46 protein-coding genes (2 of these 46 running past the window's edge) are annotated in these 57671 nt (G+C 43.1%); 31 read left to right on the plus strand and 15 right to left on the minus strand.

Annotated elements, in window-relative coordinates; genetic code table 11:
- From GTQ38_RS05675 to GTQ38_RS05695, 6 genes are all read left to right on the plus strand, one after another.
- Nucleotides 1-898: the 3' portion of a sensor histidine kinase gene (locus GTQ38_RS05675; RefSeq protein WP_161434504.1), read on the plus strand. 155 nt of this gene lie to the left of the window's left edge; the window shows 898 of its 1053 coding nt (coding positions 156-1053); its start codon lies beyond the left edge, outside the window; the stop codon is at nt 896-898.
- Nucleotides 879-1640, plus strand: coding sequence for a LytR/AlgR family response regulator transcription factor (locus GTQ38_RS05680; protein WP_161434505.1), 762 nt, complete (start codon nt 879-881; stop codon nt 1638-1640). Before GTQ38_RS05675 ends, GTQ38_RS05680 begins: the two co-directional genes overlap by 20 nt.
- Nucleotides 1641-1726: 86 nt before the next feature.
- The gene (locus GTQ38_RS05685) at nt 1727-2752 is read left to right on the plus strand and encodes a S1C family serine protease (protein WP_161434506.1); all 1026 of its coding nucleotides are present in this window, start codon (nt 1727-1729) and stop codon (nt 2750-2752) included.
- A gap of 158 nt (nt 2753-2910) precedes the next feature.
- Nucleotides 2911-3648, plus strand: a complete 738-nt coding sequence (locus GTQ38_RS05690; protein ID WP_161434507.1) for a hypothetical protein — start codon at nt 2911-2913, stop codon at nt 3646-3648.
- Between the two features lie 233 nt (nt 3649-3881).
- Nucleotides 3882-4016, plus strand: a complete 135-nt coding sequence (locus GTQ38_RS21100) for a hypothetical protein (protein ID WP_262886116.1) — start codon at nt 3882-3884, stop codon at nt 4014-4016.
- 21 nt (nt 4017-4037) lie between these two features.
- Nucleotides 4038-4697, plus strand: a complete 660-nt coding sequence (locus GTQ38_RS05695) for a hypothetical protein (protein ID WP_161434508.1) — start codon at nt 4038-4040, stop codon at nt 4695-4697.
- Nucleotides 4698-4815: 118 nt separating this feature from the next.
- Here the strand turns inward: GTQ38_RS05695 and GTQ38_RS05700 are convergent, their stop codons facing one another.
- Together GTQ38_RS05700 and GTQ38_RS05705 are read right to left on the minus strand one after the other, a co-directional pair.
- Entirely contained in the window at nt 4816-5460 is a 645-nt protein-coding gene (locus GTQ38_RS05700; RefSeq protein ID WP_161434509.1) for a hypothetical protein, read from the minus strand.
- An 85-nt stretch (nt 5461-5545) separates the two neighbouring features.
- Entirely contained in the window at nt 5546-7909 is a 2364-nt protein-coding gene (locus GTQ38_RS05705; protein WP_161434510.1) for a patatin-like phospholipase family protein, read from the minus strand.
- Nucleotides 7910-8256: 347 nt separating this feature from the next.
- On the opposite strand from GTQ38_RS05705, the gene GTQ38_RS05710 reads away from it, so the two are divergent.
- Nucleotides 8257-9957 (plus strand): GMC oxidoreductase, encoded by a 1701-nt coding sequence (locus tag GTQ38_RS05710; protein ID WP_161434511.1) that lies wholly within the window; start codon nt 8257-8259, stop codon nt 9955-9957.
- A 4-nt stretch (nt 9958-9961) separates the two neighbouring features.
- Entirely contained in the window at nt 9962-10555 is a 594-nt protein-coding gene (locus tag GTQ38_RS05715) for a gluconate 2-dehydrogenase subunit 3 family protein (protein WP_161434512.1), read from the plus strand.
- Between the two features lie 80 nt (nt 10556-10635).
- Here the strand turns inward: GTQ38_RS05715 and GTQ38_RS05720 are convergent, their stop codons facing one another.
- A complete protein-coding gene (locus GTQ38_RS05720; protein WP_161434513.1) occupies nt 10636-11052 on the minus strand; it encodes a hypothetical protein in 417 nt (138 codons plus the stop codon).
- A gap of 791 nt (nt 11053-11843) precedes the next feature.
- Here GTQ38_RS05720 and GTQ38_RS05725 point away from each other — a divergent pair.
- Nucleotides 11844-12071 (plus strand): hypothetical protein, encoded by a 228-nt coding sequence (locus tag GTQ38_RS05725; protein ID WP_161434514.1) that lies wholly within the window; start codon nt 11844-11846, stop codon nt 12069-12071.
- Nucleotides 12072-12117: 46 nt separating this feature from the next.
- Here GTQ38_RS05725 and GTQ38_RS05730 read toward each other — a convergent pair whose 3' ends face one another.
- Complete coding sequence (locus tag GTQ38_RS05730; protein ID WP_161434515.1) at nt 12118-14223, minus strand: sigma 54-interacting transcriptional regulator; 2106 nt, start codon at nt 14221-14223, stop codon at nt 12118-12120.
- Between the two features lie 182 nt (nt 14224-14405).
- Between GTQ38_RS05730 and GTQ38_RS05735 the strand changes: the two genes are divergently transcribed.
- The 8 genes from GTQ38_RS05735 (at nt 14406) to GTQ38_RS05770 (ending at nt 22467) form a co-directional block, all read left to right on the plus strand.
- A complete protein-coding gene (locus GTQ38_RS05735; protein ID WP_394350959.1) occupies nt 14406-15287 on the plus strand; it encodes a pirin family protein in 882 nt (293 codons plus the stop codon).
- A gap of 53 nt (nt 15288-15340) precedes the next feature.
- The gene (locus GTQ38_RS05740) at nt 15341-16111 is read left to right on the plus strand and encodes a hydrolase (protein WP_161434516.1); all 771 of its coding nucleotides are present in this window, start codon (nt 15341-15343) and stop codon (nt 16109-16111) included.
- 58 nt (nt 16112-16169) lie between these two features.
- On the plus strand, nt 16170-17969 hold the full coding sequence (locus GTQ38_RS05745; protein ID WP_161434517.1) for an amidohydrolase: 1800 nt from the start codon (nt 16170-16172) through the stop codon (nt 17967-17969).
- A 24-nt stretch (nt 17970-17993) separates the two neighbouring features.
- Nucleotides 17994-18518, plus strand: a complete 525-nt coding sequence (locus tag GTQ38_RS05750) for a YceI family protein (protein ID WP_161434518.1) — start codon at nt 17994-17996, stop codon at nt 18516-18518.
- Between the two features lie 52 nt (nt 18519-18570).
- Complete coding sequence (locus tag GTQ38_RS05755; RefSeq protein WP_161434519.1) at nt 18571-19968, plus strand: tyrosinase family protein; 1398 nt, start codon at nt 18571-18573, stop codon at nt 19966-19968.
- Nucleotides 19955-20584, plus strand: a complete 630-nt coding sequence (locus GTQ38_RS05760; RefSeq protein ID WP_161434520.1) for an SCO family protein — start codon at nt 19955-19957, stop codon at nt 20582-20584. The genes GTQ38_RS05755 and GTQ38_RS05760 overlap by 14 nt, the downstream gene beginning before the upstream one ends.
- A gap of 70 nt (nt 20585-20654) precedes the next feature.
- Nucleotides 20655-21104 carry a DMT family transporter gene (locus tag GTQ38_RS05765; RefSeq protein WP_161434521.1) on the plus strand — a complete coding sequence of 150 codons (450 nt, stop codon included), beginning with the start codon at nt 20655-20657 and terminating at the stop codon, nt 21102-21104.
- A 1-nt stretch (nt 21105) separates the two neighbouring features.
- Nucleotides 21106-22467: an alginate export family protein gene (locus GTQ38_RS05770; RefSeq protein WP_161434522.1), complete on the plus strand. Its 1362-nt coding sequence runs from the start codon at nt 21106-21108 to the stop codon at nt 22465-22467.
- Nucleotides 22468-22487: 20 nt separating this feature from the next.
- On the opposite strand, the gene GTQ38_RS05775 is transcribed toward GTQ38_RS05770, so the two are convergent.
- The 6 genes from GTQ38_RS05775 to GTQ38_RS05800 form a co-directional block, all read right to left on the minus strand.
- A complete protein-coding gene (locus GTQ38_RS05775; RefSeq protein ID WP_161434523.1) occupies nt 22488-23594 on the minus strand; it encodes an MBL fold metallo-hydrolase in 1107 nt (368 codons plus the stop codon).
- 36 nt (nt 23595-23630) lie between these two features.
- Nucleotides 23631-24284: an NAD(P)H-binding protein gene (locus tag GTQ38_RS05780; protein ID WP_161434524.1), complete on the minus strand. Its 654-nt coding sequence runs from the start codon at nt 24282-24284 to the stop codon at nt 23631-23633.
- A gap of 4 nt (nt 24285-24288) precedes the next feature.
- Nucleotides 24289-25197, minus strand: a complete 909-nt coding sequence (locus tag GTQ38_RS05785) for a helix-turn-helix domain-containing protein (protein WP_161434525.1) — start codon at nt 25195-25197, stop codon at nt 24289-24291.
- Between the two features lie 26 nt (nt 25198-25223).
- Entirely contained in the window at nt 25224-26006 is a 783-nt protein-coding gene (locus GTQ38_RS05790; RefSeq protein ID WP_161434526.1) for an SDR family NAD(P)-dependent oxidoreductase, read from the minus strand.
- Nucleotides 26007-26222: 216 nt separating this feature from the next.
- Entirely contained in the window at nt 26223-27077 is an 855-nt protein-coding gene (locus GTQ38_RS05795) for a ThuA domain-containing protein (protein ID WP_238857808.1), read from the minus strand.
- A gap of 51 nt (nt 27078-27128) precedes the next feature.
- Entirely contained in the window at nt 27129-30563 is a 3435-nt protein-coding gene (locus GTQ38_RS05800; RefSeq protein WP_161434527.1) for a ThuA domain-containing protein, read from the minus strand.
- 117 nt (nt 30564-30680) lie between these two features.
- Here GTQ38_RS05800 and GTQ38_RS05805 point away from each other — a divergent pair, with 117 nt between their 5' ends.
- Nucleotides 30681-31454 carry an NUDIX hydrolase gene (locus GTQ38_RS05805; protein WP_161434528.1) on the plus strand — a complete coding sequence of 258 codons (774 nt, stop codon included), beginning with the start codon at nt 30681-30683 and terminating at the stop codon, nt 31452-31454.
- A 48-nt stretch (nt 31455-31502) separates the two neighbouring features.
- Here GTQ38_RS05805 and GTQ38_RS05810 read toward each other — a convergent pair whose 3' ends face one another.
- The 3 genes from GTQ38_RS05810 to GTQ38_RS05820 form a co-directional block, all read right to left on the minus strand.
- Complete coding sequence (locus GTQ38_RS05810) at nt 31503-32873, minus strand: sugar transferase (protein ID WP_161434529.1); 1371 nt, start codon at nt 32871-32873, stop codon at nt 31503-31505.
- A 251-nt stretch (nt 32874-33124) separates the two neighbouring features.
- On the minus strand, nt 33125-35494 hold the full coding sequence (locus tag GTQ38_RS05815) for a GumC family protein (RefSeq protein ID WP_161434530.1): 2370 nt from the start codon (nt 35492-35494) through the stop codon (nt 33125-33127).
- Between the two features lie 131 nt (nt 35495-35625).
- Nucleotides 35626-37587 (minus strand): SDR family NAD(P)-dependent oxidoreductase, encoded by a 1962-nt coding sequence (locus GTQ38_RS05820; RefSeq protein ID WP_161434531.1) that lies wholly within the window; start codon nt 37585-37587, stop codon nt 35626-35628.
- A gap of 478 nt (nt 37588-38065) precedes the next feature.
- Between GTQ38_RS05820 and gmd the strand changes: the two genes are divergently transcribed.
- From gmd to asnB, 9 genes are all read left to right on the plus strand, one after another.
- Nucleotides 38066-39178, plus strand: a complete 1113-nt coding sequence (gene gmd / locus GTQ38_RS05825; RefSeq protein WP_161434532.1) for a GDP-mannose 4,6-dehydratase — start codon at nt 38066-38068, stop codon at nt 39176-39178.
- 1 nt (nt 39179) lies between these two features.
- A complete protein-coding gene (locus tag GTQ38_RS05830; protein ID WP_161434533.1) occupies nt 39180-40277 on the plus strand; it encodes a GDP-L-fucose synthase family protein in 1098 nt (365 codons plus the stop codon).
- Nucleotides 40278-40337: 60 nt separating this feature from the next.
- The gene (locus tag GTQ38_RS05835; protein WP_161434534.1) at nt 40338-41822 is read left to right on the plus strand and encodes an MATE family efflux transporter; all 1485 of its coding nucleotides are present in this window, start codon (nt 40338-40340) and stop codon (nt 41820-41822) included.
- A 6-nt stretch (nt 41823-41828) separates the two neighbouring features.
- Complete coding sequence (locus GTQ38_RS05840; protein WP_161434535.1) at nt 41829-42995, plus strand: glycosyltransferase family A protein; 1167 nt, start codon at nt 41829-41831, stop codon at nt 42993-42995.
- 192 nt (nt 42996-43187) lie between these two features.
- Nucleotides 43188-44348: a glycosyltransferase gene (locus GTQ38_RS05845; RefSeq protein WP_161434536.1), complete on the plus strand. Its 1161-nt coding sequence runs from the start codon at nt 43188-43190 to the stop codon at nt 44346-44348.
- Nucleotides 44345-45574: an O-antigen ligase family protein gene (locus GTQ38_RS05850; RefSeq protein ID WP_161434537.1), complete on the plus strand. Its 1230-nt coding sequence runs from the start codon at nt 44345-44347 to the stop codon at nt 45572-45574. The genes GTQ38_RS05845 and GTQ38_RS05850 overlap by 4 nt, the downstream gene beginning before the upstream one ends.
- 1 nt (nt 45575) lies before the next feature.
- Nucleotides 45576-46325, plus strand: coding sequence for a glycosyltransferase family 2 protein (locus GTQ38_RS05855; protein ID WP_161434538.1), 750 nt, complete (start codon nt 45576-45578; stop codon nt 46323-46325).
- 232 nt (nt 46326-46557) lie between these two features.
- Nucleotides 46558-48099 (plus strand): hypothetical protein, encoded by a 1542-nt coding sequence (locus GTQ38_RS05860; protein ID WP_161434539.1) that lies wholly within the window; start codon nt 46558-46560, stop codon nt 48097-48099.
- Nucleotides 48100-48653: 554 nt separating this feature from the next.
- The gene (gene asnB / locus GTQ38_RS05865; RefSeq protein ID WP_161434540.1) at nt 48654-50495 is read left to right on the plus strand and encodes an asparagine synthase (glutamine-hydrolyzing); all 1842 of its coding nucleotides are present in this window, start codon (nt 48654-48656) and stop codon (nt 50493-50495) included.
- Between the two features lie 46 nt (nt 50496-50541).
- Here the strand turns inward: asnB and GTQ38_RS05870 are convergent, their stop codons facing one another.
- On the minus strand, nt 50542-50691 hold the full coding sequence (locus GTQ38_RS05870) for a hypothetical protein (RefSeq protein ID WP_161434541.1): 150 nt from the start codon (nt 50689-50691) through the stop codon (nt 50542-50544).
- A gap of 182 nt (nt 50692-50873) precedes the next feature.
- On the opposite strand from GTQ38_RS05870, the gene GTQ38_RS05875 reads away from it, so the two are divergent.
- From GTQ38_RS05875 to GTQ38_RS05890, 4 genes are all read left to right on the plus strand, one after another.
- Complete coding sequence (locus GTQ38_RS05875; protein WP_161434542.1) at nt 50874-54125, plus strand: PKD domain-containing protein; 3252 nt, start codon at nt 50874-50876, stop codon at nt 54123-54125.
- Between the two features lie 488 nt (nt 54126-54613).
- Nucleotides 54614-55738 (plus strand): glycosyltransferase family 4 protein, encoded by a 1125-nt coding sequence (locus tag GTQ38_RS05880; RefSeq protein WP_161434543.1) that lies wholly within the window; start codon nt 54614-54616, stop codon nt 55736-55738.
- Entirely contained in the window at nt 55735-56367 is a 633-nt protein-coding gene (locus GTQ38_RS05885; RefSeq protein ID WP_161434544.1) for a CatB-related O-acetyltransferase, read from the plus strand. Before GTQ38_RS05880 ends, GTQ38_RS05885 begins: the two co-directional genes overlap by 4 nt.
- Before the next feature lie 101 nt (nt 56368-56468).
- On the plus strand, nt 56469-57380 hold the full coding sequence (locus GTQ38_RS05890; RefSeq protein WP_161434545.1) for a hypothetical protein: 912 nt from the start codon (nt 56469-56471) through the stop codon (nt 57378-57380).
- 61 nt (nt 57381-57441) lie between these two features.
- On the opposite strand, the gene GTQ38_RS05895 is transcribed toward GTQ38_RS05890, so the two are convergent.
- Nucleotides 57442-57671, minus strand: partial view of a class I SAM-dependent methyltransferase gene (locus GTQ38_RS05895; RefSeq protein ID WP_161434546.1) — the end only. The gene runs 622 nt beyond the window's last position; only the last 230 of its 852 coding nucleotides appear in the window; the start codon falls outside the window, past its right edge; its stop codon occupies nt 57442-57444.

Genomic DNA, 57671 nt, shown 5'->3' on the forward strand with positions numbered 1-57671 from the left:
TAGAATTATAGTCTTTTTCGCATTTTCCTGGTTGATCCTGGAACTAAATGTGAACGGGCAGCGGTTTTTCCCCCGCTTAGCTAGAATTTATAAAATCGCCGTCACTTATGTTTTGAATGTGGCTCTGATATTTGCCGCTTCCGCAGTTTTCAGATTTTTACATGCCGCCATCGTAGAAACGGATACCGGAGAAGTGGTGCCCAAATACATAGAGTTCGTCTTTTTCGCCCTTGCGGTAATACTCGTTTTTGTATCCAGCATTATCAGCCTGCAAAAGGCAAGGCACGACAAGATCCTGGAGAATGCCGAATTGAAGCAACAGAATCTGCAAAAGGAACTTTCTGCATTAAAAAACCAGGTAAACCCTCATTTTTTGTTCAACTCACTAAACTCCTTAAGTGCCCTGGTTAGGGAAAACAAGAAGGCATCTGTATTTGTCAAAAATCTTTCATTCCTGTACAGGTATATTCTTCAGAGCGGCGAACTTGATCTGGTAACAGTTGATGAAGAATTGCGATTTTTGAAGAGCTATATGGATTTGATAGAAGTTAGATACGGTAATAAGCTAAAATTTGCATTGAATATTGAATCCTCATTTGGCACAAAACAGATCCCTCCCTTAGCGCTGCAGTTATTAGTTGAAAATGCCGTGAAGCACAATGAAATATCGGAGAAGCATCCTTTGGAAATCAAATTGTATTCCACTAACAAGGCTCTGATCGTGGAAAACAAGATCAGATTGCGAAAATCTCTGAGTAGGAGCAGTGGTATTGGCCTTTCTAATCTGGACAAGCGATACAATTTACTGACTGGCAAAAACATTTCCATAAGACAAAAAGAGGGAAACTTTATTGTAGAACTACCCATAATTGAAGCAAATGAAAGTAGTAATAGTTGAAGACGAAGTCACGGCCAGTGAAAACCTGACCTATCTATTGAAGCAACTGGAGCCCAATGTGGAAGTGCTGAAGGTTCTGGATGCAGTGGATACTTCAGTAGCCTATTTTAAGTCTGGGACCGAAGCCGAATTGGTGTTTATGGATATTCATTTAGCCGACGGAATTTCCTTTGAGATCTTTGAACAGGTTTCTATTGAGGCTCCTATCATATTTACCACAGCTTATGATCAATACGCCCTCAAGGCTTTTAAAGTCAACAGCATTGATTATCTGTTAAAACCTGTAATTGAAGAAGAACTGGAAGCCGCATTGAACAAATTCAGGCAGACAGGAAAGAGTCCTGCCATAAATGATGGCCAGCTCAATGCCATATTAGGTTTGATGCAGAATCAAAATAACAATTATAAAACTACCTATTTGGTTCATCAAAAGGACGAAATGGTACCTGTAAAAACCAAGGATATCGCGTTTTTTTATATCGATACCGGACTCGTAAAAGCGGTTACTTATCAGAACAAACCTTATGTCATTGAGAAAAAACTGGAAGATATAGAAACAGAACTCGATCCGCAGTTTTTTAAAAGGGTCAATAGGCAGTATATCGTACAAAAAGATGCTATTGCGAATTTAAAATATTACTTCAACGGTAAACTTATACTCCAGACCAATCCACCTGCCAAAGAGCGTATTGTGATTAGTAAGGCCAAGGCCACGGAGTTCAAAGCCTGGGTAAACAGTTAATCCTCAATTTTTAGAACTAGTAATAATTATATAGCACATCCAATATATTCAAATCAATACCTAAAAATCTTTACTACTATCCTATCATGAAAAAATTCCTCGTTTTAGTTTTTGTCCTATCAGCCTTTCCGGCGTTTTCACAGAATTTGTCTCAACTTTATAAAAAAGTAAGTTCATCTGTGGTGGTTATCAACGTGGAAAGTGTTGCCCCGGATGGGGAAGGAGACTCTTTTCAATTGACCCTGGCGGCCACTCAGGGATCAGGAGTGCTGGTGAGCGAAACCGGATTAATTTGGACCGCCGCTCACGTCATCCAATCAGCTGAGAACATTTCGGTAGAGTTTCTGGACGGTGACAGCTATCCAGCCGAAGTGATTGCTTCCAGTCCGCTGGCCGATACTGCTATCATTCAAGTTTCCGGGGAGTTTTTACTCAAAGACAAAAAAGTTGCCACGCTCGGGGATTCCGATAAGGTTTCAATAGGGGAGGATGTATTTGTTATTGGCGCTCCACATGGCTTCAGACAGTCTTTAACCCGGGGCATTTTAAGCGGCAGACATGTACGCGACAAGCTTAGCAATGATTTTGAACAGATCGAGTTCCTGCAAACTGATGCAGCAATCAATCCAGGTAATTCAGGGGGTCCGATTTTTAATATGAAAGGAGAGGTGATCGGCATAGCCAGCAGCATATATACCTCCTCTGGCGGGTTTGACGGCATAGGCTTTATAGCCCCGGCCAATGCGCTTAAGAATCTCATGGGAAGTTCAGATAATCCCTGGACCGGTATGGAGACGCTTCTATTGAATCCCGAATTGAGCATGGTCCTCAATGTCCCGCAAAAATCTGGCCTGCTGGTCATATCTATATCTTCACGCAGTCCGGCTGCTCAGTTAGGACTTAGGGGTGGATATATACCTGCGAATATTAACGGAACAGATCTGTTGCTTGGCGGTGATATCATTTTGGAAGTTGCCGGGATTAAGTTTGAGGATAAAAATTCCAGATCCCTCATCAAATCAAAGATCTCAGAATACAGCAAAGGGGAATCAATTCCAATCGTAATTCTTAGGAACGGGCAGATCGGGCTTTCTCAGTTTCAAAAGCAATAAAAGTTCAGTAACGGTTTTAGACGTTTCACATTTTAAATGGGTCAATTCATATTAAAACCTCTAAAATACCCTTGGTTCCGGACTAAATTTGTGCCAGGAAATTCAATTTAGAATTCCATCAGTTAGAAAATAAAACACAAACTCTAATTTATTTAGCCATGAGACCCAAATACATTCTTTCAATCTTCGTACTTAGCCTCTGTTTTAACCTGCAGGGTCAGAATGTGAAAGAAGCCATTCAGAACAGTAAACAAATAGCAGAAGGGAAAAAAAACCTAGAACGTGATATAAAGGAATTAGAAGCTTTTAAGGCTAAACTCGCCGTCCTGGATACTGCTTTTGAGACAAGGAATTCGGAAAGATCCAATGAGGTAAAAGCCAATATTGTAAAGGATATGATCCGAGAAGTTGGGCAAAGTGGCGAAAAGGCAAAAAAGGCCAGAAAAGAGATCGCCCAAAGTTCGGCGGAAGTGCGTTCGGAACGCAGAGAGATCAGGGAGGACCGCGAAGATTCAGACCACGGCGGATATGACAGAAGGGATGACGAAAGGGATTTAGCCAGGGACAAAGCTAATGCAAGGGATGATCGCAGGGATAGGCGAGATGATATCCGCGATTTTCAAGGTCAGATAGATCGAGCCGAAAAACAAGCGTCCATACTGGAAAAACTCAAGGAGTATAGCTTTAGTTTTGAGGATGCTGATATGGAGAAGGCAGTTGCTCAAAAAGCACTACTCTTAGAATTTAAAACCAGCCTGGAGCAAGATGTCGAGGCTACCAAACGAGAGTTAAACGAAGACATCAGGGAGAGTCGTGAAGACCGTCGCGAACGAAGAGACGACCGAAACGAGCGCGATGAGTACGATACCAAAAGAAAACGCAAAAGACGCTGGTAAACATTTATCCGTTTTCGAGTGAAAGGCTTTGCATTTACGCAAAGCCTTTTTTATTACTTCAAGCCAGTAATTTGCTGTAAGCAATCCTCCGGTTCCCGTTACTCTTTTAAGGAATTCACTTCACTTTTAGATTCGGCTGTTTCATGTGCCATCTAGGCCGCTTCACCTAAAATCACCCCAATGTTGGCGGGACCTCTGAGTACTTTTGATCTAGAAATTAAAACCAATATAAGATGAGATCAATTAGAAAAGCAATAGTGATAAACAGGATTGGGAGAACAAATCAGATCACCGGAATTCAACCACATCAGCAGATACTAAACAGGCTGATGGCACACCTGGAAGAGGACACAATTTTATTTATTTAATAACTTCAAAAACAACAAACAATGAGAAATTTAAAAACAGTTTTAGGAACAGTATTACTAACAGTTACAGTATTTAGTTGTTCAACAGTAAAGGTATCCGACAGATGGCAGGAGCTGGATTCCACAGATATCAAAAGCAAAGATATCCTGGTGGTTAGTAAAACGGAAAATCCCACAGTGAGGGAGCGATTTGAAAAAGATATGGTGACGGAACTCAACGGTAAAGGCTTTAACGCTACGGAGAGTTATACCAAATTCCCGGATTTAAAGCCAGTTAAGAAAGGCAATACGGAGGAGTTAAAGCAATTGGGCAATTCGCTTTTAGATCAGGGTTATGAGGTAGTTGTACTTACCGTACTCAGGGACGTTGAGGAATACACCAAGACCGTAACTACTGGTAACTCCTATACGGTAAACACCTTTCCAGTGCATTACCATAGACGAGGCTATTACAGAAGCTTTTATAGAGGGTTTGGTACCATTTACGTGGATGGTGGTCCTACTGAAACTGTAACTTCTGAGAACAAGAGATACATATTAGAGACCCTGGTTTACGATTTGACCAAAGAGGAAGATCAGCAATTGCTGACGATAATTACCTCGGAGGTTGACAACCCTGAAACCCTGGGAACAACTTCAAATGATTTTTCAAAACAAATGGTGAAAGAACTGTCCAAATAGCGATAAATCAATGGTGAATTAATTTAGAGGGGAATGGCAAAACCATTCCCCTTTTTAGTTTTTGATTACACTATTGCTTTAGATCGGAACTATGCGCTACAAATTCTGAAGCTCGCCTTTACTTCGCAGAAACAATATTATCTGCGATTAGCTGGTTTACCAGTCGTTTGGTGAAACTTTTGGAAGCTGATTCCAGTGAGGACGGGTTCATCAGAGAGGACTGGCCTGTCCATACCATGGTCTCTTTTCCTTCGGAAAGTTCCCCTTTTACATCGTACAAAACCGCTTCTATCAGGTAGGTCTTTGTGGGCTGGTAATAACCAGGGGTGCTATAGACATTGTATCCCCTTGCTATATAACGGCCAACCCTGTAATACGACGGAACGTACACTGTTTCTCCGGGCTGATAGCGTTCGGACTCCTTGGAGTCTATCAAAGCCATGGTGATCACCCCATCCAACTCGTTCTCCTTGATAATTCTGATGTAGTCCTTCGCCTTTAAGTTCTTTCCGCTCCCGGGAGGGAACATGCTTATTCCTTCTACGGCATTGATACCGTTCTCTTTGAGCAGTGCAACCGCGCCCCCTTCAAACAGATTGCGGGATTCCAGGTCTTTACTCATCCCTACAACAGCTACTTTCCCATAAGCACGGTCCTTATACCCGTCCTTGGTCCAGGTGGAGCTCATTTTTGCAGGGCCGCAGCCCAGGAGAAAGAATACAGAAATTAGTGATAAAAACAGGTAGTGTTTAAGTGTATTCATGATGGTTGGAGTTTATAAGTGGTTTTAAACATTTAACATGCGATTCTGAAAGGAAATAGTGTTTGGTATTGATGGTGATCCTGCATTATTCTATGGATATTTTGGAATAGGTATCCTCAAAACTATCCTTCTTAATACAGTAGACCTCATCCCTGCTTTCAACAGGTACCACCAAGTAATCGTCCAGGTATAGCGATTGACTTAGTTCCCATTTGGGTTCAATGTAAACCGGGTTCATAGGACTGGAGATCAGGTTTTCCAGGGCTTTTAGATTGAACTTACGGATATTCTCCTCGGAGATCTGTAAGGCGTAAACTTGTGCATTCTCATTGGGTTGATAGCTGTTTTCCCCGGTTTTCACGTATTTTCTATTGAAATTTTCGGGTGTAACGATGTATTGTTCACGTCTTTTGGTACCGTTGGTAACGATGTATTCCCCGGGTTCCGCAATACTCCAGTCTTCTTTTAAAGTTCCCCGCTCTGCCGTCTCGATCGCTTCTTCTTTTTCATCAATGATCTCAACAAAGGAAACTACCCTTTCCCCACCCTTGGCAACAATGGCTTCGACAGCCGCTGTCTTCTGATACTTACCTCCATTTTCAATGACCTTGATGTAATTTTTTACCAATTCCTTTTGCTCCAGGGTCAGGGCTGAAAAGGTTCGCATCAGATAGGGTTCTATCTTGCCTGAGACCGAGCCGCTGATCTTCTTTTTGACAAAACGCGGAAACCATCGGACAAATCGTCCCAACCATTTATTCACCCCTTTCGCCATTTTCTTTATGTCCGGATAGCTTTGGGCTACCATCTGGTCTATCCTATCCTGAATATTGCGGGTTATCTCTGATAACTCCTGAGTGGTTAATCCATTGTATTTGGGCTCAGCGATCTCTGTTCGTACTTTTTGTAGTTCTGCAAGGTTTTCTTTATTAAGGTCTTTAAAATCGCTGGCCTTGGTCTTTTGAAGCATGATCATGTCCGGGATAAGGGGAATTTTAAAATGAGGATGGTAATCTTCCATACCCCTGTGGCTATAGTTTGCGTCATATCGCCATTGCGCTTCCTGAGCTTCGGTTAATCGGACACCAGTAATGTCTGCAAAGCGCTGAGGTTCTTCACCAAAGTGATATCTCAGGAAAGCCTGGCAGTTTTTTCGGCCTAATTGATAGTCGTGCTTCCGGAACGCTTTTTTCATAAAACCGCCAAAACCCTCTATCAATCCGCAGGCGAGGAAGTAGAAGCCTTTCTTTGACGGGGCGATCAGGTACCTTTCTTCCCCGGCAACCCTCTCATGCAGGTCTTCCTGCTTAAAGGAAGACTCATTGCGGAACGCCTGGATTAACTTAAAGAACTGATCCTTCAACGCATAGCCTTCATCACCTGGATGTTCGTAATCTTCAATTCGGGTGGCATTCGTAATCGTAGGGAAGGGGTCTATTAAAATCACATAGTGCTTGTCTTCTTCGTGATGGGCTTTCCTTTTCTTTTCCAGCAATCTGAAAGTGGTACTGATAGGTTCATTGTTGATGGCCCCGCCGTCCACAGCCGTAAAAGTGTAGTTGTGGTTATCCGGTAAGGATAAATTCACATTCATATTCTTTGCCTTCATACGGGCCCTGAATTTTTCAAAATGCTTTCGTTCTATCTCAATTTTACGATTGCTTAGCCCAAAGGGAAAGGCCCCGGTGGCCATAGCGGCAAGGGCAAGGCGATCCTTGCTGTCGTCTGTGATGAGTAGGGGAGGATAGTCAAAATCTATATGCTCCTCTTCTTTGAATTTGTAGTGCATAAAGCCACTATGAGTGGTTAGCACATTACGGGTAGGGTTGTTGTCCCCCATATTGGTAAAATCAATGTCAACCGGAATACCCTCAAGATTGGTAACGGACAGCAGTATACTAAGGTGCTCGCTAATATATTTTGGAGGGGTAAAATCAATTTTATCCGGGATGGCCCTGGACGCAATATCATCAATAGGCTGGGAATTGAGCAAAGACTTCATTTGGCCGAAAGTAACTACATCTTCCGGGTGCATAAGTTTGGTAAAAGTTGAAGACCCTTCCTCGTCCACCATATTGATCCAGGAATCGTAGAGTTTGGTAGGGGAATCCCTGTTTTCTGTGCAATCGTAATTTTCCGAAATTAATTCCCCATTCCTACGCGTCAGATAGCTGCCGTCATTGAAGGAATAAGACAATACCGCCGCGGTCATTCCGCCGGCGGATGAACCACTCAATACCTCAATTACTAGATCGTGAAGTGGGATTAATTCTTCCTCTGCTGTCAGCTTTTGATCAAGTCTTTCTTTTTCTTTGATCCGTTTCTTGGCCTGCTCCCATCTTTCCAGTGTCTCTATCAGATAATCCACAACCCCGGCTGTATATGCTCCGGCGGATACGGCGCCAGCCATACATATGCCCAATCGAATTTTCTTTGAGTTTTCTCCCATGCTGTAATTCCTTAGTTTGTAGTGTAGAAGTCAGTTGATGAAGCAGGGGGATCAGCCCTGAAGAATTGTAAATATCTTCAGGGTGCTTACTGTCTTAAAAGGTAAGAAAATTCTATCCTATGATCCAAATATTTAAGTAAGAGGCCCAAATGGATTAATACCATCAGAAAAGCTCTCTTTTTTTATTGAATCCTGATAGTTGTATTTCTGTATACACAGCTGGCTCGAACCATTATTCCTGTTGAAGTCCATATTTATTGAGGATTGATTTGATTCACCGGAGGATGGGCAAAATTAATTTCTGTAATTTAATGGCATCATCCATTTTTTGAAAGTAACTTTCTCCTATGGCTTACTACAATATTGATGCGCAGACACAAACTACCTATGATGCTATCGTAATTGGATCTGGTATAAGCGGGGGCTGGGCCGCTAAAGAATTATGCGAAAAAGGGCTTAAAACCCTGGTGTTAGAACGAGGTCGGATCGTACAGCATGTAACGGATTACCCTACCATGAATCTGGATCCCTGGGATTCTGAACTCCGCGGAGGGTTAACCCCTGAACAGAAAAAGAAACACTACAAAGCGATTCGTTCCGGATGGATTGGCACAGATACGGAACATTTTTGGGCGGATGACGAAGCGAACCCTTATACCGAAGTAAAACCCTTTTTGTGGTTGCGGGGTCATCATATGGGTGGTCGATCTTTGCTTTGGGGAAAGCAGACCTATCGCTGGAGCGACCTCGATTTTGAGGCTAATGCCAAAGAAGGGATAGGCGTAGACTGGCCCATTCGCTACAAGGACATGGCACCCTGGTATACCTATGTTGAAAAGTTTGCCGGCATTAGCGGGGAAGCCCTTGGGCTTCCGCAATTACCGGATAGTCATTTCCTGCCGCCTATGGAACTGAATTGCGTGGAAAAGCACGTAAAAGGCAGGATTGAGGGTAGTTTTCCGGGCAGACATATGATCATCGGCAGGGTGGCACATCTCACCAAGCCACTTAATGGAAGAGGTCAATGCCAGTACAGAAACCGATGTAGCAGAGGATGCCCCTACGGAGCTTACTTCAGTAGTAATGCGGTTACACTCCCTGCGGCACAGGCTACAGGAAATCTGACCATCAGACCGTATTCCATTGTTCAGTCCCTAGTCTATGACGATACCAAAGGTAAGGCCACCGGGGTCCGCATAATTGATGCGGAAACCAACGAAGACATTGTTTTTTCAGCAAAGATCATCTTCTGCAATGCCTCTACCTTAAGTAGCACCCAAATACTGCTTAATTCCACTTCCGATCGCTTTCCTAACGGCTTTGGAAATGACAGTGGCGAATTGGGTCATAATCTCATGGACCACACCTACCGGGTTGGCGCTTTGGGTAAGGTTGAAGGTTTTGAAGACAAGTATTACAAGGGAAGGCGACCCAATGGCATTTATATTCCCAGGTACTGGAATGTAGACGAAACGACCCGCTCTGATAAGTTCTTAAGAGGATTTGGTTACCAGGGAGGGGGTTATCGCGGTGGGAATCCCGCAAATATTGAATCCTTTGGTGGTGAGTTCAAGGATCAAATTTTAAAGCCCGGACCCTGGGAGTTCTTTATCACTGGATTTGCAGAGTGTTTACCCTATCACGAGAACCAGGTAAGTTTGAACAGTGAAGTCCTGGATAAATGGGGGCAGCCTACTTTATCCATAGATGCGGAATTCAAGGAAAACGAAAAGGCTTTAAACCGTCAGATCCGGGAAGATGCGGTAGAAATGCTTGAGAAAGCCGGCCTGAAGGATGTTATTGGTTTTGACAAGGATCATCCGCCGGGATATGGTGTTCATGAAATGGGGACTGCAAGAATGGGGCGAGACCCCAAAACCTCTGTACTCAATGGGTTTAATCAGGTCCACGCGGCAAAGAATGTGTTCGTCACGGATGGCTCTTGTATGACCTCTTCTTCCTGCGTAAATCCTTCATTAACTTATATGGCGATCACTGCCAGGGCTGCGAACCATGCGGTATCTGAATTGAAAAAAAGAAACATCTGAAAGTATGGACAGAAGAAGCGCAATTAGAAATACAGGATTACTGGCAGGGGCCTCCGTCACCCTACCTACATTCTTATCCCTGTTGCAATCCTGTAAGCGGGAAACACGCCTGGACTGGGAACCTGAATTTTTTACCCGGGACGAGGCCAAAACGATTTCGACTCTTGTAGATATGATCCTTCCAAGAACCGAAACTCCAGGCGCCCTGGACGTAAAAGTGGATATTTTTATCGATAAGGTTATAGCCCGAACTTATGAGGAGCAGGATCAGGAAGCGATGCGAAAAGCTATTGCTGACTTTAATGAAGACTGCCTTAAAAACCATGGCAGTGTCTTTAATGATCTGAACGAGTCCGAAAAAATCAAGGTTTTAGAAGCCGCTGAAAAGTCTTCCGGAAAGTTTAACCCCGGCATTTGGGGTATTACCATAGGCAATCAGGAACCCGTAGGTTTTTACCGGTCTATGAAGGCCGTCGCCATATGGGCATATTTTACTTCCAGGGAAATAGGGGAGGGTGTTTTAAGCTACGATCCCATCCCGGGAAATTACAACGGATGTCTTCCGGTAAAAGATGTTGGCAATAAATGGAGCCTTTAAGGGTATATCCTTGAGATAATAGGATGATCGTTAACGGAAAAGGTTCTGGTGCCAATATCAATACAGCTGTGCCAGGGAAGTTACAGGATCAACCCGTATAGATTCAATATTTTATCAATTCCCTGGTCAATTTTCATTTGGTAGGATTTGATTTCTGCCTGTATCTCAGACGAGTTTTTTCCATCGGACAATTTGTTGAGGTAGGGTGGTTGACTTTTATTGAACTCCAGGAGGAGCCAGCTAGGGTTGATTTGCTTTTTCTCATACAGAAAATTAAGCAATGTGATCAGTTTACCGGCCGTTAAACTGTTTTCTGTTTCCATCTTGGTGATGGTATTTTGGGTAAACATATTGCGCTTGTCTACAATATCCCTGGACTTCAAATAGTCATTAAGCATTTCCGCGAATTCAACCTGACTTTGAGCAAATACTTCTTTTCTTATTCGCCTTATTCTTTTTCCCAAAAACGGATGTTTAATACCCTCTTGAATATTCATGATTTTATTGTCAACTAGAAAGCCTTTTTAAGATGCTGCAAGATTCCAGACATAAAAAATAAAAGGAGGAGACCCAGTCCTGTGTCATTCCTCAATACACAGCACCTTGACCATTATGGGATCCTCCCTTTATCTTAGAACTAAAATTGCTCTGTCGGGAACGCCTACGCTAATAATACTAGTCAATCATGAAAACATCAATGAAAAAAAAGACAGCGTCCCTCAACTGAACTTCATCAAAATTAGGCTATGCTAAGGGAGAGAAACAAAAGCCAATGCATAAGTGGTGTAATACAGCGATAATGGGGCAAGGATTGAAGGAGGTATGCCAAAAGTAAACCGTTAATACTGCCGTGATTGTCTCTCTGAAAAACAGATCAACCATTTAATGGATCGTGAAAAAGCTGCTTGAAATTTGGCGATATCCAGCACAGTATACACTATCAAATTCTCCCTAACTGATCGCATGGTATTATGGACTTCAAAACTTCTGAATTGAACCGTCTTCTTTCATACGACTCGGTAATATATCCCACTTGTCGTCATATGTACACACATATGCATTCGCTTTTTGGCCAGACCCCGGTTCACTCTATTTTTACCCCAGTTCACAAGTAGAGGGAGGACCCATGTCATTCCTGGTTTTGTCGGATTAAGAACTACGTGCCGCTGCATGGCACCTAGGTTCCAGCATTCAAGTGTTCCGAAACAGGACTGACTAGGGCAATGGGATCCTCCCTTTTTTTACCACTACATGAGAAATCATCTCTAAACTCTCAAAACCAAACAATATGAAAAAACACTACTTTTTATTACTACTACTATTAATGTTTGTGAACCTTCAGGCCCAGGACTCAAGATCCGGACTGGACCTTACCAAAGGCGATGTGCTAAAATGCCTGGTGGATACGGCTAAAAGTGATGGATGGCACTTAATTAAGGCCTACTATGATCCGAAAGGAAAACTTGTGTTGATCTTTGTAAAGGACGGTCAGACCAGGACCTACATTAGTAGATAACTTTCCGGAATGTTCAAACCCGGTTTCTAAAATAAATACCAGGCCGCTAACGGAAATTGGTTTGCCTCTCTATACCCAAGCGCTTCATCTTTGCAAAGAGAGTTTTGTCCTTAACTTCCAGAATAGAAGCAGCGCCCTTGGGGCCGCTTACCCGCCAATTGGTTTGTTTTAAGGCATTCAATATATGCTCCCGCTGCACAGCCTCCAGGGATTTGAAATCTTCGATCTGAGCAGGTATTTCGGGTATTGGTATCCATGATCCCGGATTCAAAGTGGTTCCGTTTTCTATGATAACCGCCCTTTCAATGAGGTTCTCCAATTCTCTGATATTGCCGGGATAGTTGTAATTCATAAGGGCTGTAATGGTCTTTTTACTCAATCTCCTGAAGGCTTTGCCTGCCTTGTTGGAATACTTTTCAAGGAAGTATTTGGCCAAAACCGGAATATCATCTTTTCGCTCTCTTAATGGGATATTATAGATAGGGAAGACATTGAGGCGGTAGTAGAGATCAACTCTGAACTTGCCATCGGCAACCATTTTTTCCAGGTCCCTGTTGGTAGCGGCAATAACCCGAATATCCACTTTTATGGTTTTATTGCTCCCCAATTCATCAAATTCCCCTTCTTGTAAGAATCTCAGGAGTTTTGGCTGTAGGCTAAGGGGTAATTCGCCGATCTCGTCCAGAAATATTGTACCGCCATCCGCCAGCTTAAACTTGCCGATCTTATCTTCCACAGCGCCCGTAAAGGCTCCTTTTTTATGACCAAAAAGCTCACTCTCGATAAGTTCTGAGGGAAGGGTTGCAGCGTTTATTTTGATCAGGGGTCTGTTCTTTCGACTGCTGTTCTCATGGATAGCCCGGGCCAGCAGTTCCTTACCCGTTCCGGATTCTCCTGTTATTAAAACCGTGGTGTCCGTTGGTGCTACCTGGTCTACTTTTTTTAGGACTTGCTGGTACTCTTTGCTTTGGCAGATAATATGGCCAAAGTTGATTTCCTGGTTGATCTCGTCCTTGAGATACTCATTTTCATTTTCCAGCTGTGTTTTTAGGGATTTGATCTCTTCCAGGGCCTGAAATAATTCCACATCGCGTTTCTTCCGTTCGGAAACATCCCGGATCACCGCGCAGTTCAGGTCTTCTCCATCATAAAAAATATGATTTGCGGAAATGTCTACCGGAAACTTTGTACCGTCCTTTCGACCCACAAGCCATTCAAAACGCAAAACACCCTTTTCAACGATCTCGTCAAAATGACCTTCCCACCATTCCGGAGTGATCTTCGGGTCTAGGTCATAGATGGTAAAACCATCCAATTCTTTTTTTGTAAATCCAAGTTTGGTAGAAACGGAATTGCTGTACAACAAAAGCTTTCCTTCCCGATTGTAGACGTATATGAGGTCTTCCGCATTATTTATGATCTTACGGAACAGTTGCAGTCTGGTCTCAAAGGTTTTTTGCTCGGTAACATCCTGATAGGCACCTAAGATCTTGAATACTTTTTTGCCCTTGAGAATGGGCTCCGCTACACAACGCAAATACTTTTTGTTTCCTTGTGCGCCTTTGATTACCAAAACTTCATCATATGCCGTTCCCTTCTGTAGTGCTGCACTAAGCAGTTTTTTAAGCCTATCCGCTTCCATGAAATGGTGGATTACCTTTCCTGGAAGTAAGTCGTTCTTATCCTTGGTCTCAAAGATCTTTAAAGCTTCTGAAGTAACGATCAAAGAACCGTCCTGCAGGTTCAATTTCCATCCTCCCACCTTAGCCATGTGCTCGGTAGATTCCATTAAATAATTGTAGAAGGAAGATTTGGTAATATCCTGGGCCAGGGCGCAGATCCAATCATTTCCATTATTTGAGAAAAACTGAGCAAAAACCTCCACCTGGTAAAGCTTACCCTTTTTGTTTTGATGCGCTTCTTTGAAATTATCAGTACCTACTTCTTTTAGGTGCTCCCAGTGCTCAGCCCAACTAACTTTAGTTACGGTACTATTGATGTTAAAAATTGTAAGCGTATTCAGGTCCTTTGCGTCGTATCCCAACTTGTTCAAAAACATGTCATTGGCATATACTATTGAGCCTTCCCGGTTCAGGACAAAGACTTCGTACGGTAAGGCTTGAATAAGCCATTGACTAAGGTCTGTATTCATTTTAGAGGCTTTTGGAATTCGTGGGTTTATACCTCTTAAAATTACCATAAAATTTCTCAAATAACAGAAAATTCTAAATAGTCAGAAGCAATTTAGAATTCCTATAAACACTTAATAACTGGTATTCAATTGGTTAACTGTTTGGCACGTATATGGTTTATTATGACAGGAATTTTAAAGTGATGAAACGAAAAGAATTTATACAGAACCTGTCATGGGGAGGAGTGGTATCTCTGCTGGGGGTAGCTAATTATCTGAAGGCTGCATCAGCTCAGTCAGGCTCCGGACATGACAATTTAAAACAGTTAGGATTTAATCATATAAACACTATGGAAACAAAAACCAGAACAACAGTACTGCATAAGGCGGAAACAAGAGGTAAAGCCAATCACGGCTGGTTGAACTCACATCATACGTTCAGTTTTGCCAACTATTATAACCCGGATCGAATGAACTTTGGAGTATTACGGGTTTTGAATGACGATGTGGTTGCTGCGGGCAGGGGATTCGGAACCCACCCTCACAACAATATGGAGATTATCTCTATTCCCCTGGAAGGCGATTTGGAGCACAAAGACAGCATGGGAACTTCGGCTGTCATAAAACAAGGAGATATCCAGGTAATGAGTGCCGGAACAGGCATCCTTCACAGTGAATACAATGCCAATCAGGACAAGGAGGTAAAATTCCTCCAGATCTGGGTGGTACCCAATAAAGAAGGAGTCGAACCCAGATATGATCAGATCAGTTTGAATTTGGGAGATAGAAAAAACAAACTGCAACAGATCCTTTCGCCCAATTCGGAAGATGAAGGAGTTTGGATTCACCAAAACGCATGGTTCAATATGACCTTTTTGGAGGCAGGTAAATCACTGAATTACCAGTTGAAGGATGCTGAAAACAACGGGGTGTATGCCTTTGTCATCAATGGCGAACTGACCCTGAACGGGCAAAAGCTCTCAAAGCGGGATGGCTTTGGCCTATGGGACCTGGAAGAACTGGAGATCACTGCAGATAGCGATACCGAATTGCTTCTAATGGAAGTGCCCATGAATATTGCTTAATCGAAAATTAAAAATCAAGTATAACAGTCAAAATTGACACTAATAAATCTAAAATGAGAAACTATAATTTATTACTGATAGCACTATTCGTAAGTGCTCTGACTTTTGGACAATGGAAACAATACAATCCCAATCCGGACAACGATCCGGCCAATGCCTCAAAGGAGTTGTTGAACCCGACTAATCATACCCTTATCCTGATTGATCACCAAAGTCAAATGGCTTTCGCGGTAGAGTCCCAGCCTATTGAGGAATTGCGTAACAATTTAGGCCTGGTCAGTGAGGCGGCGGTACTGTATGAGGTGCCAACGATTGTGACAACAATTGCTGAAAAGTCCTTTAGCGGGCCGGTCTTTCCTGAGATACGGGACATTTTTACCGACAGGTCTAACTACATAGACCGCAGTACAATGAACACCTGGGAAGACACCCGTGTTGTAAAGCAGGTTGAAAAACTTGGAAAAAAGAAGCTGGTGATCGCAGGTCTTTGGACAGAGGTATGTGTTCTTTTCCCCACACTTTCAGCCATTGAAGATGGCTATGAAGTATACATCATTACTGATGCTTCCGGCGGACTTTCACAGGAAGCCCATGATATGTCGATTCAAAGGGCAGTGCAGGCTGGCGCCAGGCCTATAACTTCGCTTCAATACATGCTGGAAATCCACAGAGATTGGGCCAGGAGCGAAACCTATAACGAGATTGTAAGAATATCTAAAAAGTACGGTGGCTCTTACGGTTTGGGCATTGATTACATCAAAACCATGAGCAAGTGGCTGACCGGTAAGGAAGCCAGTGAGGCAGATTCCGGAACGAAAAACTAGAAAGGCATAAAAACAGTGCTCCACAAAACTGTGGAGCACTTTCTTAAACTCATGGATAATGAAGAATTATGTTTCACTTTTAGTACTGGCAATCCTTTTGGGGGCTTGCACTGAGCCTGTAAAAAAAGCTGCTGAAACCGCCGATTTGGTCGTCACCAACGCAAAAGTCGCGGTGATGGACAGCAACAGAAGTATTACAGAAGCCATTGCCGTGAAGGACGGTCTGGTAATGGCCACTGGTACCACAGAGGAAATAACGGCCTTGGTTGGAGACAGCACAGAGGTTATAAATGCAAAAGGCAGAACGCTTATTCCCGGCCTTAATGATTCACATTTGCACCTGACCAGAGGTGGCCGCTTTTTTAACGCTGAAGTACGTTGGGATGGTGTTAAAACGCTAAAACGTGCCCTGGAGATGTTAAAAGAACAGGCAGCCAGGACACCGGAAGGTCAATGGGTAAGGGTAATTGGTGGCTGGAGTCCTTTTCAATTCGAAGAGAAGCGCTTGTTCACTATGGAAGAATTGAATGAAGCGACTGGAGATGTACCGACCTATGTGTTGTTCCTGTACAGTCAGGGATACCTCAATCAAGCCGGACTTGATGCTTTGGGAATTGATGAAAATACCAAGGCTCCCGTAGGGTCAAGATTTGAAAAAGGCCCCAATGGAAAATTGACCGGGGTTTTATTTGCAGAACCTAATCCCACCATTCTGTATGCCCGAATTGGAAGTCTTCCTCCTTTAACACAGGCTGAGATGGAAAACGGAACTAGGCAATTCTATCGTGAATTAAACACTTTTGGAATTACCAGTGGAATTGATGCAGGTGGAGGCGGACATAAATTTCCAAAGGATTACACCGGTACCAAGGCCCTTGCCGATGCCGGAGAGATGCCTATTCGTTTGTCTTATTATTTGTTCCCTCAGAACAAGGGTGCGGAATACGAAGAATTCACCGAGTGGATGGAAACCAATGAAGTGGGACATAACGGAGAGATCCATTTGGATCACGGATACGAACTGGAAGGCGGTGGTGAATTCCTGGCCTGGAGTGCAGGAGATTTTGAGAACTTTTTGGCCCCACAACCTTTGTTGAACCGTGACAGGCCTACCTGGCGCGGAGATCTGAAGCGCATTGTTCGCCTGCATGTGGACAACGGCTGGCCTTTCAGGATCCATGCTACCTACGGGGAAACCATATCGAATATGCTGGATGTTTTTGAGGAAGTAAATGAAGAAACCAATGGGAAACTGGCTTCGAAACGATGGTTATTCGATCATGCCGAAACGGTTCAGGTAAAAGACCTTGAGCGCATTAAAGCCTTGAATGGAGGTATAGCCATTCAGGCCCGTATGGCGTATGCAGGGGAGTATTTTGTGGAGCGCTACGGAGCTGAAAAAGCCAAACAGGCACCACCGGTTAAGAAGATGATGGAAATGGGCTTGCCTGTAGGTGCAGGAACGGACGGTACCCGTGTGGCCAGCTATAACCCATGGCCTGCTTTGTATTGGTTGGTGACTGGGAAAACAGTTGGTGATTTTCAACTAGCCGAAGAGGCAAACCGGCTGAGCCGCGAAGAAGCTTTGCATTTGTATACCAAGGGAAGTGCCTGGGTTTCCAACGAGGAAACCGTAAAAGGAACTTTGGAAAATGGCATGTTCGCGGATTTCGCCATTCTTTCTGACGATTATTTCACCATTCCTGAGAAACAAATCAATGAACTGACCTCAGTTTTGACGGTGGTTGGTGGAAATGTGGTTTATGGCGATGAGGAGTTTGCCAAAATGAGTCCTGAAATGCCGGAAGTGATCCCGGATTGGTCACCAGTGAAATACTTTGGAGGATATCAAAAATAATGACATATAAAAATTAAAACAGATATGGAAAATGCAGTAAAAACAAAATGGAATTTAGACACTGCCCACTCAGAGATTGGGTTTAAGGTAAAACACATGATGATCTCTTCGGTAAGCGGGCACTTTGAAGAATTTAATGCCTCTGTTACCACAGGATCAGATGATTTTAAAGATGCGGAATTTGATTTCGCTGCAGCGGTCGGAAGCATCAATACAAAAAACCAGGAACGGGACAACCACTTAAGGTCAAATGATTTTTTCAATGCCCAGGAATATCCCCATATGGCCTTTAGATCAAACTCCTTTGATGGGCAGAAAATGATCGGGGATCTGACCATCCGCGATGTGACCAAAACCATTGAATTACATGTTGATTTCAATGGAGTGGCTGTTGACCCTTACGGACAAACCAAGGCCGGATTTGAAATAGGCGGGTCTATCAACAGAAAGGATTTTGGACTTGCTTGGAGCGCTGTAACCGAGGCTGGAGGTGTTGTGGTAGCAGATCAGGTCAAGCTGGTAATAGACTTACAATTCATTAAAGCTTAATTACACCATTAGCGGGTGGCTATATGCCACCCGCTTTCTAATTAAAAGATTCATGAAAACTAATCAACAACTACGACGTGAGTTTCTAAAAAATATGGGGTGGTCTGCCTTGGGAGTTTCCGCTTTACCCCTTGCCACCTCGGCTATCAGCGCTTGTGAAAGCAATGCTGAAAAGGCTATAATAAAACCCGCCAGCGGAAATTTGGCCGTTCGGAAAAATATTGCTGATATTCCTGTTGACGATGCAGAAATTAAGGTATTAAAAGAGGCGATAAACATACTAAAAAAGCGCTCCGAAATAGCGCCATTAGACCCCTCGGGTTGGCAAGCCCATGGTATGCTGCACGCTACCTTTTGCGCCACAAGCATTTATGCCAATCAGGTTCACTACAACTGGTATGTCTGGCCCTGGCACCGCCTGTATCTATGGTCCATGGAACAAAAGCTTCAGAAAGCGGTGAGCGAACCCAGCCTGGCCTTACACTATTGGGATTGGACCAAATCCAATACCATTCCGGAACACTATTGGGGGGATGAAAGCAATCCCTTATTCAATGTTACACGACTGATCGATTCAAGCAATGAGATCCCTAAGGATTTCATCAATGTAGGTGCAAGTTTCAGGGCCGCCAAATACAAGACTTTTGGGGGCTATCCAGCGATCAAAAAACGGGGGGATGCACAACTTGACGGACTTGCGGAACAGAGCTTCCACAACAACATCCACAATTGGATAGGCGGACAAATGGCTACATTTACGGAATCTGGCTTTGATCCTATCTTTTATGCACATCACGGCAACTGCGACCGGATCTGGGATGCATGGCAGGCCTACAGCCCTGAAAACACCCTTCCTCAGGACGAAGAATGGCTGGAGAAACGACTTTTTTCTACAGACGGTAATGGGACCCCGATAGATTTTAAGATTAAGGACCTATTGAGCACGGAAGATCTTGGATATACCTTTCAGGATCTGGATTTGAACCCTACCTTCTGCAACCCGTACGAAGAAAAGGACAAACCAGTAAGAGAGGCTTCTAAAGTGGATTGCGTTGCCCCTCTAAACCTGAAAACCTCTCAAACGGAGGCGATTTACACTGAACTTATTGATAGGGAGCGGACCCATGTGATCCTCCATTTTGAAAGGGCTCAGCTTCCTTATCAGCCATATTGCGCACGGGTTTTCTTTGAATATGACAAAGAAGGCGAGCGGGTGAGCAAGTACACCGGGACGTTTACCATTTTACCCATTTTGGATCTGGACAGCGTTCTGCTTCAAAATGGAGTGCACCTACAGATTGAAATTGAAAAGGAAATAGCGGAAGCCATTCAACAGCAAAAGAATATTGAGGTGGTATTTCAACCCGTACCGCTGCCAAACAGGAATATTCCGGATGAGATCCTAAAACTGGAAAACATCTCTCTTAAACTGAATTATGAAGACAGTTAGCCTAGTTCTGCTGTCTTTGGTCTGGTTATTTTTTTCATGTAAGGGTAAAGGGATGGCGCAGTCCGAAGTTCTTCCAATCCTTGGTGAGACATCCAGGCATCCTGTAACCGGGGAGCTGGTCTATTACAAGGCTCCTGAGTTTTCATTGAGAAGTCAGACCGGGGAGGCGTTTTCAGAACAGCAGCTCCATGGAAAGATCCATGTGGTGGACTTCTTTTTTACGACTTGCCCGACCATCTGTCCTAAAATGACCTCCCACCTCAGGGAAGTGCAGCAACACTTTGAAGGCAATGACAAAGTGGGGATACTGTCTTATAGCATTGATGCCCTGACCGACACCCCTGAGGTACTTGAAAATTATGCCATGGCCAATGGGATCAAAAATGAACAATGGAAGCTATTGACTGCTGATCAGACCGATGTTTTTGAGATTTCCAAAGGATACAAGGTCATGGCCTTTGACGACTCAAGGGGAGAGGAACGGACTTTGATCCATGATGGGACATTCGTATTGCTCGATGCTGAAAGACGGATCAGAGGGTATTACAACGGCCTGGATCCGCAGGATACCAGAAGGCTTATTGCGGATATGGAAAAACTTCTGAAAGGCTTGTGAAATGGGAGATCTTAAATCGTTGATCCAAAAGATTTCCTATGGATAGATCAATCAGAAAAAAACCTGGAATATGAAAGCACAACTGTTTTATATTATTCTCGCTGTTATAGCGGGAGCTGTACTGCCTTTACAGGCGGGGTTGAATGTGCAATTGGGTAAATCAGTTCATCAACCTATATTCGCAGCCTTTGCGTCCTTCCTGATCGGTACTCTTGGTTTACTGGTTTATCTGCTCATACTGAAATTCGATTTTTCTACCATGGAGCAGACTAAAACGGTCTCCCCTGTGGTTTGGCTTGCAGGCATTCTTGGAGCCTTCTACGTGGCTGCCGTAATTATACTGGCACCCAAATTGGGAACAGCCCTGACATTTGTTCTTATCGTCGCTGGCCAGATGACGGTTTCCCTGGTATTGGATCATTTTGGCCTGCTGGGGCTACCGGTAAAGCACATCAACTGGCAGCGCATGCTTGGAGTTATCTTTTTAGTAGCCGGTGTTTTGTTGATAAGACGCTTCTAAGATGAAAGCCAGGTTTGCTGTAGTAGCGATATGTTTTATTTCAATGCTGGTCATCAGGGCGCAAGAGACCGTAGGAAATCAATTGGAATTCAGCTTGTTACGACAAAACGATGAGATTTTGATCTACCCTGCAGACAAGAACGGTCTTTATGAGAAGCTAAAGCAGTTACAGCTGGGCAAGCGGAGTACCCTAAGCTTCGGGGGTAGTTATCGTTTTCAGTCCGAAGCCTTTATCAACGAACAGTTTTCGGCTGAGCTGGACCAGGGGGATATCTGGTTCCTGAATCGATTTCAGTTTCACACCCACCTGAAGGTTGCGGAAAAACTGGAGCTGTTTGCCGAAATCAATTCGAGTTTGATCAGTAGTAAAGCAAACCTTTCACCAGTAGACCGGGATGATCTTGCAGTCAACCAGTTTTTTGCCCGATATATTTTTAATGACCAATGGAACTTACTTCTGGGCAGGCAAAATCTGAGATTGGGTAGCGGCCGCCTGGTGGATATACGAGAAGGACCTAACGTTCGCCTGTCATTTGATATGGCGCAATTGGAGTTTCAAAACCCGCAGACCAATGTCACAGCTTTCTATGCGGTTCCTGTACGCTTGGAGCAAGGTGTTTTTGACAATGATGCGTTGGATCTCCAGGAATCGGTAGCGGCGCTTTACTGGACCCAAAATTGGAATAAAAGCAACAGCACTGATGTATACGCCATATACAAGGAGGAGGAAGCCAAGACCTGGGATTCCGGTACGGCTGACGATAATCGACTTTCCTTAGGGTTAAGACATTTCGGTTCCCTGGGTAAGATTGCCTACAACAACGAGTTTGTGTATCAAACCGGTAGTTTTGGCAATCTGGATATAAGGGCCTGGACAGCGTCTTTCAATCTGGAGTATCCCATTGAGATCATGGGAAATAAGGGCGTAGTTGGATTGAAAACGGAGGTGATCAGTGGTGATAAGGACGCTGATGATGGTGTTTTAAACACCTTTGACGGCCTCTATCCCAGAGGAGCCTATTTTGGCAGGGTGGCGCGTATTGGCCCTTCCAATTTATTTGATATACATCCCTATGTCAATACCAATCTGGACAGGTTTTCCCTGGAATTGGACTATGTCGCTTTCTGGCGTTTCTCACGGGAGGATGGCGTATATGGCCCTCCTTTGAATCTGCAATATCCATCAGACAATACCAGACGCTTTATCGGACATCAAATAGGAACAATTACGTCTTTTGCTGTCAATAGATCTATCAGTCTGGAATTGGAGACCAACCTGATATTTCCCGGAGATTTCCTGGCTGATAGCGGCCTGGACGATACGCTGTTCCACACGGTATTTACAGCGGAATTCAAATTTTAAAAGTCAGATAGCCCGCTTAGTTATTCCCACCATTTTACTCCGTTCTGCCCGGTAAATCCCAATTCGATCGGGGCTCCGATCTCCGGGGTCAAAACCGGGATGTTGAGCTCCTCAGCTTTTTTGATCACCCGGGTTACCGGATCGGTCCAGGAATGCAGGGCCAGCTTAAACGCGCCCCAATGGATGGGCATAATGAGCTTTGCCCTGACATCTACACCTGCTTGTGCCGTTTCTTCCGGAAACATATGGATATCCGGCCACATTTTGTTGTACTGCCCGCATTCGAGCATCGCAAAATCAAAAGGGCCGTATTTTTCTCCTATCTCCTTAAAATGGGTTGAATAGCCACTATCACCGCTAAAAAATATGCTTTCTGTAGACGATTTAATAACCCAGGAACTCCAAAGTGTGCTTTGCCTGTTGCTGAATTTTCTACCGGAAAAGTGCTGGGCCGGAGTACATGCAAATTGCAGATCCTTAAAGGTGACCTCCTGCCACCAGTCTAATTCTACAATGCTGGTTTTGGGAACATCCCAGGCTTCCAGGTGAACACCAACACCAAGGGGAACGTAAAACACATCTACCTTTTCCTTAAGTTCCCTGATCGATCCATAGTCCAGGTGGTCATAATGGTCATGTGAGATCAAAACTGCATCTATTTTAGGCAGTTTTGCAACTTCTATGGGCAGTTTATCGCTAAAGCGCCTGGCTCCCAGCCATGGATGGGGAGCCGGCACATCCCCGAACATGGGATCTATCAGCAAATTCTTTCCCTCCATCTGCAGTAAAAAGGCGGAATGTCCGAACCAGATCATGCGGGTTTTGGTATGGTTAGTGGCCAGGTCCATAGAATCTATTTCCTTTACCGCTATCTGCTTCTCCGGAGTCCCGTTTTCTACTTTGGTAAAGAAGAATTTTCGGGTCATTGTCAACATTTCCGAAAAACTCGGGTCCTTTGGAACATCTTTACTGGTATTCGCGAAAACCCCATTCTTAAACTGATTGGAACCTGTGTACTTCGATTTACGCTCATCGGAAAGATCCCCTCCAAAAGTGGGATAGAATTTGATAAAAAGTATCGAAGTAACAAGTACGAGCAGAAGCAATATTCCTAATGATAATAACATTCGCTTTAGATATTTAAGTAGTTTTTTCAATTTTTCCTATTTAAGCAGTTCAAGAATGTCCCTGTTCTCCAGAAATGTGGATGTAGCTCCGTTAATCCCTGCCAGGAACATAGCATGTCCCAGTTCAGTAGACCTGATAGAAGCGTTATTCCCGAAAAGGCGGATCAGGGGATATAAACGCCGGCTAATACGGTACATCAGATTAGGTTCTTTGCGTTTTTCCACCGGGTAAATGTAAGCCGGGCGAAAACTGAAAAAATTCAGGCCGGATTGCAGCAGGTGGTTTTCGGCCATGCCTTTATAGCGGGCGAAGGAGGTCCGGCTTTTTTCAGAGAGATCTGCTCCCGCGCCACTTAAGAAACAAAGTGTAACCCCGGGGCTTTCTGCTTTTAAGGCATCGGTAAATACGACGGTATAATCTACCGTTATCTTCCTGAAAATGTCGTCGGGCACCGCTCCAGTATAGACCCCAATACAGTAAAAGGCAACATCAATATCCCGGAAGTGATCGCGAATTGAAGTGTAATCCGTAAAATCTTCATGAATGATCTCCTTTAGCTTCGGGTGTTCCACTCCGGATTTTCTGCGTACAATGGAGGTAACGGATGCGATCTCTTCTGATTTCAGACAGTGGTCCAGAACAATACTACCGATCATTCCAGTAGCTCCTGTAATCAAAGCATTTTTCATTGACCTAGTTTTGCAACCTATACTTAACGGGACTCAGCCCTGTTCGTTTTTTAAAGAGCTTACTGAAATGCTGTGGGTATTCAAACCCCAGCTCATAGGCAATCTCACTCACCGATTCGGTAGTACCCAGCAATTTATTTTTTGCCCGGTTGATCACAAAGGCGTGAATGTGGTCTTTGGCGCTCTTGCCAGTTTCTTTTCTCAGCATATCGCTGAGGTAGTTGGGCGACATATGGAGCATTTCCCCGCAATATTTTACGGAAGGAAGACCGGATTCAAAAGGCTGGTCAGAGTTGTAGTAAGCCTTCAGCAGCTGCTCAAAATCAGCTACGTGATCCTGGTGCAGGTTGGCACGAACATAAAACTGACGGTCGTAATAGCGCAGACAATAGTCCAAAATGAGCTGAATATTCGTTATGATCAGTTTTTGACTGTGTTTATCCATGTTTTGATTGAACTCATTTTCAATTTTCAGGACCAGATCCGTCAGAATGGACTTTTCCTCATCGGATAAATGTAGAGCCTCATGAACTTCGTAGTCAAAAAAGGTATAGTTACCTATAGCTGATCCCAACTCAGACTTCCTTATGAGGTCTGGGTGAAACACCAGCATCCATCCCCTGGCATCTTCAGCTATCTTTTTATCTTCTGAGTAAAGTACCTGACCAGGCTTTGAAAATACCATGGTACCTTCCGAAAAATCGTAGGAGTTTCTTCCGTAACCCATAGAACCGCTTATACCATCTTTTAGAGAAACCATAAACAGATCCGTATTGAATTTCAATCCTTTGTACTGATCAAAATCCGGAAACTCTTTGGCCCACATTACCGAAACCAGGGGATGCTTAGGAGGGGGCATTCCAAATAGCTTTCTCGATTCTGCTATGGATCTGATATGAACTATTTCACTCATCTTTTAATCGCTTAAGGTCCTTAAAGTTAGGAATTAACTTCTTGCATCTTTCGAATTTGCTTTAACAGCATTTTCTTGGGTGTAAAAGGAATGGATTTCATCATCAGACTTTGGGCGACAGTAAGGCCCGATACCACATCTAACTTACCTTTTAGCATTCCGTCGTATCCGGCTTCCGCGACAGAGCGTGCACTCACCGTTTTTTCAAAAAGGTCCGTTTTGTCCATGCCTGATACCGCTGCAAATTCTGTTTCAGTGGCGCCCGGCATCAGCGTGGTTATGGTGACATTGGTATCGTACAGTTCTTCAGATATGGCGTTCCCGAGATAGGTAACGTAGGCCTTAGAGGCAAAGTATATCGCTTGCAAAGGGCCAGGGAGGAAACTGGCTGTAGAGGAAGTGTTCAGTATCTTTCCACTGTTCCTGGATACCATCCGGGGAAGAAAAAGGTACATCAGTTCCGTAAGGGAAACCATATTCAGGTTGATCATTTCCTGCTGCCTGGACCAGGGAAGCTCATGGAATTTTCCCCTTAAACCAAAACCAGCGTTGTTGATCAGGTATTTTACCTCAATGCCTGAGTTCGATATTTGCTCAAATAATGCCTGGGCTGCCCCTGCTTTGCTAAGGTCTTTGGCGATTGCGGTTACACGGATGCCATGCTGCTGTTCTAACTCTTTTTGTAATTCGGTCAGCTTTTCAATTCTGCGGGCTACTATAATGAGGTCTCCGCCCCGTTCGGCATGGATCCTTGCCAGTTCCAGACCTATTCCGCTACTTGCCCCTGTTACTAATGCTACTTCTTTCATGATACCTGCTTTATTTTAATTCTACAGCACAAAATTACGAGCAGCACAGGACCCATTTGTATACATTTTACAGAAGCATGTATACATTTTACATAATTAGGTATCAGGGAATATGTTGTGTATTAATGTTCGGATAAAGCAATTACAGCGCAAAATATAGCTTAGGTTATTCAGGGGCAGGTAGGGTGGTCAACTGGCCTGTATTGGAGCGAACGCTCAGAATTTTCCAGCCCATCGAATTGCATTACTGAGCATTTGAAGGTTTTCCGGAATATCGTATGCTGCTGCCTGATGTCCCAGGGCGGAATAGAAGGAACGGCCTTTGCCCACTTCTTTATACCAGGCAATGGGATGATCAGCACCCATACCAAAATCTTTGTCCGGAGCAAGCAGCGGAAGGCTGCCATTGGGGTCTATCCCGGATTCATCCAGCCTGTAAAGGACCTGGCAACCATTTTCCCTGGGATTGTTAAAGAATGTATACCATTCTTCCTCGTGGGTCCAAAGGGTTGGTAAACCCTCGGTTAGTACTGGATCTCCTTGCTCCAGGTGCATGTCCGCCGTTTGAAACTGAGGGTGTAAGGTATGATGAGAAAACTTGGCTCCAATTAGTGTGTTTTCGTACCAATCCCACTGATGCGAATCATCTCCCGCCGCATGAATACCTACAAAACCGCCGCCATTTTCAATATATTTTCGGAAGGCCGCCCTTTGGGTTTCATTCAGTACCTTACCACTGGTGTTATTCCAAATGACCACATCAAAAAACTGTAATTGTTCCTTGTTGAATACTGCCCCGTTGTCTGTGGTAAATAGTGACCAGCCATTGGCTTCCGCCATTTGAGCAAAAACTGGTAATGAAGCTTCAATTGCCTCCCCATGTCTGAAGCCATTGGTCTTTGAAAACAGAAGCACCGTCTTGCCGCTCAGATCCGAAGGCAAGTCCGGTGGATCGGTCTCATAGAAATTAAATCCATATTTCGCCTTGTAAATAAATAGTCCGAAAGCTATAAGACAAAGCAATAACAACCCAAGTAAGGAGAATGCTGCCATTTTGATTTTGCGTTTCATGACAATTGAATTGTGTTAATGTGGATACGATAGCCTATTCGGTTTGCAGCATCACTCATTGAGGAGCTCAAACCAGTCCAGCACCGTGATCAGATCGCCATCTTTGGCCTCTTCATTTTTAAAGATAATGTATAGATCTTGCTTCCCATTTATTTGTTTATTAAAGGGACTGCGGATCTCTTCCAACTTAAAGTCGGTCAGACCTACTTTCAATTCAAGACTGGAGATCAATTCGCCATCCAGTCCACCAAGCCGGAATTCTACATCACCGCCCTGGGTTATCCCTTTTACCAGCCCGTATCGGCCTCTTATGGCCTTAACTTCGCTGAGATCGATTTCCCGGAACATCAGGTAACTTCCCTTGGTACCCACCGCAATGGTCATATCTTCGTCTATTCCCGGTGTCTCGTCCGCATTTACAAAGAAAGTCATGGAAGACCCTTCGTCGCTGCTCTCAGCCTCCATATGCGGATACCGGAGGAGCAGGGTTTGCTTGGCAGTAAGAGGTTCTATATTCCCACCTCCTTTGTCAGTATAGCTCGCTGTTAATATATAAGAACCTTTGGTGTCTGAATTGCGGTGTTCCTCACTGCTATAGCTACCTTTTACGGGGTATTTTGAAGGGTTTCCGGATTGGCCCTGCTCTGAAAGAGAAAGGATGTACTTCACCATTTGATCAACATCTGACTGTGAAAGCCCGGGGTGAGCCGCCATTGGAGTCTCCCCCCAATTGCCACCACCTCCGTTTACGATCTTATCCGCCAGTAATGCCGCTGCTGAATTATCCAAAGCATATCTATCCGCAATAGCCTGGTAGGAGGGGCCTATGGACTTTTCTTTTTCTTTATGGCAGGCCATACAATCCGACGCATCCATTAGTCCTTTTCCGATGGAGGCATAAGCGTTATCCGCCAGATCAGCATGACTCTTCGCAGCCGCTACCTGGTCATTGCCCTCCGGAAGATAATCAAAGGATACCAGCACATCTGAGGCGTTTAGGGTACCCTCTTTCAAACTACCGTCTTCCGCATCGCTTACATGGATCTGGTAGGCGATGTCCACTGCTTTACCAGGCCAGTAAAAGTCACTGTTACCCCTGGTAATCTCCCAAGAAAGTTGCGGCAGTTCATTACCGACAATGATCTGGGTTTCCGTCTCCGCGACGTTTCCCTCTTCATCCTCAACCTTAAGTTTCACAGTGAATTTGCCAGAGGCCTCAAAAGTATAAGCGGTTTCGGATTCCGTGGAACTGGCATCAGATTCGCCAAAATCCCATTGATAGCTCAGCTGGTCCCCATCATAATCAATGGAGTTACGTCCGGAAAAATTAACAGTAAGCGGAGTTGCACCAATAGCTTTATCCGTTGTGATCCTGGCCAGGGGAATGCGGTTGCCCTTGGTAAACTCAATACGGGAAAGCGTGGCATCCACATTTTGGGAAAACCAGCCTGAGCCGTATTCTAAAATATACAGCGCCCCATCAGGACCAAATACCATATCTATGACATTGTGAAGTGCCATATTGGGTACGATCCGTGTGAGCTTGTCCAAATCTCCATCCTCGGTCATCGTAACAGCGAAGATCCATCCGCGCATCCAGTCGTAGATCAATAGCTTACCGTCAAAATAATCGGGAAACTTCCGACCGCTCTCGGGGTAGTCATCAGTGTAGAATACAGGCCCTGCCATGGCGTTCCGGGATCCGGTTCCCAGGGCGGGAAATTCTTCAGAAACGGAGTAGGGGTAATAGATCATGGCTGGTTGTGCCGGAGGCAGATCCTGCATTCCGGTGTTATTCGGAGAATTGTTTTGCGGTTTGTCGGGGTTGAAGGCGGCGCCTGAAGTATTAGTTGCAAAGTTATAAGCGTGATATACCTTGTTATCGGCAATAAAGTAGGGCCAACCGTAGTTTCCTGCCTGTCTCGCCTGGTTTACCTCGTCATAACCCATAACCCCAAGTGAGAGGGAGTCTTTGCTGGCATCCGGACCGACCTCTCCCCAATAAAGGTATCCGGTACGGGAATCTATGGAAATACGGTATGGATTCCGATTACCCATTACGTAGATCTCAGGCCGTCCTTTGGGATTGTCCTTTCCAAACAGATTGCCCTCGGGAATGCTATAGGTACCATCCGCCTCGGGCTTTATCCTGAGGATTTTCCCTCGTAGGTCGTTGGTATTTGCGGCCGACTTTTGAGCGTCCCAAGGGGCGCGTCCGTCGCGTTCATCGATAGGAGCAAATCCATTGGAAGCATGTGGGTTTGTGTTGTCCCCGGTGGAAAGGAAGAGGTTCCCATTCGGACCAAATTCCAGAGATCCACCGGAATGACAGCATTCTTCTCTTTGGGCTTTCACCTCCAGCAGTACTTTTTCAGATCCCAGATCCAGCGTATAGTCTTTTAGAACAAATCTGGAGAGCTTTTGTACGGCTTGCTCGCCGGGATCGGAATAGTAAAGGTATACCCAATTATTTGTGGCATATTCCGGATCCAGGGCCATGCCCAAAAGACCATCCTCCAGTCCGGAGAAGACCTCTAGCCGGGCAATGACACTGTCCCTGGCGGTCTCCAGGTCATAAATATGCACAGTTCCTTTGCGTTCAATAAAGAGGATCTTGTTCTGATCCAAAAAGTCGAGCTCCATGGGTTCTGCCAGATTCTGGGTGAAAGTAACCTTGGAAAAGCGATTCTCTTCCGGGACCACCTCTGCATAAGCCTTGCTGTAATCTATCAGCGAGCCGGGCCCTATGGCATATCGTATCCCACCTAAAAGATGGCTTAGGAAAAGTGGATCCGCATATTGTTCCTTCGTATGGCCTAACCCGGTATAGAAAGAGCGGCCCCCATCGTATTCCTTATACCAGGCTATGGGGTGATTGCTGCCATTGGTACCTCCGGTATAGGTAGACTCATCAATGGTCAGCAGTACCTTGTTTCCGGGATAAATGGATTTGAAATTGTACCACTCATCCGGAGTTTTCCAGCTCTGCGGAAGGGAATCGGTTGCCTGATGATTAGGATTGGTAACATGTACAACCCCTTCCTGTACATTGGGGTCCAAGGGGTGACTATCAAAATAAGCCCCAACCATTTCCCCATACCACGGCCAGCCGTATTCCGTATCGGCTGCGGCATGTACACCCACAAAGCCGCCTCCAGCCTGAATGAATCGCTCTACCTGGCTCTGCTGAACCGGATCTAAAACATCACTGGTAGTATTCAGGAATACGATCACCTGGAAATCTTTTAAATAGGCCTCGTTAAACTGTTGGGCGTCTTCAGTGGCTTCAACGATGAAGTTATGTTGAACCCCCAATTTCCTGATGGCCTCTATTCCTGTTTCAATGGACTCGTGGCGATAGCCGGCGGTTTTGGAAAAGACCAATACTTTAATATCGTTCGTGCTAGCACGAAAGACAAAGAAATAGGCAGCCGTTATCAACAGTACTATTACAGCCAGAATGGAAAGGAGTATCTTTTTTCTCATGTCAGAAATATCAAAAAGGAATAGTTGAGTGAAAATCACTCAAAAGTAAAAATAATTTTGAAACATTGAGTGTTTTTTACTCATTATCTTATTTTTGTATCTAAATCCGCTACAAGAATGTCCGAAATCCATGCAGATATCCTGGCCTCCATACGGGAAGACATCCCAAAGTTCATCCCGCAGCTTTCCGTAAATTGCATGATCTTCAGATTTTGCGATCAAAAGTTACAAGTATCAGTAGTTCAGCCGATTAACAGTGACTTTTGGGTGCTTCCCGGTGGTTTTGTCTACCAGGATGAGAGCATAGATGAGGCAGCCAGGCGGACTATTTTAGAACAAACCGAAGTAGCAGACCTGATCCTTAGCCAATTCGGGACTTATGGTCAGGCAGATCGCAATTTTAAGGAAGAGTTTTCAGCTTTTGCCGAATCCGTTTTTGCTCCGGATATCTATGAATGGCTTTCTAATCGCTTCGTTACTATAGGATACTATAGCATATTGGGAGACCTGACCATCAAACTCAGGAAAAATCCTTTGTTTGAAAAGGTTGAATGGATGAATATTGATGACATTGGGCAACTGGCGCTGGATCATACGGAACTTGTTATGGAGGCCCGTAAGGTTATGGCCAGGGAACTGTTGAGCAAGCCGCTGTTGTTGAGCTTTATACCGGATACTTTTACTATTCCCGAACTGCAGAAGCTCTATGAGGAAATTCTGGGAAGGTCTGTAGATCGTGGAAACTTCAGGCAAAAGATGCTGAAGTCGAATAGCCTGATTAAGATCGGACCAAGCAAAGCAAAGACTAAAAGTCGCCCTCCAGACCTATACAAACTGGACCGGAAAAATTATCTCCGGTCCCTGTCTGAAAATTTTAAATTTGGCTTTTGATGCTGTTACTTCCAAATCCTTAGTAAAAAAGAAGATCTGCACAAATGTTTATACCCCTCTTGAAAAAAGGACTGTAGATACCGTTTTGAAGATGATCTTCAGGTCAATGATAACGGATTTGTTCTTGATATAAAACAAGTCGTATTCCAGCTTGGCGATAGAATCCTCGAGATTCTCCCCGTATTTGAACTTTACCTGCGCCCAGCCTGTAATTCCGGGTTTGATAAGGTGTCGTACGTTATACAATGGGGTAGTGGCCTTTAGCTGGTCCACAAAGACCTTTCGCTCGGGTCGCGGGCCGATAAACTGCATATCTCCGCGAATTATCGAAAGGATCTGAGGGAGTTCATCCACCCGATACCTTCGCAGGATACGGCCAAAGGCGGTAATCCGTGCATCGTTCTTTTGCGCCATTTTGGCCCCTGCTTTTTCCGCGTTGACCACCATGGACCTGAATTTGAATATTTTGAATTCCTTCCCGTTCTTACCTACCCTGTACTGGGTGTAGAACAACGGCCCTCTGTTGAAAAAGAGGTTCAATATGATCACAAAGGGCAGGACCAGCAGGAAAACCAGGCTGATAAAAAAGCAGAAAAGGAAGTTTATCACAAAACTCACCATAGACTGCAGGTAGCGTATCCTTTTGCTCTGCAAGTGAAGCATTTCATAGAAACTGTCATTTCTTGATTTTATGGGAAGCGCTTCGTAAACATTTTCGTAGAAAGAGGTAAAGGTGAGCAGTTCTTTCCCTTCTATCATGGCATTTAAGAGCCGGCCTTCAACGTTAAGGGGGAGATCGTCGTAGTTTCGGATATTGACGATCCAGGTGTTAATATCATTTTTCTGGGCGAGGAATTTCTCGTTGAATTCAGAGACGTTTTTTTCAATGGAATAGGTCCCGGCAACATTGTAAAAGGTCTCAAAATCCTCCCCGTTTATCTTATTGATATCACTGTTTAGCGTTCTGCCTGTTTCGCTGTCGTAAATGTAAAATACCTTTTTTTCAATGTGTACGATCTTGAAGACGGATTCAAAGAACATTCTCCAGATAAAGAATTGGAGCGGGGTAGAGATCAGGAATAGCAGTAGTGATTTCCTCCAAAAGCCTAAATCGAACAGAAGTATGGCAAAAACCACTATGGAAATGGAGAATAGTATTGCCGTTACAACAGACTTGGTAATGGCCGCCCCGGAATTGGAGCTTACTTTTTCTATGTTATAGCTTTCCAGCACATAGGCGTAGGTAAGATAAAAAAGAAACCCCAGGCTTATCAGAATGGACTTAGCGAAAAAGTCCAGATTCTCCTGGTCCACCGCCTTGTTAATGAACAGACCAAGCGCCAGACCAATGATGAAAAGGTCGCCCAACAGTAAAATGAACTTGCGTTCATTCTTATTTAAAATTGCCGAATCTGCCATTCGTTAATTTTTAGTGGGGAGCGCAATAATACAATATTTTTTTGGCCGCCGGAACTCCTCAACTTTAAATTAGTTCAATAGGTTAAAAACCCGATAAACTCCCATAAAATAAGGCACTACAATTGGCCGCGCTCCCGTGTTGTTTCTATGTTCTTTTTATTCAAAAAGCATATCTACGACACATGCCAAATAGGGATATCTATCCCATTTTTCAAAAGTCCGCAGTAAGAAAGTTTGGGGGATGTTACGGTTTAGAAACTAAACCATTTTTTCTTTTTTTGTGCATAACCATAGCCGTACTTACCATAGTAGCCCAGATCGGATTTCTTAACACCGTTAACGATAAATGAAAGATTGTTCAGTTTGTCTTCACGTTTTAACCTGATGGGATACTCCAGCAGCTTTAATTCCGTGCTTCCGGCTTTTGACACGTATATGGTATGGTCTGCAAATTTACTGATGCGAAGGGTGTCCGATACCATCATCATAGGTGCGGTATCCAATATTACATAATCATATTTCCTGGAAACCTCTTCGATGAGTTGTTCCATCCTGGCGCTTCTGAGTAATTCAGCCGGGTTGGGTGGTATCTTGCCTGAATATATAAGATCTATGGTCTCCGTATGTACCAGCACAGGATGTGTGATGTCTTCCACTGTGACGTCCTTGTCATACAAATACTCTGTTAATCCCGGGGTGCCTGGTTTTTTCTTGGACCTGTAGATGTTCTGATCCGAAAAGAAATTGGTGATCTGGGGATTCCGGATATCAGCCCCGATCAACAACACCCTGCTGTCAATACCTGCAAGGGTCATGGAAAGGTTAGACGACACAAAGGTTTTACCTTCTCCAGGCACACTTGAAGTAATAAAAACAACATTGTGCTTGTTGTTGGTTCCATTTTGTAGCACATAATCCAGGTTGGTCGCAATGATCCTGAAGGATTCGGCCAGGGCGGAACGGTCGTGTTTTTTTATAGATCGCTGGTCCTGCTTTTTGGTTTTCGGCACTTCACCCAAAACCGGGATATCACCTACCAATTTTTCAAGGCTTAGCCTGTTGTGAACTTTATTGTCAATAAGATTGTGTATGAATATGGTAGAAAATGGTATCAATACCGAGAATAGAACAGCTCCCAGGTAAATAATTTTTGGCTTGGGAGAAGTAGGAAACTCGCTCGGAGCATAGGCCAGGTCAATAACTTTGGATTTCGGTTTTGAGGAAGCATAGGCGATTTGTGCTTCTTCACGTTTTTGCAATAGATACAGGTACAGGGATTCTGTAGTTTCCTGTTTTCTGGTAATATCACGTAAAGCCCTTTGATTTTTGGGAGCGGAATATATGCGGTAATTCAATCTGGACTGTTGCTGGTTCAGCCCGCTGGCCTGAAGGTTTAGGTTGTCTATCATCCCTTCCAGACTGGACTGCATGATCCTTTTCAAACCGGTAATCTCCTGGTCGAGATTTACTATAATAGGGTTTTTTTCATTAGAGCTCTTGAGTAACCGATTTCTTTCAGCGATCAACTGGTTGTATTTGGTGGTCGCGTTCGCTATGGTAGGATCGGACAAACCGATATTCGAAGGAAGCAACCCAAAATCCGTTTCATTGTCTACTATGCCCTTCATACTCTCAGCAATGTTTAGTTGGGTATTGACATTGCTAAGCTCTCTTTGTGTGCTTGCACTCACATTTAGATTGATATTAGATTCCGATTCTATATTGGTAAGCCCTCTAAGGGTTCGCAGGTCTTCTTCGGATTCGTCAACATCGGCAAGGTTTTCATAGATAGATGATATCCTTTCCTCAATAAAATTGGAAGTTTTGTCCGCCACGGCTTTTCGGTCCGCTATCCCGTTTTCATTGTAGACATTAACTAATTCTGTGAGAATATCAATGGCTTTTTGTTGTACCGGATCATTATAAGAAAGGTTGAGTACATTGGATACCTTATCGGCGGGTTTGATCAATACTTTTTCCCGATATTCTTCGGCGAGTCTGGAGACCGGTCTTACCTCTATCCTGAGGTTTTCCCCCTTGAATTGTTTAAAGTATTCCGAGTTGGGGGTGATTACGACCTCCCCAAGCGGTGTGACAACGTTTTTTCCATATGCTATGGTCTGAGGTGAACCGTTTTCTGAACCTCTATACCTAAAGGTCGCCTCGGTGTCCAGTTCAACATAAAAGTCGATTTCCTTATTGTTGATTACGGAATCAGGTGAAATAAAGTTAAGCTGAATAGGACTGTTAGGGTATATTTCACTGTTCTTGATATTTCCCAGGTGTACGATCCGGATATTCGTCTTGAGTCTATTGACCACTTCAATAAAATTGGATCTGGAATTAATGATCTCAATTTCATCTTCTACTACATTCTCTTCTCCGGTCAACAGATCCATCTCGTTAAAAATATTCAACTCCTGGCCAGCTCCGCGCTCGGGCAGTATTTGGATCTTGGCCTTGGCCGCATACTTCTTGGTAGCGTACCTCAGGTAAACGTAGGAACAGGATATACCCAAAGCTATCGCGAGTGCAAACCATATCCAATGTTTGGTATATCTGCGGACGACCTCCTTATAGTCTGGAAGTTCTGCTAGTTGATTTCTTGAATATTCCTCCATAGATCTAGGTAATTCGCCGGGCTGCGAAATTAATTCATTTTAAATAATTTCTGGGGGTAAATGAAATCGAGGTGATCGGCATAAACAACAAAAGTATTACGATATTCCGTATAAAACAATAGGAATATTGCCTATCCTTCCAGTCTGGTAACCGTAAATGAATACGGGTCGTGAATGGTATTGCTTATTTCAGGTTTGTTCGCCTTGGCATACCGGTCTGAATGGCTCCTGTAATGCAGAATGTTGTCCATCAAGATGGTAACATTCTTGTTAAAGAACATGTTTTCCAGGCATAGCTCATTAATCTTATCTTTCATCTGGCTACGATCAAACTGGTCTTCGCATCTGAAGATCAAGCGTTCGCTCTCGAGGATCGAAGTATCCTTTTTGGCCTGGAAAGGGTAAGGCATATTGCTCCAGGGGTAATCTTCTCTCTTGTTACCAATACTTATGTCGATATCCTTTTTGTATTCAAATTTTGAAAACCTTATGATCTGCCTGGCCAGGTCCATTTCCTTAATTCTTTCTCCCATCTTTACCGTTACTATATCACCCCCGTCTGCAGTAGCGATAGCCTGGGAAATTAGACCAACCAACTCGTTTACCGCGATGAATGAGGTTGTTGCCTCTTCATAGCTTACTTTTAAAGGGCCTCCATTGGCAAGCTGCGTCTTAAAGACATTTACCAGGGAGGATGGCGATTCCAATACATCGCCAAATCTAATATTAATAAAATCGGTTTCTTCCGAATCGTTATGGCAATTGAGGTAGATCTCACCTATTCGCTCAGAGGCCAGGGAATTCGCGAAATCATATCTTCTAAAATTCGAAGAAAGGTTCACGTACTTCTGAACCTTAGACCTTATGGCGAGTTCTGAGAGGATCTTATTTCCCAATACATTTAGCCTAAGCGCCTCATACAGGTTATCCTTGGTGAAATCGTAGATTTTATAACCGGTGGCATTGATCACTATATCCGGAGCGAATTCATTAAATACCTGCTGCATTCTTGGCTTGTCCAGGATATCGGCAAGGATCAGGGAGGTGTGACTCGCTTTTTTGCTGTTGAGCTCCTGCTTCAGATTAAACAAAGAATCATCTGATTTATCTAACATCAGGATGTGCTTGTAGCTGTATTTCATCAGGCGCTTTATGAGCTCTTTACCCACACAACCTCCTGCTCCAAGTACCAGGATTTTCTTGTTGCTGTAAAACAGAGCAAGATCCTTCTCTACAGCACAGCTGTTCTTTCTTTCCTTTGAATAGAGATCCTCAACCCTAAGCTCATCCATTCCCGATAATTGAAGGTCTGCTTCCTTTTTGCCAAGGTGTATACTTAGATCAGCGATTTTGACCTTAACGGGCAACTCTATCATTTTGGTCAGAAGTTCATTGACATTCGGGTCAAAATGACCCGCCTTTGCAACGATCATTTGGCTTATGCCGAATTCCTCAATGATTTCCTTGCTTAGGCTGTTTTTTGAAATTACAGGGATCTGAGACTGAATCCGCTCATTGCTTTCGTCAATAAAAACAACGCCGGCAACAATGTAATCTTCCTGATACGTTCTTTCAAAGGCCGAAATAAAATCGTCTGCCTGTCTGCCCGTGGAAACCAATAACACCTTAATGGCCGGATTTAGTTTCTCCTTACTGCCCTGATAGGCTTTTCTATATAAGTATCTGGAGGCCACAAGGGCCGCAAAACTCAAGAAACTATGTACAATTATTATGGATAGCGGTATCAGGAAACTATTGTCACTGTCCATCACAACGCTGCCGTGCACGACAATCAAAACAATAGTCAAAACGTTTGCCAGGCAAATCGCGTTGAAAATTTTGTATACCTCAGTTACCCTATCGTACTTCACAAAACCCTTGCTGGTACCTATAGCTAAAAAGATAAGGCAGGAGATAGCAATAATAACCGGTAATTGAATAAGCATTTTATCCCCCCGGAGTTCCGGCCAGATAGAAGTGCAAATGCCGTAGGAAGCTATGAACGACACCGCGGTTAGTATGATGTCGATAATAAAAATGAGGCCAACAGAATTAACCCTCTGAGTTATTGTTCTCCGTTTGTTTTTGGTCATAGTGTCGGTTTTCGATCTTAACGAAGGTTGTGTCATTCAGGTGCCAAAAATAAGTCGCTAAATGATGTGATGGTTTATTTTAATCCTATTTTATCATTAAAATTTTTTTAACCCGTTTTTATTATTAAAAATTGAAATTACACGCTTAAATATTAAAAGAAAAGTTTCTCTGTTTTAATTCGACGTAACCTGTAAATATTCGGTAAACTACTTATGTATTAGTAGAAATCAGCGTTCTTAGTGATTAATTGTGAGGCGCTTAGGGCGATAGCTGAGTAGTGGGCAATTCAGAAACTATAAGAACGTATCAGATAGGAGCTTCTTTACTAAATATACAAAAAAATTGAAAACTAATTTTCGATTTAACCTTAGTTTGTCCATAATTTTTGCGTTTTAAAGAATTTTAAATTGGATTTACAATTGTTAAAAAATAATGCGTCATATTTGCTTGAAATTACTATCCTAAACCACACAACACATGAAAAAATGTCTGATAACCGGTATTACCGGCCAGGACGGAGCATACCTCGCAGAGTTTCTGCTCAAAAAAGGTTATGAGGTGCACGGACTAAAAAGGCGATCATCCCTCTTTAATACAGATCGGATAGACCACTTGTATCAGGACCCTCACGTGGAAAATCGAAACCTTTGGCTGCACTACGGAGATATGACTGACAGTACCAACCTGATCAGGCTCATCCAGGAGATCCAACCTGATGAGATCTATAACCTGGCTGCCATGAGTCATGTGCAGGTATCTTTTGAAACTCCGGAATATACCGCAAATGCTGATGGTATAGGAACATTGCGCATTTTGGATGCCGTAAGGTTCCTGGGACTGGAAAAGAAAACCAGGATCTACCAGGCCTCCACTTCCGAGCTCTATGGTAAGGTGCAGGAAGTACCTCAATCAGAGACTACACCTTTCTATCCCAGAAGTCCGTATGCCGTCGCGAAAATGTACGCCTACTGGATCACGGTGAATTACAGGGAGGCCTACAATATGTTCGCTTGTAACGGGATCTTATTCAATCACGAATCTCCAATACGCGGAGAAACCTTTGTGACCAGGAAGATAACCCGGGCTACTTCCAGGATAGCTCTTGGACTACAGGAAAAAGTATTCCTGGGAAATCTGGATGCTCAAAGGGACTGGGGGCATGCCAAGGATTATATCAGGATGATGTGGATGATCTTACAGGCAGACGAGCCTGAAGACTGGGTAATTGCAACAGGGAAGACCACGGCTGTCAGGGATTTTGTGCGCATGAGCTTTGCAGAAGTGGGAATGGAAATTGAGTTCAAGGGTGAAGGCGTAAACGAAAAAGGATATGTAAGCGCTTGCAACGACCCGAAATATCAGTTGGAGATTGGCAAAGAAGTGGTAGCGGTTGATCCGCGTTATTTCAGACCCACTGAAGTTGACTTGCTCATTGGAGATCCTACAAAGGCTAACCAAAAGCTTGGATGGAAACCGGAATACGACCTGGAAGCTCTTGTAAAAGATATGATGCAGAGCGATCTGAAGCTGATGCAGAAAGATAACTACCTTAAAGAAGGAGGCTATCGTATCATGAATTACTTCGAATAAGATGGACAAAAATGCTAAGATCTACATCGCGGGACACCGTGGATTGGTGGGAAGCGCAATACTTAAAAGCCTAAAGAGTAAAGGCTATTCGAATTTCGTCTTTAGAACACATTCCGAGCTGGACTTATCCAATACCAAAGCCGTATCGGAATTCTTTGAGAAGGAAAAACCGGAATATGTATTTCTTGCGGCAGCCAAGGTGGGTGGTATTGTGGCCAACAACATCTACAGGGCTGAGTTTATCTATGAAAACCTGATGATCCAGAATAATGTGATCCATCAAAGCTACCTTCACGGTGTTAAAAAACTGCTTTTTCTGGGAAGTACCTGTATTTATCCGAGAGCATGCCCTCAACCCATGAAGGAAGACTATTTGCTTACTGATGTTCTGGAATATACGAATGAACCTTATGCGATTGCCAAAATAGCAGGGATCAAGCTTTGCGAGAGTTATAACCTTCAATACGGAACAAACTATATCTCTGTGATGCCCACGAATCTCTACGGGCCGAATGACAATTTTGACCTGGAGAAATCGCATGTGCTTCCGGCCTTGATCCGGAAGATGCATTTGGGCAAATCCCTGGAAGAAGGAAATTGGGAGGCCGTAAGGGAAGATCTGGATAAGCTCCCCATAGGATCCGTTAACGGGAAAGCCAGTGAAAAGGAAATTCTGGAGGTCTTGCAGTCCTACGGGATTCAACAAACAGGGAATACGGTACGCGTAGAGATCTGGGGAAGTGGAAAGCCCATGAGGGAATTCCTTTGGTCTGAAGATATGGCTGACGCCTGTGTTTTTATCATGCAAAACAGGGATTTTAAAGATACCTATAGGCTGGAAAACAAGGAGATCCGCAATACCCATATCAATATCGGAACAGGAAAGGACATAAGCATAAAAGAACTGGCAGACCTTATAAAGAAGGTCGTAGGGTTTAAGGGAGAACTCTTCTTTAACTCCGAAAAACCCGACGGTACCATGAAAAAACTCACAGATGTCTCCAAGCTTCACGGGATGGGTTGGAGTCATAAAGTGGAACTCGGAGAAGGAGTTGAGAGGATGTACTCATGGTATGCGGATAAGGTTCTAAATCACTAGGATTTGACTCTTCAAGGAGGTAATAGGATAATTTTCAATACTGGCATTTTATATGCCAAAATGTTCGTTACCATCCTGATATCCCTATATGCAACAAGGCTTATACTGAGCGCTTTAGGTGCTGAAGACTACGGTATCTACGTTGTAATCGGGGGTATTATTGCCATGCTTGGATTTCTCAATACCACGATGGCCACCTCTACCCAACGGTATTTGTCCTTTAGTATGGGCAAAAATGAAAAGGAGGAAGTAAAGCGGGTCTTTGCCAACAGCCTTATACTTCACCTTTTTTTGAGCGTGATCCTGGTTGTTGTTTTTGAAGTTTTCGGTCAGTATCTGCTTGCACAAAAGCTTACCATAAGCCCCGAAAGGTTAGAAGCTGCAAGATTGTTATTTCACCTTGTGGTCGCTTCAACATTTGTGACCATCATATCCGTTCCGTTTGACGGGCTTCTCAACGCCAAGGAAAATATGATCGTAATATCGATCATTAGTATTGTTGACAGTGTGTTGCGGTTGGCCATAGCCTACAGCCTCCTCTTTTACGCTAACGATGCCTTGATCCTGTTTGGATTTCTCATGTTGATCAGGGCAATCTTTATCGCATTTCTAAAAAGGGCGTACTGCAGGCGAAAATACGCTCAGGAATGCAAGGTTCATCTGAAGACCTATTACCGGAAAAAGACCATACGGGAGCTTTACTCTTTCGCGGGATGGAACTTAATTGGCATATTGGCCTATATTTTTCGCAATCAGGGGATCGCGGTTGTTTTGAATTTATTTTTCAACACCGTGGTTATTGCCGCATATGGGATCGCCAATCAGATTAATACCCAATTGAGGACGTTTTCCGGGGCGATGATCCAGGCCATCCAACCACAAATAGTGAAAGATGAAAGCAGCGGAGATAGGGATAGAATGATAAGGCTTTCAATACTTTCAAGTCGGTTTGCCTTTTATATTTTCGCCTTTATAGCCCTTCCGTTATTTCTGCAAATGGAATTTGTGCTACAAATTTGGTTAGAAGAAGTTCCGCCAAACACAGTCATCTTTTGCAAACTGGTCCTGGCTTTTACCCTAATACAACAGTTTAGATTGGGGATTACCATAGCCAGTCATGCCGTTGGGAATATCAAGGAATACCAGTTCTACACTGCTCCTATGCAACTACTGACATTACCAATAGGATATCTTGTATTGAAGCTTGGATATGCTTCGTATTCCATTTTGTGGGTTACGCTTATTATAGAAGTGGTCACGGTTGTCCTAAATATTGTTTTCTTTAAAAAGCTGACAAAGTATAAGCCGGCAGAATTTGTAAAAAGGGTGATTATAAATTGTCTGCTGTCATTGGGTATAGTGGCCGGTGGAATGTATGTTTTGGATATCTTCTTTTTGAATAGCCTTGAAGAACTTCCGAGGTTTCTTATTATTGTTCCACTAACGGCGATTTCCTATGCATTAGCAGTTTACGTCGTCAGTTTTAATAGATCAGAAAAGCAGAAAGTGCGTTTAGTAATCGGAAAATTGGTTTTTCGTAAATAAGACAAAATGAAGCCAGCAATTGTAGTTGTAGCGTACAACAGGCCAGATTCACTGAAGCATCTGCTGGATACTATTGCCAGGGCGGAATACCCGGATGCTGATGTTCCCCTCGTCATCAGCATAGACTATACTGAGGGTGAAAAGCATGAAGAGGTAGTCCGTGTCGCTAAGGATTTCATTTGGGATTTTGGAACTAAGAAGATCATAGAGCATCGTGAAAATATTGGCCTTAGAAACCATATTCTGTTTTGCGGTGATCTGACAAGCCAGTACGGTTCGGTAATCATACTGGAAGATGATCTAAGAGTTGCAACAGGCTATTACGAATATGCCTCTGCAGCTTCCAAATTCTATTACGATGTAGCCGAGGTAGCGGGAATATCACTATATGCTTATGAATACGAGGAGTTGGGCTGGTACAGGTTTTACCCCAAAAACATAGGCGGTGATACCTATTTCATGCAATGGGCGGCGTCCTGGGGCCAATTATGGACAGATCAACAATGGAAGAAGTTCAGAAATTGGTATGTCCATGACATGGACCTTCAGTCCATCAATATTCCGGACGAGGTGAAAAACTGGAAGCACTCCTGGAAGAAATACTATATAGGCTACCTGGTTGAAAACGACCTCTATTATGTGTATCCGTATAGCTCATATACCACGGTTAGGGAATATGTGTCTGAGGAGTCGGGAACTCATCACAAAACTGAAATGCGGACCAACAATGTGGCGCTTTCAGAACGTATTATTAAAAGGAATTTCGCCTTTTCTGGTTTTGAACACGACATCATTAAATACGATGTCTTTTTTCAGCCGGTTAAGCAAAAGGTTTTTGTTAAGGAATTGAATAAGACCCTGGAATTAGAGTTCGATCTTTTTGGAACAAAGAAAGAAAAGAATATCCGTGCTGAATATTTAGTATCCACTAAAAGTATCCCGGATAAAGACCGTCTCGCGGCCTTTTCCAACAAACTCATTCCATATGAAGACAATTTGCTTCTATATGAAAAAGGGGATGTTTTTAAGCTGGGTCCCAAAAGCTCATTTCATTACGGTGAAAAGAGTTTCTTAAGACGGGGAAAAACACTATATCACATGAGGAAGATCTATGCGATGAAGGAGATGTTGTTGGCATTTGTTTACCGCTTATTGCACAAAGTTACGGGTTAGTTGAAGGTCCCGGGAACTTTAGTGTCTCTAAGCTGTTTGAAGCAAGTTAGATGTATTTTAAACTGAGTTAAAAATGTACCATGTTTACGCGCTTTGCCGAGTAATATTTGTTGATTAATCAGATTATAAGGCAGTCGACTAAAGCAATAGAAACCGTAAATGTGGTATCACAGAAAATGAGTGCAAGTAATTATGAGTATAGTACTCTTTGATCCGGATTACTCCGGACATCATTCGGAATATATAAGTCATTTGGTTGATTTTCTAACAGAAAATGACCTCCAAACAACTTATCATCTTGTAGTACCCCCTGATTTCAAGTCCCAGTTTACGGACATAACCCGGAAATCAGAGGGTTCTGAAAACATCCATTGGCACTATTTGAAGGAGGAAGAAATCGAAAGCCTGGAAAATCTCTCTATGATGAAAAGGTCCTTTGTAGAGTACCGCCTAATGTGTAAATATGCGGAACAGCTTAGGGCAACAACGGTCCATCTGCTCTATTTTAATACCTTTCAGCTTGCGCTTGCATTCAAGAGGCCAAATTTCAGTATACGCGGTATCCTTTTTCAGCAATATACGCGTATGCCTAAAAATGGCCTGAAAAATCGACTGAAGTATTATAGAAAATGGTTGACAACCAAGGCATATTGCCTCAATCCCAGGATAGAGCGGGTATATATCCTCAACGATTCAAAAACGGTAGACGTCCTAAACAAAAAATTCGATACTTCAATATTCGCTGTATTGCCAGACCCTGTACCGATAATTGAACCTTTGGAAGGATTCGATATTTACGGATATTACAATATACCATCGCACAAGAAGATCATACTTCACTTTGGTACCCTGGCAAACAGAAAAGGATCGTTTGAGATTGTGGATTCCCTTCAGTATCTGAATGGAGAACACAGGAAGGGGTTAACAATTTTGATGGTTGGAAAACCGGAGGATGAGAGCACCAAAAACCTACTCGAACAGAAGATCTCAACACAAACGAACGAGGATTCATCACTTGTGATCATGGATAGCAAATTTGTTTCCAATGCACAAATGAAAAGCTTGTTCAATCAGTGTTACGCGGTACTTATGCCGTATAAAAACCCGGAAGCCTCAAGTGGTATTTTAGGGCACGCCATTGCCTCAAAAAAGCCTGTTATCATTACGGGAGAGGGGCTGCTAAAAGAATTGGTCGAAGAGAGCGGTAATGGCCTGTTCCTGGATCGGATTACCCCCAGGCAAATCGCCAAAGGCATAGAGGGGATAGATAGTATCGGTAAGGAGAATTCGGATAACGAAAAATACCTGTCAGATCATACACCTTACGAATTTGCAAAAACGGTATTAAATTGAAAAACAGAGGACATAACAAATTTCTCGTTTCTTTTCTGGAGAAAAACGTGGCCTTTGTGTCCTTTTTTGTTTACAGTGGGTATTACGCGCTTCTGGCCATAATTATTGCCGTATTGGGTGCAGATTCTTCCCGACTGGTATCCGTGCCAATTCGCCTGCTTACCACTGTAATAATGGTGTTAGTTATAGTTTTTACCAGCTTTTACTTTAAGGAAAAATCCTCAAAACGAAAGAGTATTTATTATTTCGTCTTCTTTGTTTTTTGGATGTTGTACATACTTAAGCTGTTGTACCATTACAGTGCGGATTACCCTTTACGATCCAGTTGGATCGAGTATCTCTTATATGCTGTTAATTTTAGCATATTGCCTTTTGTGATGTTTTCAACCATATCCTTTGAGAAGTACAAAAGGATCATAATTAACAGCATCATTTTTTCAGGTTTTGTCATGGGTGCGACTACCTTGTACCTGTATAAGGATCTTTTGACCTTGGGAATTGGTCTTAGGTCTGCTATTTCCTTGGAAAAGTTTGGGGACGCCCTTAGCCCGCTTGCGTTGTCTTACGCCAGTGTACTTACGCTGATACTCTGCATGTACAAACTGCTTTTTGGAGTGGTGGGTAAAAAATGGGAATACGTATACCTGTACATGACCATAGTTTTTTCTTTGGCCATGTTCTTGTTTGGGGCATCAAGAGGGTCTATTTTGGCTTTTGCGTTTAGTCTGGTCTACCTGATAGCTCAATCAAATTTGGTTGTCAAGATCAAAACGGTATTGAGCCTGGTATTAGCCACACCGCTTTTTTTATGGGGTGTTGAATTTACAGGAAGCAGCATACTTCAAAGAACTTCTAATTCCGTAGAGTCCGGAACAACCGGGAGAGAACGTTTATGGATAGACGCCTGGACTGAATTCTTGAACTATCCCTTTCTGGGGAATAGGATAGAAATTGGTTATCACCCTCACAACATTTTTATGGAAACCTTAATGGGTATGGGCCTGGTTGGCTTCATAATCCTCGTGGCGATGGTATTTATAACTATTTCCGGAATGTTTAAGTTACCCAAAGTGAATAGGGATTATATATGGGTCTCCTTAATATTTATTCAGGGAATTTGTCAGAGCTTATTCTCAGGATCAATAGTTACGGCAACATTGGTCTTCTTCCCAATGAGCATAATACTGGCAAATCTATCTAAAACGTATTTCTCAAGACCGAAATAAGATGAAAGTATCGGTAATAACAGTCTGTTACAACAGCGAAAAGACAGTAGAATCAACCATAAGATCGGTAGAAAATCAAACCTATTCAGATATTGAGTATATCGTAGTGGACGGCAAATCCAAAGATGGGACACTAGCTATCGTAAAAAAATATCCACATGTAGTCACCAAATGGGTCTCTGAACCCGACAACGGTCTCTACGATGCTATGAATAAGGGTATTGAGATGGCGACCGGGGATGTAGTAGCCTTGATCAATTCGGATGACCTGTTCAGCGATGACTATGCCCTTGAAAAAGTAATGAACGTGTTCAGGAAAAATCCGGAATTGGACTCCGTATACGCGGATCTGTACTACGTTGCCCAAGATGATATTGACAACATCGTCAGAAGGTGGAAAACAGGAAAAAGAAAAAGCTTTAGATCCGGTTGGCATCCTGCCCACCCTACATTTTATTTAAAAAGGGAAGTATATGAAAAGTATGGGCTGTTTAACCTGGATTTTAAACTAGCGGCGGATTTTGAAATTATGCTCCGTTTCCTTGAAAAATATGCCATCTCTACACATTACCTCGAAGAGTACTTAGTAAAGATGAGGCTGGGTGGGGCTACCAACAATAGTATTAAGAATATTATTGATGGAAATATGGAGTGTTTAAAGGCGTACAAGATCAATGACCTAAAAGTAAACAGAGTCCTCTATCCTTTCTTTAGGACAGTACCCAAATTATTGCAGTTCACCAGGACATAAATCATGTCTGAGAAAGACTTTTTATAATAAAGCGAAAGAAAAAAAATCGTTGAACTGCAACAAAATCAGGCAACTGCACGGTATTTCGTCGAAAAATGCGTTTTTCGTGAACTAAACGCGAAAAATCCCCGTAGTTAATATGAAGTGATAAATTTTGATCTTTGTTTTTTTGAGCAAATCTGATTATTTGTAATTTCAAAAACCCCAAATCCCCTAATAGAAAGAACCTGCTATGAATGCTAACTACATTAACAATTTTGTGTATCTCATTATTCTCGCACTGAGCTTAGTGCTTAACTCCTGTAGCAAAGACTCTGAAGTCGCCGTTCAACCGGAAACTATTACCGAGACGGATCCTGATGGAGGCAATGAGGAGTCCGAGGAAGAAGAAGAACAGGAGGAAGAGAACGATCCCGATTCCGGGAATGAGGATTTTACGATTCCCGAAGGGAGTTATTATGTAACAGTTGATGGTTCGGCCTCTAATGACGGGCTTTCGGAAGCAAATGCCTGGAGCATAGAACATGCCTTCTCCAATGCCAGGGCAGGAGATCATGTCTTTATAAGATCAGGAGATTATGGAAATGTAGAACTTCAGCCTGGCCACAGCGGAACTTCAGATGAACCCATACGCTTCATAGGATATCGTTCCGAACCCGGAGATATTTCGGCAAATAATGGCTCGACCTTCAATTACGGTGATGATCTGAATGCAAATGACATGCCTTTGCTAAGGGGGAACCGGGTGGACAATATCGGGCAGGGATCGGGGATTTTTAATTTTCACTCCCATATTCAGATCAGTAATATCCAGATCACCCATTACGCTCAAGGTGTTTTTTCCAGCGGGGCCAACACCGTATTAGACAATGTTATTGTGACGGAAGTAGGAGATTTTAACCCTGCACATACCTTTCCGGATAACACTTCGGATCCTACAATAAGTTATGCCGGGATTGGGATCAATGTTACAGGCGACTATTCGATTATTAAAAACTGTTTTGTACTGAACGCCGGAGCTGAAGGTTTCAGGTTTTCAGACTGCCAGTACCAGAAGCATTCCTATAATAAGGTGTATTCGGATAGCTTCGTGAATCCGTGTGACTATTACTATTTACTTGCCTTAGGAGCGGACAATAACGAGTTAGACAACATCTATGTGGAAAGAATAGGTGAAATACAGCACCTGGGTCATGGATTGATACTAAAGTTCGATGCCAAAGGGAATGACATTCGTGATTGCACCATAAAGAACACCTGGCTGGAACTGTCCTATTCTGAAGTATCCGATAACCAGTTCACCAATTGTGATGTCATAGGAGGTGGTCCTAAAAATGAAGGGGCATTGCTGATCGCTAACGGAGCACATCACAACACCTTTACCCAATGCTCGGTAGTGAATTGTGATGGGGTGGCTTTTTCCGATTGGGACGAAGATTTTAGCAGGGGAGATGTCAGGAATGCCGGCCATAACAATACCTTCGAACAGTGCGTATTCGACAATAACCGGGCTGGGATGAACTTTTTCTGGTTTGATCAGGAACAAAAAGACTCACCTGCTCACGACAATGTTTTTAATGGTTGCACCATTTCAAATACGGAACATTTGTTTCTCGTAGATCGCATCAACACAGACAACGCCCTGAATAATTGCACCCTGATAAACATAACCAATCTTAGGGGTAGTACCTATGAGACCCTGAATTCCGGCCTTACGCTAGACGCTGTTTATCAGAACAATACACTGGAAAACTGCGGCTTCAGTCTGGATTGACCCGAAGGGGATTCCTACAAACTTTTGGTAAAATGGACCCTTAAAATTTAACACCAGGGGTTCTTCGCCGTCCGTAAATGAATTTTATCCAAGTAATTCTGCGAATATTGGATTAAATGCTATTTTTACTACAGTCCACTTCAATTGTGTTTGTCTGAAATCCTTTTTAGAATAAACACTATATTGTGTTGGAAATAAAGTATATCCATTTAATATGGGATATAGCGCTTATAGCTTGGAATTAAGTCTGGGAACCAAAAACTGATCGAAAATACTTCCTATTCCAAAACTATCGAAGCACTGAGCAAATGATGGCTTTACAATTGCTTGCCCGCAATGGTCCGGATAAGCAAGTTATGGCTAGTCGTAAGCTAGAATTTTGTCACTTCGATTTTGGCGGAATCAAATCAAAAATTCCAAATAAAGCTTTTAAGATTCAAAACTTTCATCCCCGATCTTTAGCTAATCGCTATTGACGCCCTGCTCCTGCTGCCTCAAAACTTAGCATTCTTACTACATCAAACACGAGCTAAAGTTTAAATAAACTTAGAATTATGTGTGGAATTTTTGGAGTATTGAACTTTGGGAAGAGATCTCAGGTAGACCTTAACAAGTTAAAACAGGGTATTGAGTTGCAAAGACACCGGGGGCCAAATTTCCGAAAGGCCCAATTGGTTGACGATTACCTTGGTTTAGCCCATACGCGCTTGTCCATTCTTGATCTATCGGACTGTGCCAATCAACCCTTTGAGAAATTAGGCCTTTATTTGGTGTTCAATGGAGAGGTTTTCAATTACGTAGAGTTACGGGAGGAACTAAGCGAAAATGGATATAATTTCAGTACCCGATCAGATACGGAAGTAGTAATTACCGCTTATCACTTTTGGGGCGAGGACTGTGTATCACATTTTAATGGGATGTGGGCCTTCGCTATCTATGATCCTGAAAAGGATGTATTGTTTTGTTCCAGGGATAGATTTGGGATAAAACCCTTTTACTATGTTGAATACGAGGGGGATTTTCTGTTTTCCTCAGAGATCAAATCGATCTTGCATTATTATCCTTCCCTGAAAAGGCCAAATTACAATGCAATTTCCGCCTTTTGTCGTGAATCCGCCGGGGGCGAAAACGTAGAGACCTGGTTCAAGGATATCTTCAGGCTTCCTCCGGCTCATAGTCTTTCTATCAAAGAGGGTAAGATCGATCTAATACGATACTGGGATTTTCCTACATCTGTGGATAAGACCAAAGATTATGAATCCTTCTACTCCGAATACAAGTCGCTATTCCAGGACGCCATTAGAATAAGGCTCAGAAGCGATGTGCCGCTGGGGGCTACCATGTCTTCCGGGTTGGACTCTACGTCCATAGTTTCTACAGTAGATAAGAATTTCGATCAAAGGATCAAGGCGTATACCGCGAGTTTTCCTGAAGAGATCTATGACGAATTTCAGATCGTTTCTGAATTACTGAATTGTTTTTGCTTCGAGCCAAATCAGGTCCTAATTGAATACGATTCTTTTCTCTGTGATATGAATAAGCTGATCTATCATCTGGAATCCGGGCATGCCTCACCAGCGATCTTTCCTTTAAGTAAGATCAATGCCGAGGCCACCAAAAAACTAACGGTAATTCTGGAAGGCCAGGGGGCTGATGAACTACTTGCCGGATACCTGGATTCAGTTTTTATAGATTACCTTCTTGATCTGTTTAAATCCCTAAGGTTCAAAAAGATCTATAAGGAAATCAAACTGTTTAAAAAGAATTGGTCCCTTAAGACCGCTGTACTGCTGTTTGGTAGAAATCATATGCCGGAATTCCTAAAAAAAATGTATCGTAAAAAGCAAGGTACCGAAGCAGTGTTTTCGGGTCACCTCAAAAAATACAGCTCGGAATCCACAAAAGTCCCCAAGATCAAAGCCGTTGCAGGAGAGACCAGATTACACAGGATTTTGCGGAAACAACACAAATCGGAACTGGTTAACCTATTGTTTTATGGCGATGCTGTATCTATGATGCATTCCCTGGAAAGCCGCTTACCTTTTATGGATTATCGCCTGGTGGAACTGGTATTTAAAATGCCTAATTGCTACCTGATCAATGAAGGTTATGGCAAATTCATTCACAGAAAGATCGCAGAAGAAGTACTGCCGAGATCAGTAACCCACGAACGCAGCAAAAATGGATTTAGATCCCCGGTAGAAAGGGCGTTTAAAGAAGATCAGGAAGTTGAGGATATACTTTTAGGAGATGCCCTGGAAGCCAGGAATATTTTTGATAAAAAGGTACTTAAGGACCTATTGACAAAAACAAGAAATGAGGAGCAAGACTACTCAAGGGTCTTGTTTAGGATCCTATCTGTAGAATTGTGGTTTAGAACGTTTATTGACCAATAGGTGACAAATTCTTCATGGAGGAGGTCTAAATTTTCAGATCCTGGTGCTACTTTGTTACAAGTTCATCAACGGGCCTTATTACATTGTTCCATCCTAAAATTGTTCGCCCCTCAGATAAAACTGACAATGTTTCTCCAATTTTCTGCATTTCTTCCTGAAATCCCATAGTTCCAGGGGTTGTAATTGAGTATTTCATCGAAAAAAACAGACTCTTTAGCGATAATAGGGCTTGAATTTTTAGTTTTGTAAGTGGAGTTGGAGATAGTTTGAAAACCGTTCAAAATTATTACCTATTCCGCAGACCAACTTGCATTGTTTTTCCGTATATCTTAAAACATAATTATTCGTCTGAATAACCACTGTAACTAATCAGGCTTTATGAGATTTCACCCCACAAGAATCCATGCAATTTTCCTTTGCCTGTACTTTATATCTTTTTCCCTCATTTTTTCCTGCACCAAAGACAGAGATCTCATTTTGGACGCCGTTCTGAATGACCCTAATCCTACTGTAAATGAGGAGCAAACGGATGGTGAAGAGGATTCCGAAACTGAGGAAGGGGCCGAAGAAGAAGAGGGAGAAGAAACTACCGAAGAGGAAGGTACCAACGAAGAGGAGGAGGATTCCGGCACGGAAGAGGATTTTGAAAGCCGGGTGACCCGTTTCCCAGCCATAAATGATGCCCACCTGCAAAGTGGGCAGGGGTATAATCAGCAAATTGTTCGACTTCAGGAGAATTGGAGGACCAGTTACCTGATGTTCGATCTGAGCCAAATAGATTCCATAGGTGCTTATATTACTGATGCCCACCTGGAATTCACCATCAATAGTGACGATGGGAACGGAGAGATCAATGTATATAGCGGAAATTCCAGTAATTGGTCTGAGGACGATCTTTCTGAGCAGACTGCGCCTGCGACAGAGCTGCAGTTGGGAACACTGATCAAGGAATACAATGTAGGTAACACAGAAGAAATTCAGCTTAGTGGCTCCGATCTTATTCCTGAGAAAACCACGCTCATTCTGGATCACAAAGATGGAAATGATCTCGCATTTGCATCAAAGGAACATCCCTCGGTGGCAGGGCCTCAACTTGTGGTTACTTACAATGCTCCTAAAGATGCCGAGCAGATCGTAGTAGAAGAAGACACCGGAGGAGATGGAGGAAGTGACGGTGGTGGTAACGGCGGCGGAGAAGATACCAACGAAGAGGAAACCAACGAGGCACCAATGGCAGTTGCGGATGCATCCCCTTCTGCAGGAGGAGTGCCCCTGGACGTTTCGTTTACAGGAGGTAATTCATCTGATGATAATGGAATTACTGGCTATTCCTGGGATTTCAAGGACGGTTCTACCGCATCCATAGCCAATCCTAGCCATACCTTTACTGAAGTAGGTACCTATCAGGTAGAACTTACCGTAAGAGATGCCGAAGGACTTACGAATACGGATGTGGTTACCATTGAAGTGAATGAAGAACAGAATGAAGGACCAATCGCCAGGGCCAGCGCTAACCCAACCTCAGGAGAAGCCCCTCTTGACGTATCCTTTAGAGGAAGCGATTCTACGGACGACCATTCGGTAGCGAGTTATTCCTGGGATTTCAAAGATGGATCTACATCAACCCAGGCCAATCCTGATCACACCTTTACCGATCCGGGAACCTATCAGGTGGAGCTCACTGTACGAGACGAAAATGGTCTGTCAGACAAAGATATTGTGACCATAACGGTTGAAGAAAGACAGAATGAAGCTCCCAACGCGGTAGTATCCGCGAATCCCAGATCAGGAACCGCGCCCCTGGAGGTACAGTTCACAGGAAATCAATCTACGGATGATAATCAGGTGACTTCTTATTCCTGGGATTTCAAGGATGGATCGACCGCCACAAACACTAACCCTTCGCATACGTTTACAGATCCCGGAACCTATGTGGTGGAGTTAACGGTAAGGGATGAAGAAGGTTTATCTGATAAGGCAAGTGTTACCATAACCGTTACTGCTCCGCAACAGAATGAAGCCCCTAACGCTGTGGCTACTTCCGATAGAACTTCCGGTGATGCCCCCTTGACGGTTCAGTTCAGGGGAGACCAATCCACCGATGATAATGGTATAGTCGGGTATTCCTGGAATTTTGATGACGGCTCCAGTTCCGCTAATGCGAATCCTTCTCATACGTTCAACAGTCCCGGGAATTATGCCGTGCAGTTGACCGTCCGGGATGGTGGGAATCTGACCAGTACCGCTACTTTGAATATCACAGTAAGCGAAGCATCTTCAGGCGGTGGAGGCAATGCACCTGATGGCAGCTACTACGTAACCGTAAATGGTTCTTCTTCCAACGATGGCCTGTCCGAATCCAATGCCTGGAGCATAGAGCATGCCTTTGCCAATGCCAAAGCCGGAGATTACGTTTATATCAAAGCAGGGAATTACGGAAATGTTACGCTACAACCCGGAAACTCTGGTACTTCGGGCAATCCTATCCGTTTTATAGGCTATCGTTCACAACCCGGGGATATTTCAGCAAGCAATGGTTCTACCTTCAATTACGGTGATGCGCTCAATTCAAATAACATGCCGCTAATACGGGGTAATCGTGTTAATAATGAAGGCCAGGGATCAGGAATTTTCAATTTTCACTCAAATATTCAGATCAGTAATATCCAGATCACACATTACGCACAGGGTGTTTTTTCCAGTGGTTCTAATACGGTATTGGACAATGTTATAGTAACAGAGGTGGGGGATTTTAACCCTGCACATACCTATCCGGATAATACCTCAGATCCTACGTTGAGTTATTCCGGAATCGGGATCAATGTTACGGGTGATTATTCTGTGATAAAGAACTGTTTTGTACTGAACGCCGGGGCAGAGGGCTTCAGGTTTTCTGACTGCCAGTACCAGCAGCATTCTTATAACAAGGTTTATTCTGATAGCCGTGTAAACCCTTGTGACTATTATTACTTACTGGCCCTGGGCGCTCATGACAATGAGTTAAACAACATATATGTGGAACGGGTAGGGGAACTGCAGCACCTCGGCCATGGACTGATCTTGAAATTCGATTCCAAGCGGAATAACGTTCGCAATTCCACAGTAAGAAATACCTGGCTGGAACTTTCCTATTCCGAGGTCTCAGATAATCAGTTTACCAATTGTGACGTCATTGGAGGTGGTCCTAAAAATGAAGGGGCACTATTGATTGCCAACGGAGCCCATCACAATACCTTTACGCAGTGTTCGGTGGTGAATTGTGATGGAGTGGCTTTTTCGGATTGGGATGAAGATTTTAGCCGTGGAGACGTGAGGAATGCCGGTCACCACAATACCTTCCAACAATGTGTGTTCAACAATAATCTGGCGGGGGTAAACTTTTTCTGGTTTGATCAGGAACAAAAAAACTCGCCTGCCCATGACAATGTTTTTGACGGTTGCACCATGTCTAATATGAACCATCTCTTTTTGGTCGATCGGATCAATACCAATAATACGCTGAGAAACTGTACGCTAAGAAACATCAATGAACTTCGCAGCAGCACCTATCCAACTTTGAATTCAGGGATGGCACTAAACGCGGTATACCAGAACAATACCCTGGAAAATTGCGGTTTTAGCCTCGATTGATCTGTTCCCGGGTCCTGACTACAATTTTGCACTGAAATACCACCAAAAGTCAGTGTAGTAGGTACTTTGCCGTAGGTAAATGAATTTTATCCAACTTATTCTGCCAAAAGTGGATTAAAATATACCTTTATACCTTGTAGTAGCGATCATAATTCAACAAAAAAAGATCTCATAACCAGTGCTTTAGCGAGAAAATCAGAATTTTTTGGTTGGGTCTTTGTTGTAAGGATTGCTCAGAAAAATCATCTGTTGTTGAAATAAGCTTTGGATCGCGTATCAGAGTAACAATGAATGTTTTCAGCTTTTTGCTAAAGACGAAGTATTCAATATCTACTGGGCAGCACAACATAGCATGAAAACAAATATGGAGAAACCTTAAGCAAACGGCATATCTTAACAATAGAGTAACTTTAGAAATGCTATTTTCGCCCTTCATCGATCCGGTTTAACAGGGGTCCTGAAGCCGATGTATCAAAAACGGTTCACTAATGAAAAACGTGCTGGTCGTCTACCACTATATAGCTCACTACCGTATCCCAATATTTAATTTATTATCAAAAAGTGATAATCCTCGTTACACTGTATTATCGGGGTTAAAAACGGATATAAAAATTAAGACGGCCGATAGTGAATTAGCAAAATTACCTCCCTCTAAAGGTGGCATTAATTGGAAGATCATAAAGAATTTCTGGTTTTTGAAGTATTTCCTGTTTCAATTTCCAGTATTAAAACTAAGTCTTTCAAGAAAGTACGATACCGTGATATTCATAGGGGTGATGTATTACATTACGACCTGGTTCGGTGCAATTTTCGCTAAGTTATCTGGAAAAAAGGTCATCTTCTGGACCCACGGTTTTATCCGCGAGGAAAATAATTTAAAAGGGTTTGTTAGAAAACAATTCTACAAATTAGCAGACGAGATATTGGTATATGGGCAATGGGCCAAAGATATTTTGGTCTCCAAAGGATTTGATCCGGCAAGAGTAAACCTCATATACAATTCGTTGGATTATGATCACCAGCTCAAAATACGAAATGCATTCCAGGATGGGGTACCACTTGAACTCTTTAAGGACAAAGAATTACCTGTCATCGGGTTCATCGGGAGGTTGACACCTCAGAAAAAAGTGAATTTACTGTTAGAGCTGGCGCGTAAAATAAATGCCGAAGAAAACAGGGTAAACCTGCTTATAATTGGAAGTGGGGAAGAGGAAGACCATTTGAAAGAGCTGGCTTCCGATCTTGGCCTGACAGACAATATCATATTTTATGGAGCATGTTACGATGAAGAAGTATTGTACAAACTCATCAGGTCTATGAAGGCAATAATTTCACCTGGTGAAGTAGGACTAACCGCGATCCATGCCCTCACCTATGGAGTTCCTGTCATTACCCACAATAAATTTAATCGGCAAATGCCGGAGTTTGAGGCAATAATTGAAGATAAGACTGGGGATTTTTTTGAGTATGACAATGTTGATAGTCTAAAGGAGGTAGTATTGAAATGGATGTACGAGAAAAAAGCAGGGGATACTGTAAAGGAATGTTATCGGGTTGTGGATGAGTACTACAATCCATATACTCAAAAGGAAATATTTGACGCTGTAGTATGAAACCGTATAAACTACTCTCTTACAAAAGAAATTCCAGAATTGCCAAATCAGCAAAGGTCTATCCCTTCACACGAATAACCAATTCTGAGATAGGCGATTTCTCTTATATCAGTTATAGTTGCACTATAAACGGTTGCAGCATAGGCAAGTTTTGTTCAATCGCCAGCGGGGTAAAAATTGGCCTTGGAAAACATCCAACCAATTTTGTGTCTACAAGCCCGTTCTTTTATGCTCCTCATAATCCGCTTAACAGGTCTGTGGCTGAAGAACTAAAATTTGAGGAATCTGCTCCGGTAAAGATCGGGAACGATGTGTGGATCGGGGCTAATGTAGTGGTTTTAGACGGCATTGAAATTGGTAATGGAGCAATAATCGGAGCAAATAGTATAGTTACTAAGAATGTTTCTCCTTACTCCATAGTAGGAGGCGTACCTGCCAAAGAAATAAAGAAAAGATTCTCAGAGCAACTTGTAAATGAGTTGAATTCGCTGAACTGGTGGGACTTACCAACGACCTTTTTCGAAAAACAAGAGGTAAAGGGCATTTTTTCCGGTGAACTTGATGCTTCCGGGATCGAAAAGTTATCAGCATTGGTTAAAGCCTATAGGCAAGAAGACAAAAAGGTATAGGTCTTTCAGTTTGATGTTTATAGAAATTAAAAAATATGACAAATCATATCGTTCAAAATAAACCTTGTATCATTTTTTTGAACAAAGGCAATCCGAATCATTTGAAATTCGCAATAAGCGAAGCCAGGAAATACAATCCGGATTTGGATATAATTCTCTTGGGAGACGAATCCAATAAAGTTTATGATGGGGTCAAACACTACAGCATAGATGATTATTTTGAATCCGCATTAGACTTCAAAGAGAATTATTATGAGCATATGTCTAACAATTCTTATGAATTCGAATTGATCTGTTACCAAAGATGGTTTGTGATCGATGAATTCCTTAAGAAGCACGATTACCCTTTTTTGTGTTATGTAGACAGTGACATCCTGATCAAAAAGAACCTCTTGGAGTATCTCGAAACCATTCCTGAAGAGGATTACTATTTAATTGGGCATAAGGATCCGCAAGGAGAGTATTTTAATCCCAGCCTTAATTTTTATACGGATCGAACTATTTCAGACATAACCTCCTTTATTAAGAAGTCCTATGTAGATGAAGGAATACTTCAAAAACTGAGGGATAAATGGGCATATCACAAAGAAAACAACGTACCTGGCGGCATCTGTGATATGACCCAGCTAAAACTCTTTTTTAACCATGAGGTAGGGGATTCCTTAAAAGTTCACGATATCTATGATCTAGGCAAGAACAAATATGTTCCTGATGGCAATGTAAACATCGACAGTAACTTTTATGACAACGCGCAATTTAAAATGCATCTTGGAGTAAAACTGATCAGGAATATTGATAATAAGTCTTACGGCTACCTTCAAAATGGGGAAAAGGTTGCCTTGCTCTCTTCTCATTTTCAGGGGCGTGCTAAAAAGCTGATGAAGTATTATACGGATGTGAACTTCAATCCGTCGTCTATAAAGAATTCCCTAAAAATAAGACTAACCTGGTTAGTTGTCCGACTCGCGCGGAATCCATTTGTATTTCGTATTTACGAAAGGATAAAAGGTTAAGACAATTCTGATCCTTGCTTAAGTTGCTTCCGAACTGGCTTTTTTGACCAGATCCGGATGATCAGGCTAGTCTTGCCCTGATATACATGTCCCTGTTTGGGCTTTTCGGGAAAAGGTTTTTTATGCTTCCATTTCTATTCAGGAGGATCTTGGCGCTCTCCTTCATAACAGCCACAGGATTTTTAGTGATCAGTGGGAATTGGGCATGCCTGTATATTTTAGTCTGGACAATCTCAAATCCGTTTCTTTTCAGTATATCCTCTACTATAGATTGATTAGCAAAACTTATGT

Source organism: Poritiphilus flavus (assembly GCF_009901585.1).
GTDB classification, from domain to species: Bacteria; Bacteroidota; Bacteroidia; order Flavobacteriales; family Flavobacteriaceae; genus Poritiphilus; species Poritiphilus flavus.

What these genes read in the sequence shown, in the direction of transcription:
- GTQ38_RS05680 (WP_161434505.1), top strand. Translation starts at nt 879, where the DNA reads ATGAAAGTAGTAATAGTTGAAGACGAAGTCACGGCCAGTGAAAACCTG.
- GTQ38_RS05685 (WP_161434506.1), top strand. Translation starts at nt 1,727, where the DNA reads ATGAAAAAATTCCTCGTTTTAGTTTTTGTCCTATCAGCCTTTCCGGCG.
- GTQ38_RS05690 (WP_161434507.1), top strand. Translation starts at nt 2,911, where the DNA reads ATGAGACCCAAATACATTCTTTCAATCTTCGTACTTAGCCTCTGTTTT.
- GTQ38_RS21100 (WP_262886116.1), top strand. Translation starts at nt 3,882, where the DNA reads ATGAGATCAATTAGAAAAGCAATAGTGATAAACAGGATTGGGAGAACA.
- GTQ38_RS05695 (WP_161434508.1), top strand. Translation starts at nt 4,038, where the DNA reads ATGAGAAATTTAAAAACAGTTTTAGGAACAGTATTACTAACAGTTACA.
- GTQ38_RS05700 (WP_161434509.1), bottom strand. Translation starts at nt 5,460, where the DNA reads ATGAATACACTTAAACACTACCTGTTTTTATCACTAATTTCTGTATTC.
- GTQ38_RS05705 (WP_161434510.1), bottom strand. Translation starts at nt 7,909, where the DNA reads ATGGGAGAAAACTCAAAGAAAATTCGATTGGGCATATGTATGGCTGGC.
- GTQ38_RS05710 (WP_161434511.1), top strand. Translation starts at nt 8,257, where the DNA reads ATGGCTTACTACAATATTGATGCGCAGACACAAACTACCTATGATGCT.
- GTQ38_RS05715 (WP_161434512.1), top strand. Translation starts at nt 9,962, where the DNA reads ATGGACAGAAGAAGCGCAATTAGAAATACAGGATTACTGGCAGGGGCC.
- GTQ38_RS05720 (WP_161434513.1), bottom strand. Translation starts at nt 11,052, where the DNA reads ATGAATATTCAAGAGGGTATTAAACATCCGTTTTTGGGAAAAAGAATA.
- GTQ38_RS05725 (WP_161434514.1), top strand. Translation starts at nt 11,844, where the DNA reads ATGAAAAAACACTACTTTTTATTACTACTACTATTAATGTTTGTGAAC.
- GTQ38_RS05730 (WP_161434515.1), bottom strand. Translation starts at nt 14,223, where the DNA reads ATGAATACAGACCTTAGTCAATGGCTTATTCAAGCCTTACCGTACGAA.
- GTQ38_RS05735 (WP_394350959.1), top strand. Translation starts at nt 14,406, where the DNA reads ATGAAACGAAAAGAATTTATACAGAACCTGTCATGGGGAGGAGTGGTA.
- GTQ38_RS05740 (WP_161434516.1), top strand. Translation starts at nt 15,341, where the DNA reads ATGAGAAACTATAATTTATTACTGATAGCACTATTCGTAAGTGCTCTG.
- GTQ38_RS05745 (WP_161434517.1), top strand. Translation starts at nt 16,170, where the DNA reads ATGAAGAATTATGTTTCACTTTTAGTACTGGCAATCCTTTTGGGGGCT.
- GTQ38_RS05750 (WP_161434518.1), top strand. Translation starts at nt 17,994, where the DNA reads ATGGAAAATGCAGTAAAAACAAAATGGAATTTAGACACTGCCCACTCA.
- GTQ38_RS05755 (WP_161434519.1), top strand. Translation starts at nt 18,571, where the DNA reads ATGAAAACTAATCAACAACTACGACGTGAGTTTCTAAAAAATATGGGG.
- GTQ38_RS05760 (WP_161434520.1), top strand. Translation starts at nt 19,955, where the DNA reads ATGAAGACAGTTAGCCTAGTTCTGCTGTCTTTGGTCTGGTTATTTTTT.
- GTQ38_RS05765 (WP_161434521.1), top strand. Translation starts at nt 20,655, where the DNA reads ATGAAAGCACAACTGTTTTATATTATTCTCGCTGTTATAGCGGGAGCT.
- GTQ38_RS05770 (WP_161434522.1), top strand. Translation starts at nt 21,106, where the DNA reads ATGAAAGCCAGGTTTGCTGTAGTAGCGATATGTTTTATTTCAATGCTG.
- GTQ38_RS05775 (WP_161434523.1), bottom strand. Translation starts at nt 23,594, where the DNA reads ATGTTATTATCATTAGGAATATTGCTTCTGCTCGTACTTGTTACTTCG.
- GTQ38_RS05780 (WP_161434524.1), bottom strand. Translation starts at nt 24,284, where the DNA reads ATGAAAAATGCTTTGATTACAGGAGCTACTGGAATGATCGGTAGTATT.
- GTQ38_RS05785 (WP_161434525.1), bottom strand. Translation starts at nt 25,197, where the DNA reads ATGAGTGAAATAGTTCATATCAGATCCATAGCAGAATCGAGAAAGCTA.
- GTQ38_RS05790 (WP_161434526.1), bottom strand. Translation starts at nt 26,006, where the DNA reads ATGAAAGAAGTAGCATTAGTAACAGGGGCAAGTAGCGGAATAGGTCTG.
- GTQ38_RS05795 (WP_238857808.1), bottom strand. Translation starts at nt 27,077, where the DNA reads ATGAAACGCAAAATCAAAATGGCAGCATTCTCCTTACTTGGGTTGTTA.
- GTQ38_RS05800 (WP_161434527.1), bottom strand. Translation starts at nt 30,563, where the DNA reads ATGAGAAAAAAGATACTCCTTTCCATTCTGGCTGTAATAGTACTGTTG.
- GTQ38_RS05805 (WP_161434528.1), top strand. Translation starts at nt 30,681, where the DNA reads ATGTCCGAAATCCATGCAGATATCCTGGCCTCCATACGGGAAGACATC.
- GTQ38_RS05810 (WP_161434529.1), bottom strand. Translation starts at nt 32,873, where the DNA reads ATGGCAGATTCGGCAATTTTAAATAAGAATGAACGCAAGTTCATTTTA.
- GTQ38_RS05815 (WP_161434530.1), bottom strand. Translation starts at nt 35,494, where the DNA reads ATGGAGGAATATTCAAGAAATCAACTAGCAGAACTTCCAGACTATAAG.
- GTQ38_RS05820 (WP_161434531.1), bottom strand. Translation starts at nt 37,587, where the DNA reads ATGACCAAAAACAAACGGAGAACAATAACTCAGAGGGTTAATTCTGTT.
- gmd (WP_161434532.1), top strand. Translation starts at nt 38,066, where the DNA reads ATGAAAAAATGTCTGATAACCGGTATTACCGGCCAGGACGGAGCATAC.
- GTQ38_RS05830 (WP_161434533.1), top strand. Translation starts at nt 39,180, where the DNA reads ATGGACAAAAATGCTAAGATCTACATCGCGGGACACCGTGGATTGGTG.
- GTQ38_RS05835 (WP_161434534.1), top strand. Translation starts at nt 40,338, where the DNA reads ATGTTCGTTACCATCCTGATATCCCTATATGCAACAAGGCTTATACTG.
- GTQ38_RS05840 (WP_161434535.1), top strand. Translation starts at nt 41,829, where the DNA reads ATGAAGCCAGCAATTGTAGTTGTAGCGTACAACAGGCCAGATTCACTG.
- GTQ38_RS05845 (WP_161434536.1), top strand. Translation starts at nt 43,188, where the DNA reads ATGAGTATAGTACTCTTTGATCCGGATTACTCCGGACATCATTCGGAA.
- GTQ38_RS05855 (WP_161434538.1), top strand. Translation starts at nt 45,576, where the DNA reads ATGAAAGTATCGGTAATAACAGTCTGTTACAACAGCGAAAAGACAGTA.
- GTQ38_RS05860 (WP_161434539.1), top strand. Translation starts at nt 46,558, where the DNA reads ATGAATGCTAACTACATTAACAATTTTGTGTATCTCATTATTCTCGCA.
- asnB (WP_161434540.1), top strand. Translation starts at nt 48,654, where the DNA reads ATGTGTGGAATTTTTGGAGTATTGAACTTTGGGAAGAGATCTCAGGTA.
- GTQ38_RS05870 (WP_161434541.1), bottom strand. Translation starts at nt 50,691, where the DNA reads ATGAAATACTCAATTACAACCCCTGGAACTATGGGATTTCAGGAAGAA.
- GTQ38_RS05875 (WP_161434542.1), top strand. Translation starts at nt 50,874, where the DNA reads ATGAGATTTCACCCCACAAGAATCCATGCAATTTTCCTTTGCCTGTAC.
- GTQ38_RS05880 (WP_161434543.1), top strand. Translation starts at nt 54,614, where the DNA reads ATGAAAAACGTGCTGGTCGTCTACCACTATATAGCTCACTACCGTATC.
- GTQ38_RS05885 (WP_161434544.1), top strand. Translation starts at nt 55,735, where the DNA reads ATGAAACCGTATAAACTACTCTCTTACAAAAGAAATTCCAGAATTGCC.